We start from the raw sequence: 47,692 nt of genomic DNA on the forward strand, positions 1-47,692 counted from the left end.
TCGGTGTGGAGAATCCAGATCAACCCGGCACGTCCGGTTAGTGCATCCCGGCGTACGGAGTGGTCAACTCAGACCACTCCGGACGCGGGAGCGAACTCCCAGTCATGGATTTAACTCATGTCCCTGCAGGAAAAAGCGGCCGGTACACCGGTGGGAAGGCGTTCGCGGGCAGGGGGTCATGCTTGGGCGGGTCAGCGGTGATTGGGTCGTTGGTCCGCAAATTAGCCACCGCGTACTGAAACATCATGTCGTGGTCCTCGTGTACCAGGTTGTGGCAGTGGATCATGTACCGCCCTCCCTCCTGCGCGGTGGCGTCGAACTGCATCAGCGTGGTGATGGACTCGTTCTCGCCGGCGTAGAAGACGTCCTTGGGGCCGCCTTCCCAGGCGAAGGGTTTGCCGCCGTTGGTGTTGCGGGCGATGATTTTGGCGTCAATCAGATGGATGTGTACCGGGTGGAACCATCCTCCGGATTGGTTAATGATGGTCCATTGCTCGACGGCGAAGGGCTGCGGGTTGCCGAACAACTTGGTGAATCCGGACCTTTCCACGTCGTCCCACAGGACCCCGTTGATGCTCCACTGGCCGTTCTGGCGCTCGAACCTGAGCTGCCTCTTCACCGTGGCCATCTGCGGGGTCAGGCTCATCGTGTCGATGCCGCCCCGGGACGCGGTGGGTGACCCCCCGCCGTCGAGCCTCGACGGGATGGACGAGATGGACCCTGCCCGGGAGCCCGAATCGGCCACCACCTGGAACCGCATGATCTTGCCCGTGTTGGCAAAGTCGATGTTGTTCTTGTTGCTGAGGTTGCGCAGGTCAACCGTCTGCCCGGGCCTGTACTTGCGGAAGTCGATCAGGATTTCGGTGCGCTCCGCAGTACCCATTCGCCATGACGCAACGGCCTGGACCACCGGCGTCATGCCGGCATCGGTGGCAACGATGTGGACGGGTTCACCGTTGGAGAGGGTCGGCCGGTAGGAGCGTGAGATCGATGCGTCGAGCACGCGGAAACGGTAAATGCGCGGCTTGACCTTCATGGTCGGCCACGGCACCCCGTTGACCAGGATTACGTCACCCCACAGCCCCGTTTGGCCGTTGTCGTTGTACCCGAGCGAGCCGTCCGACTGGAACAGTGCGTCGGAAAGCATCAGCGGCACGTCGAACTCACCTTGCGGCAGCTGCGCCCGCTCAAAACGGTCCGTCAGCGGGTAGAACGCGGCCAGTCCTGAATACACATTCTGGGCAGTGATGTGGTGCTTGTGGTCGTGGTACCAAAGCGTGCGGGCCGCCTGCCTGTTGGGATAGTGGTAATTCTTGAAGAAACCGGGAACGGTGATGTCATTCGCATAGCCGTCGTACTGGGGCAGGGAAGCCGAGCCGTGCAGGTGCGTGGAGGTGCTGAATGTCCCCGGTTGGAGCAGCCCCTGCTGCGGGAACGCATTGCGGATCCGCACCTCGATCCGGGTGCCCTGCTTGGCCCGGATGGTGGGACCCGGGAAGATTCCGTTGTACCCGGCCACAGTGCTGGTGAGGCCCGGCAGCATGTGAGCCTGTCCGAGCTTCTGGGTGAGAGCGTAGCGCTCGAAAGGTCGCTTGGGGTCGCCGCCGTCGAAGCCCCGCTGAAAAGGCACGAGCTCGGGCGGCCGCCGGAAGGTTGCCCTATACGGGACTGGCGTGTTCTGCGGTGCGAGCTGGCTCCGGTTGATATCCTGTGTGGTCGCCGCCGGCTCAGCCCCGCCAGCCGACGCTGCCCCGGTCATGGCCGCAGCGCCCACCACCCCCAGCCTCAGTACTTCCCTGCGAGACGTCATCGTCTCCTCCAGACATTGGGATTATATGTCTTGACATACAGCGGGCCCGCGACCGAAAGCCACGAGTCTGCCTTCCCCCTGGAGGTGCAGAGACCTGAGTTGCAACGACTCAAGTGTTCGCCGGACACGTTGGGAAAAGCATGGAAGCGTTGGCGTTCGTGACTGCGCGTCAACCCAAATGAGGCGTTGACGAACCGGCACGGCAGCATCCATGTGGGCACGGGACGGAGAGTGTCGCTGCCTCCGCGCCTGATGCCCGCACCCGCCAGGGATGGTGGCTGGTTGCGTGACGCCACCCGGAGTTAAGATCAGGCATGGTCCCTGTGACGAATCTGCTGGCCTTTGCCGTTGTCGCCGCGCTGCTGATTGCCGTCCCCGGCCCGAGTGTCCTGTTTGTCATTGGACGGTCGCTTGCTTTGGGTAGGCGCGGCGGCCTGCTCAGCGTCCTGGGCAACGCCGCCGGTGAACTTCTGCAGGTCGCAACCGTGGCGCTGGGCCTCGGCGTGGTGCTGGCGCAGTCGCTGGTCCTTTTCACGGTCATCAAATTGGCCGGAGCTGCATACCTCGTTTACCTCGGCATCCAAGCGGTCAGGAAACGCCGGGGACGGTCGGCCGGGCCGGATCCATTACGTTCCGCCTCCACCCGGCGAATCCTTCGGGAAGGCTTCCTCGTGGGAGCCACCAACCCCAAATCGGTCGTGTTCTTCGTCGCGGTACTCCCTCAGTTCGTGGACCATGCCGCGGGCGCCATCCCGCTCCAGCTCGCCATGCTCGGCGCCACGTTCCTGGCGATCGCCCTCGTCTCGGACAGCATCTGGGCCGTCGCCGCCGGCACGGCCAGGCAATGGTTCGCGCGCTCGCCGCGCCGAATCGCCGCGGTCAGCACTACCGGCGGAGTGATCATGATCGGCCTCGGGGGCACCCTGGCCCTGACCGGCACCAAGGGATAGCTCCGACCCCAGAACCCGCCGAGTGGTCCGGGCTTCACCTTGGTACCGCGCGGACCTCACCTCGAGGGTTTGAGCACCATCGCCGAGCCGCCCCCGCGCCTAACGGGCTCAGCCGCGGCGACCATTCTCCCGTCGGGTTTGAATTCGATGGCGGTCGCCGCGCCGATCTCTGCTGCCGAGGTGAACGCGTCACCAGACTTTGTGAGCTGATGACCGTAGGGTTTCAGCTGCTTTCCGTAGGCGGTGATGAACTGCGGCTCGGCCGTAACCTGGGCCGTGTTCCGCTGCGAGGCGCGCGGTGCCGCGATGGCCCCGGCGATGCTCATGTGCAGATCAACCCTGTTCAGGATGGTCTGAAGGACCGTAGTGATGATCGTCGATCCGCCGGGCGAGCCGAGCGCGAGGAATGGCTCGCCGTCCTCGAGGATGATGGTCGGGGACATCGAAGAGCGAGGACGCTTTCCCGCCTCAATCCGGTTCGGGTCCTTCGGGTCATACACGGTCGAGAAGTCGGTCAGCTCGTTGTTGAGCAGGAATCCGCGTCCGGGCACCACGATCCCGGACCCGCCGGTCTGCTCGATCGTGAGGGTGTACTCGACCACGTTGCCCCACTTGTCGGCGACCGTCATGTTGGTTGTCGAGATGTTCTCGGTGTCCTTATCGTCAGCGAGGGCCGCGGCGGCAGCCGGGCACACGCCGTCGTACGTGGACACGTCACCTGCCGCGACGGGCTTCGCGGCCGCTTTCTTCGGGTTGATCCGGCACGCGCGCTCCTTGCCGAAAAGCGGGTCAGTGAGGGCGGCAGTAGGAACGTCGGTAAACGCCGGGTCCCCCACATACTTGCCGCGGTCCGCGAAGGCGAGTGCACTCGCCTCGAGATAGTGGTGGAGGGCGTCGGGCGTGGACATCCCCGCAAGGTTGAAGGGCTCCAGGATGTTCAGCGCCTCGCCGACCGTCGTGCCTCCGCTGCTCGACGGCGCCATGCCGTAGACGTCCAGGTCGCGGTATTCCACGTGCGTGGGCGCCTGGTCTAGGGCGCGGTAGGCTGCGAGATCCGCCGTCGTCATGTGGCCGGCCGGGATGGGCAGCTTCGTGGCCGCCGTCTTCGGCGGAGCCTGCACTGTGGCCGCGATTTCCGCGGCGAGCGGGCCGCGGTAGAAGCCCCGCATCCCCTTGTCCGCGAGGAACCGGTACGTCCGGGCGAGGTCGGGGTTCTTGAAGACACTGCCGACGGCGGGCGCGTCGCCGCCGGGGAGGAAGAGGCTGCGCGTCGAGGTGAACGCGTTGAAGCGGAGCTTGTTGTCGAGAGTCTGCTGGCGGAACGTGTCGTCGACGACGAAGCCGCGGGTCGCGACCTTGATGGCGGGCTTGAGGGCATCGTCCAGGTCCAAAGTGCCCCAGCGGTCGAGTGCGCGCTCCCACGTGGCCGGTGTGCCGGGGACGCCGACAGAGACGCCACTCGTGACGAGTTCGGGCGTGAAATTGTAGGGCTTGCCGGTCTTGGGGTCGATGAACGCGTTGTGCGGCATCGCTGCCGGTGCGGTCTCGCGGCCGTCAATCGTGCCCACACGGCCGGTCTTGGCGTTGTAGAACACGAAGTAGCCGCCCCCGCCGATCCCGGCGCTGTAGGGCTCGGTCACGCCAAGCGTCGCGGCGGCTGCGACGGCGGCGTCCGCCGCGTTGCCGCCCTCGCGGAGGACCTCGATCGCCGCGGCAGATGCCTCCGGGTCCACGGTGCTCACCGCGCCGCCGTACCCGGTGGCGGTCGCGGTCTTGTCGGTCTGCCGCGGATCGGCGAACGCGGGGCTGGTGACGGCGCCGCTTGTCACTGTCATTGCCAAGGCCGCCGTGAGGGCAGCCAGTCGACGGCTCACATAGGGCATGGTGTCTCCCAAGTCAGGGTGATGCGAGTTGACGGTACTGCAACGCTACTCCGCCGGGGAGTGACACTCAACACCGCGGTGGGCCGCGGAACTGGCAACTTCCGAGGTTCTACGACGGCGGGGATTCCGCTGTCGACGCGCTGGTCGAGTCTGCGGACTGGTCGGCCTGGGGATGCTGCTGACGGCTCGCCAGCAGGAACGGCACCGCGATCAACTCGACAACGCCGCCGATCGCCAACGAGGCGGCGTAGCCGTACACATCTGCCGCCCGGCCGAGCAGCGGCTGCACCACCACGCCGCCGCTTGATCCCATGAGCGAGTCGAAGCTAAGTACCGTTGCCCGCTGCTTCGAGGCGATCATGTCGTTCAGGTAGGCCTGCCGCACCGGCGTGCCCGCCGAGGCGACCACAGCCCAAAGTGCCAACAGCGCCAGGGCGACCCAGAACACCTGGGTGAACCCGAGCACGACCAGAATCAATGCGCCAAGGATGCTGCTCAGAATCAGAACGGTCGTGCGTTTGCGCACGAGGCGGCGGATGTGGGGCGCCATCCAACCGCCTAGTACCTGCCCTCCAGCCACGATTGCCGCCGCCAGACCCGCCACGGAGTACGCGTGCGGGTCGCCGAAGAGCTCAAGCAGGAACGGCTGGAGGGCGTAGAACACGTAGATACCGACGCCGGCGCTGAACGGCGCGGCCAGCATCACGTAACGCACTGGGGGATTCTTTAGACCGCTTTCAATCGAGGCGGAGAGCACGGCACGGGTGGCCTGGAGAGGATGGGTCGAGCGTTCGGGCGTGAACCCGATATCGTGCATGAGCCAAAAGGCCACGGCGAACATGGCCGCCAGCACCCCCACGCGCAGCAGAAACGGCACGCCCAGGTTGGTGGCCTGCGCGATCACACCGCCTGCCACCGAACCGGCGAGCATCGCGACCCCCGACACCATCTGCCCGCGCCCAAGCACCGTCTCCAGCCCGCCTTCGTACCCTGAGAAGCGCAACGCGTCGACGAGCCAGGCCTCGACCGCACCCGAAAAGAACGTGAAGCCCAGGCCTAGCAGGACCGACACCACAGCCCACCACCAGAATGGGGCGGAGACCTGCCAGAGCAGGTAGTACAGGTAGGTCGAGATGGCCAGTGTCACCGTGCCGAGCAGGAATGAAACGCGTCGCCCCCACCCATCGGCAACCACGCCGGTGGGCACCTCGAACAGCACCATGCCAGCTGTGAAAAAGGCGTTGGCGGCAAAGGCTTCGAGGTTGCTAAGTCCTGCATCCAGCAGGAAAAGCGTGTTGATTCCCCAGATGAAGGAGGCCGCAAGGGTGTTGCCCAGCGTCAGCGTGAGGTAGACGCGCTGAGTCTTGCGGGCGCCGGCGTTCATCGCGTCGCCGTCCCCGCCAGGACGAGGGGGGAGCACGAATCCATTCTCGTCTCGATTGTCGGAGCCCGCCAGAGCGGATGCAAGCGCAGGGGCGATGGTGGTGCTCGTCCAGTCCAAGGCCTCGGTCCTAGCCGAGTCGGTCCTCGACGCCGCCGCAGCTGTCCGGATAGTGGCTGTCGAAGCGATCTCGCGCGATGCGTCCCAGCCTTTCGACGGTGTGCCAGCTGACGACCGCGAGCAGCAGGGTCAGCAGGATCGCCGACACAGCCACCAACGGCGGGAGGTTGGCTGTCGATCCGCCATTGAGCCAGAGAATGACGACATAGTTCCACAGGTACGCGGCGTAGGAAACTGTGCCCAGCCCTTGCAATGCGCGCGTCCACGTCGGCATCGCACGGGTACGGGAGGCGGCCAGCACCACGAGGACGGCCGCGCCGGCCATGGCCAGCGGGCCCCCGACGAAGAAGAAGGCTGGCGTTTCGTTGGCCTTGGAGAAGAACATCAGCAGCGCCAGGACAAGGACCGCGACGGGCAGGGCCGCCAGCCTGAGCCTGCGGCCGGAGAACCAGCGAAAGACATGCACCCTGTACAGGCGCAGCGCCGAACCAACGATAAGCCCGAGACCCCACGTCGTCGGCAGCGCGTAGACCAAGGAGTGAAGCTGCGGAGCCAGGACCAGCATCGCCAGCACACTCGCCGTCATGACGGAAACGACGACGGCGGCAGACCAGCCAATCAGCCGGCCCTGGCGGTTACGCCGCAGGGCGAACACCAGCAGAGCCGGCCAGACCAGATAGAACTGTTCTTCCACGGCCAGCGTCCAAAGCGGTCCGATGGCCATGCTGACATCGAAGGGCAGCGGTAAGTCCTTGAGATAGCCGAAACCGGTGAGGAGGGTATAGCCGATGATTCCTTTGGACCGGTCCCCAAGCACGTCTGCCGTGAGTTCCACGATGGCGTAGACGCTCAGGAAGGCTATGAGCGCCGGCAACAGGCGGAAGGCCCGGTGTGCGTAAAAGCGGCCGTAACGGATTTTGCGATGCCGTTCGACATCCCTGACCAGCACGCCCGTGATCAGGTAGCCGCTCAGCACGAAGAAGACAATGACACCGACGATGCCGGCACCTTCAAACACACCGGGCCACGAGTGTCCAAACAGAACGGCACCAACTGCGGCACCGCGAAGAACGTCCAGGCCCTCCAGCCTCGGGCGCTCTGCACCTCGCTGGGTGGCCGCCGCGGCCGTTCCTCCACGTAGCAACGTCATATAACCTCCGGAGCCTCTAGCCTGCCGGTTCCACCTTCAGCCGGACCGAGGCACCATCCGACCCTGTCTCCTGACGTGACTGTGATTGAAGACGCCAGTCCCGCGCCTCTTCCAAGTATCCCCGATGTCGCTGGACGAACCCTGACCCCCGTCAAGTCATCGACTATGGCTGCGCACGCAGCGGTCTTCGGTGGAGTCCAAGGCGGCCGTCGTCGCCACGTAAGAACCCTGCGCCTAGCGCTGGAAGGCTTCCTTAACGTCCGGCGGCGTCTTTTCCTGAATGACCCAGCGGTTGCCATCAGGGTCACTGAAGAACGCGAAGGCGATACCGCCCATGTCCTGAACGTCGCTGATTACCGCTCCCCGCCGGAGTAGCTCAGCCCGTGTCGATTCCATATCGGCGACCACGAGCTGCAGGCCTTCCAGGCTGCCTGCGGCCATGCTGGTCATTCCCGTGCCGATGACTATGGACGTGGCGGAGCCGGGTGGCGTGAGCTGGACAACCCTGATGCCGGGTATGTATTCAACATCGTGGTCCAGGGCGAAACCGAGCTGGTCTGTGTAGAACGACTTAGCTTTGTCCACGTCAGTAACCGGTACTTGTACGACCTCGAGGCTCATCTCCATGAGCCTCACAGTACCCGAGACTGCCACGCAGGGGCGATGATCACGCGGCGGGAACTGTCGGCAGGGCGGCCTCCAAGGTTTACCGGTTATCTCTAGGTTCCTCCCACCAGACTCTCAGTATCTGGTCGGGAAGCGCACCCCATGAACTGATCGACCAGGCGCCGGGCCCTCCGTCCTCTGCAGGGGCCCGGCGGTTCCATCACCTATTGGAGAGTCGGCATGGAGCACAAACGGGAGACCTACTCCTTTTCACTCGGACCAGGGAGCGAATGCCCGTCGGGAACGTTCGTCCTGGACGTGTCCACCGGGCGCTGCGACTGGACTGACGGCCTGTATGCCATCCACGGCTACACGCGCGGGGAGATTGTCCCCACCGTCGAGCTGGCCCTGGCGCACACACATGCGGAGGACCGCGAGCCTGTCCGCCGGCTGATCTCGGACATCTCTTCCTACGGCGGTCAGGGCGCGACCTTCCACCGGATCCTCGACAGCACGGGGAACGAGCACCGTGTTCTCACCGTGGCACAAGCATATGAAGGCCGTGAGCCGATCACGCCGATTCACGGAGTCACGATCGACCTGACCAGGTCGGTGGATGCGGAAGCAGGACGTGCAGCCAGCGCAGCTGTCGCCGGCGCCTACGCCAGCAGGGCTGTCATAGAACAGGCGAAAGGAATCATCATGGGCCTGCTGGACGTCCAGTCGGACAAGGCCTTCTCCATCCTTGCGACCCGAAGCCAGCACACCAACACCAAGCTCGCCGCCGTCGCATCCGAACTCACCCAAGCCGCCGGCCACGGAGCTCTGCTGCGGACACTGCGTCGGTGGGGCATCCCGTCGTAGATGGAAAGCCCCACCGCCCGTCGATGACCACGTCTCACTGAAAGGACCGGCATCTTCTCGGCCACTGCGATCCAGCTGCCCGCCATGCCACCCAGCCTGGCGCGGGTCCTTGGATGCCGGGTCCGGTGCAACTGGGGGGAGTGCGCCGGACCCGGCTGTTCTGGGGTTCTCCGGTCGCGGTACCTTCAACTCCAGGACACTCACAGTCTTACGGGTGCATCTTGGGATAAGCGCGGAGCCGAGCACGGAGGGTGGTCTCGGTACTGCCCCGAATGGAGGGGATGACTCCAAGGTTCATCTAGGGGGGTCCGACCGTGTGGCGTATGCGTTGGCCTGCTCCCTCACTTGGCGCACGTAGGCATCCGACTGGTTGTAAGAGAGGACGGCGTCTGTCCAGCCTTGGCCGGTGGTGAGGTCACGGCCGCCGGCGCAGAGGTACGAAGCGGCAGTCAGGGCGGCGTCGTCGATGTTCAGGGGGTCGGCTTCGCCGTCTCCGTTCCCGTCGCGCCCTGCCAGCTGCCAGGTGGAGGGAATGAACTGCATCGGTCCGACGGCATGGTCCCAGAGAGCGTCGCCGTCCAGGACGCCGGCGTCTGTGTCGGCGATGGCGGCGAAACCATCGCCGTTGAGGCTGGGACCAATAATGGGCCGGCTCGCCTGCCCGGTGGTCGTCAAACGTCCGCCTCCGTGACTTCCGTGCGCGGACTCGACGAATCCGATGGCTGCCACCGTATTCCAGCCGATCCCGCACGTCGGGGCAGTGGTGTTGGCACCGCTGGCGGCAGCCGCATAGGCCTGAAGGGCCCGGGCCGGTATTCCGGTTTCCGCCGCAGTCCGGGCGAGCCACTGGGCGTCAATCGTGCTCTTGGTGATGTTGACGGCAGGAGTGCTGTTCGTGGACAGCACCTCGAGTTTCGCCTCTGATTGTGGCGGTGCGGGCTGTGCCTGGGCGGTCTCCCCGCCGAACACGCGGAGCGCCCAGAAGGAGAATCCGGAAGCGAGGCAGAATGCGAAAACGCTGAAAACTGCAAGTCGCTTCAGACGGAGCACGGGCTACCCATACCGGAGTGCTGAAGACCGCGCCGGCAGCCCGATCCGCGGCATTGCCTAGCCTTCACATTCGGTGCAGTAAGCGTGGCCGTCCTTCTCGCGTGCGATTTGGGAGCGGTGCCGGACCAGGAAACAGGAGTAGCAGGTGAATTCGTCCTGCGCCTGGGGTACGACTTGGACGACCAGTTCCTCGGCGACGAACTCTCCGCCCGGGGTGACGGCGTCGTCCAAGGCGTCAGCCTCGTCCAGCTCGCGGACGACGCTGCGGGCGTCCGGGGCGTTCGCGGACTGAAGCGCCTCCAGGGAGTTGTCCTGAGATTCTTTGACGTCGGATCGTACTTCGTCGTAATCGGTTGCCACTTGGTTCATTCTCTTCTCTGACGTTCTTGTCTGACGGGAATGCAACTTACACCATTTCACCGGCATTCCCCTGTCACGACGGCAGATGGGTGTGTGGCTGAGGCTCAGGAAGTCCCACCAATTCCCTGCCCGAGAAGTCCGTCGTGCGCGCCAGTCAGGCGCGGCGCGGCAGCCACGCGGTCACGAATCCGCCGCGGGAGCGATCATGGCTGCCGTCGCTCGCGAGCCCGTCTGGGGTCGTGAGCGAGATAGCGCGGCCGTAGCGCGCGCACAGCTCCGGGATCGGATGTTCCCTGCACTCCCAGCCGGCTGCTTCGAGCAACCGGACCGGATCAGGCGGATTCGCCCGTGCCAGCAGTTCGCTCATCGGCAGGCCGGTCTGGGCGCTGAACTCGCGCAGCTTCGCTTCCACTTCTTCGGTGGCCGGCAGGGGGACGGCCCGCTCGATCACCGCCCGTGAGCCCGACGGCGATAACGCCGCCACTTCTTGCAGCGTCGCTAGCTGGGCGTCGGCGCTCAGGTACGGCAGCAGGCCCTCGATGATCCAGGTGGTCGGCTGCTGTCGGTCATAGCCGGCGGTGAGGAGAGCATTTTCCCAAGGCTGGGCCAGGTCGGTGGGCACCGTGATCAGGTGGCAGGCCGGTTTGGCGGACAGCCCTTCCATCACGGCGGCTTTGAACTCGAGGACGTTGGCGTGGTCGAGTTCCAGAACCCGCGAGCCGGGTGGCCACTTGAGCCGGTAGACGCGGGTGTCCAGTCCCGCGCCGAGGATCACGGTCTGGAGGTCTTGAGGCTCCGACTGGAGAAAGTCGTCGATGAAGCGGGTCCGCAGCCCGATGTAGGTGGAAGCAAGCAGGAGCGGCTGCTGCAGTGCAGGGGCAGCCGTCGGGTCTGCAGGCCACACCGTGGGCAGGTCCAGGTTCGACCGGGCACCGGCCACGAGAGCAGCAGCAAAAGGATCGGCAGCAAGTGCATCCGGCCGGGTCGTCTCGACAGCGCGGCCGGCGGCAACGGCAAGAGCCGTCATGGGCAGCCCTTCACCTTCAAGACCTGTCAATTGTTCAGCCTCCCCCGTCAGGAAGCCATCGTCGCATGCGCGCCGGCGTGGATCGTGCCATCAACCCCCTCAGGACCAACGTGGCGTTCTCTGTCGCGGCCCCAGGGACTCAGAACGCGGGGGCTCCGGGTTCGCCGAGCGGATACTCGCGCTGGATCTCGGCGACCTTCGGATCGTCCTCGTCGGCGCCGTAATCTGAGCTCCGGGTGATGTCCTTCCCGTCAGGGAGCTTCATCGCGCGGAAGGCCAGAGACAGGACCGCGGCAACAATAAGGTTTATGGCAAACGCCACGACAGCGATGTAGACCTGCAAGTCGGTGCCGGGGATCGCCGCGATTGAGCCGCCAAAATTCGCTTTCGTGACGGGGTTGACCACGTTGTAGGCCGCTACAGTGCCGTAGATGATGCCGGCTGCCCAGCCGCCGAAAAGCGCCCACCGGTGGAACCAGCGGGTATAAAGGCCTGCCACGATCGCCGGGAAGGTCTGCAGGATCCAGATACCGCCGAGGAGCTGCATATTGATGGCCGCCGACTGGTCCATGGCAATGACGAAAATCAGTGCGCCGAATTTCACCACAAGCGATGCGATCTTGGAGACCTTCGCTTCCTGCCGGGGTTTGGCGTCGGGCCTGATCAGGTCGCGGTAAATGTTACGCGTGAACAGGTTCGCCGCGGCTATTGACATGATCGCCGCCGGGACCAGAGCACCGATGGCGATGGCGGCCAGGGCAATGCCGGCAAACCAGTCCGGGAAGTGATCCAAAAACAGCTGCGGCACTACCAGTTGCGGGTTGACGGCGCCGTTCAAGTCGATGGGCTTAGTGCCGGCGTAGATAGCCGCATAGCCCAGCAGCGCCAGGAACCCCAGCATCAACGAGTACAGCGGCAGTACCGCCGCATTCTTACGGATCGTATTCCTGCTCTTCGTCGCCAGGACGCCCGTGATCGAGTGCGGGTACATGAACAGCGCCAACGCCGAGCCCAGAGCCAGCGTCCAGTATGCGGAGTAACTGCCCGCGCCCGGAATGAAAACTCCAGCGGGTTTACCCGTGGCCGGGTTGACCGCACCGAGTTTCGCCTCAGCGGCGTCGAAGATGGTTCCCCACCCGCCGAACTTGATCGGCAGGTAGATTACCGCAACGATCACCGCCAGATAGATCAGCAGATCCTTCACAACGGCGATCAGGGCCGGAGCCCGCAGGCCCGACGTGTACGTATAGGCGGCCAGGACCACGAACGCGATGATCAGCGGCAGGTCCGTCAGCAGCACGTTCTCCGCACTACCGAGACCCAGCACGGTGAGCACGGCCTTTATGCCGACTAGCTGCAGCGCGATGTAAGGCATGGTCGCGACGATGCCGGTGACCGCCACGGCGACGGTTAGCGCCTTGCTGCCATAGCGGCCGCCAACGAAGTCGGCCGGCGTGACGAACCCATGCCGGTGCGAGACGGACCACAACCGGCTCATCAGGAGGAACACGATCGGGTACAGAACGATCGTGTACGGCACCGCGAAGAAACCGCTTACGGCTCCGGTGGCCCACATTGCAGCCGGAACGGCCACAAAAGTGTAGGCCGTATACAGGTCGCCGCCGAGCAGGAACCAGGTCACCCACGTTCCAAAACCGCGGCCCCCGAGGCCCCACTCGTCCAGGCTGTGCAGCCCTGTCGCTTCTTCCCGCCGCCACCGCGCAGCAACGAACCCCAAGGCCGCCACCACGACGAAGAGAATGATGACAATGGTGAGTGCAACGCCGTTAATGGGCCGGTCCCCAACCGCCAACGGCACGCTGGCCCCGATCATGGCTCCTCCTCGGCGGTGGTCATGCCGCGCGCCGATTCGCGACGGCGGCGATCCTCCTTGCTAACCAGCCAGTAGGAGATCCCCACTAGGCACGCGGTGACCGGAATCCACGACATCTGGTACCAGTAGAAGAACGGCATACCGCCCAAGCGCGGCTCATCGACGGAATACGCAGGAACAAACAACGGAACCACAACGGCGATAGCCAACAGAATTCCGGAGATGATGTATGGACCGTATCTTGCCGGCGCTCGCGTTGGCACATCAGGACTGGACATCGACGCCTCCTCATCGAGACGGGCCCCCGGAGCGGGAAGGCTTCCCCGGGACATGCCGGCGGCCTGTGGACCGCGTGTCGCAACGGTCTTTACAAACAGGATAGACACCGGATTTATTCTCCGACAGGGCAAATGCGCCCCGTGTTTAGTGGCGGTTCTGGAGGAGTCTGTTTAGAAATCAAAGCTTTGACCACGTGGCGATGGCAGCGGCTTGCGGCTTCCGCCCGGATGAGTAGATTTGCTTAACGCAGGGTGTCCACGCGTTCGACTGCACTGGAGGCGACGATGTCTGGCGATGGCACCGTCCTGGTTGTGGGCGGCACCGGCATGCTGGGAAGCCAGGTGGTGGCGGGCTCCTAGCGCGAGGAAAACACGTGCGTGCACTGGTGCGCCCGGGTTCCGACGCCACGCGGCTGGAAGCCGCCGGGGCCACCATCGCCCGTGGCGACATGATGGACCTTGACTCGTTGGTCCGCGCGATGGACGGCGCCGACAGCGTGATCACCACGGCGGCAGGCTGTACGCGGCACAGCAAAGGCGACACTCCTCAAATCGACACCGTAGGCAACAGCAACCTCGCCGAAGCCGCCAGCCGCACCCACGTTCGCAGATTCGTGCTGACAAGCATCCTCACCTGCGACCAGACCCCGGAAGTTCCCCACTTCTGGCACAAGAAGCTGGCCGAGGACCGGCTCGAGGAACTCGGCGTCCCGTTCGTGGCGCTGCGTCCGGGGGCATTCCTGGACCAGGTGACCCGTTTCGGTGGCGACCCCTTCAGCAAAGGGCGCCTCACGTGGCTCGGGTCCTCGCACATTCCGTTGACGTTCGTCCTCACAGCCGACCTGGCTGTCTACCTGGCTGCCGCGACAGACACAGAGGGCATCGACGGGCAGCGCATCGACATCGGCTGGGATCGACCTGTCAGCATGCAGGAAGTCGCTGAGATTTCCGGCAGGATCCTCGGCAACCGGATCCGGGTCCGAACCATCCCCAGCGGACTGATCCAAGCCGTGGGCACTGTGCTCGGACCCATTAACCCCATGGTCAAGGACATGGGCGCGATGGCCGGCTGGTTTCAGTCCGGCCAATACGTCGCCGACACCACCCGGCAACGCGAAGTCTTCGGCGCGGCGCCAACCGCCGAGAACGCCATAGCCCGCCTCGTCACGAGCCTCGGACACACGGTCAAACATTAGGCGCACTGAACGCATCACCTTCCAGGACCAGCCAGGCAGAACCAAAGTCCAGGGCGCCTGCTTGTAGATACCCGACAAAATCCTGTCGTCGGCAGGAAACTAGCGTCTGCTGTGAGGCATATCCGCAGCCAGCAAGCGCAAAGGACCCATCAATGACGATTCAGGCAAACGTCGCCACGGGCGACAAAGCAAACGACGCAATCATCCCCGGCACAAAATACGAAATCCTGGAAACCGCCCGCCGGCAGGTCCTCGAAGACGGCATCGGCCTGACCGAAAGCCAGTTGGTGGAGGTTCTTGAGCTCCCGGATGAAGCACTTCCAGCAGCCCTGCAGCTCTCCCACGAGGTCCGGCTGCGGCACTGCGGCGAGGACGTCGAGGTGGAAGGCATCATCTCCATCAAGACCGGCGGGTGCCCCGAGGACTGCCACTTCTGCAGCCAGTCAGGACTGTTCGACTCCCCTGTGCGCGGCGTGTGGCTGGACATCCCGGAGCTCGTCAAGGCCGCGAAGGAAACCGCGGCCACCGGCGCCACGGAGTTCTGCATCGTCGCCGCGGTCCGCGGTCCGGACATGAAGCTGATGAACCAGATCAAGTTCGCGATCGACCGCATCAACGAAGCCGTCGACATCAATATCGCCTGCTCCCTGGGCATGCTCACCCAGCGCCAGGTCGACCAGCTCGCCGAATGGGGCGTGCACCGGTACAACCACAACCTTGAAACGGCCCGCAGCTACTTCCCCGAAGTGGTCACCACGCACAGCTACGAGGAACGCCTGGACACCTGCAACATGGTCAAGGCCGCGGGCATGGAGCTGTGCTGCGGCGCCCTGATCGGCATGGGCGAATCCCTCGAACAGCGGGCCGAGCTCGCCGCCCAGCTCGCAGCCCTCGAACCCCACGAGGTCCCGCTGAACTTCCTCAACCCCCGCCCCGGCACACCGCTGGAAAACCAGGGCATCATGGACGGCAAAGACGCCCTCCGCGCGATCGCCGCGTTCCGGCTCGCCATGCCCCGCACGGTGCTGCGCTACGCCGGCGGCCGCGAACTGACCCTCGGCGACCTCGGCACCCGCGAGGGCCTGCTCGGCGGCATCAACGCCGTCATCGTCGGCAACTACCTCACCACCCTGGGCCGGCCCGCGACGGCCGACCTCAACCTGCTGGTCGAGCTGAACATGCCCATCAAGGAACTCCAGAAGACGCTATGAACGGTGTTTCTTTCCCCAACCGCTCAACCACCGGGGTTTCGACGGGCTCAACCACCGCTGAGTTCTGCGGGCACTGCGGTGAGCCGTCCGACGGCGGCGCCCGCCCGACGTCGGACGTTCACCGCCGCTGCGGCGAACGCCTCGCGATGGAACCGCCGCGGTACTGCGCCGCCTGCCGGCGCCGGATGAAAGTCCAGGTCACACCGCTGGGCTGGTCGGCTGAATGCTCCCGCCACGGGGTGCTTGTTCCATGACAGGTGTGGCGCCGACGGGCCTGATCGAACGGGACCGCGCGCGGTTGTGGCACCCGTACGCACCGGCGTCCCCGGACCTTCCGCTGTGGGAGGTCGGGGCGGCCGACGGGGTGCGGCTGCGGCTCCGGGACGAGGACGGCACCTGCCATGAGGTAGTTGATGCGATGTCCTCGTGGTGGTCAGCGATCCATGGCTACCGGCACCCGGTGCTGGACGCCGCTGCAAGGCGGCAGTTGGAGAGTTTCAGCCATGTGATGTTCGGCGGCCTCACGCATGCCCCGGCCGTGGAACTGGCCGAGTGGCTGGTGGGGATGGCCCCCACCGCGCCCGGGCGGCCGGGTTTGGAGCGGGTGTTCCTCGCGGACTCGGGTTCGGTGGCCGTGGAGGTTGCGCTGAAGCTGGCGGTGCAGTTCCAGACCGCTTCCGGCAGGCCATCGAGGCAGCGGTTCCTGAGCATCCGCGGCGGATACCACGGCGACACCTTCGCGGCGATGGGGGTCTGCGATCCCGTCGACGGCATGCACTCCGCCTTCCCGGGCCTGCTGGCCGGCAACGTGTTTGCGCCCCGTCCCCCGGCGGCGGCGTCAGCCACCCCCGAATCCGTGCAGGCGTGGGCATTGGAGCTCCAGGACATTGCGGCCAATCATTCCGGGGAGCTGGCAGCGATCATCGTCGAGCCGGTCCTCCAGGGTGCCGGCGGCATGCACGCCTACCCGGCCGAATGCCTGACCGCGCTGCGGCAGGTGGCTGACCGGCACGGTCTGCTGCTCATCTTCGATGAGATCGCCACCGGTTTTGGGCGGACCGGCGAACTGTTCGCAGCCGATCACGCCGGCGTCGTGCCGGACATCATGTGTGTGGGCAAGGCCCTGACCGGCGGATACGTGACCCTCGCCGCCATGCTCTGCACCGGGGAGATTGCGTCGGCGGTTTCGGGCGGTCAGGCCGGGGCGCTGCTGCACGGACCCACCTTCATGGGCAACCCGCTGGCGTGTGCGGTGGCCAATGCCAGCCTGGGCATCATCGCCGACGGCTGCTGGCGGGCCGACGTCGCCCGGATCGGCCTGGGCCTGGAATCGGGGCTGACGCCCGCCCTGGAATTGGAGGCCGTCCGGGATGTCCGCACCATCGGCGCCGTCGGAGTCATCGAGCTGAAGGGCCCCGTCGACGTCACCGCCGTTACCACCGCTGCCATCCGGCACGGGGTCTGGGTCCGGCCATTCCGGAACCTCGTCTACACCATGCCCCCGTACATCAGTACGGCAGCGGATGTTGACCAGATCACTGCGGGCATGATCGCTGCGGTCGCCGAAGTCCACGAGCGAGTCCCGGCACGGTCCGGAGGCGCGGTATGAGCAACTCCATGACCCAGTGGCTCGAGCGGCAGGCCGCCGTCCGGGACCGCCGTGGATTGGTCCGCCGCCCGCTCCCCCGCACCGCGGACGAACAGTTCATCGACCTGGCCAGCAACGACTATCTGGGCCTCGCGGCGGACCCGCGCGTTGCCGAGGCAGCCGCGGCGGCGACGTCGCTGTGGGGCGCGGGTGCCACGTCCTCACGCCTGGTGGCCGGAACCACCAGGCTGCACCTGGACCTCGAGCAGGAACTGGCCAGACTGGCCGGCATGGAAACGGCACTGGTGTTCTCCTCCGGCTACCTGGCCAACATCGGCGTGATCGCCGCGCTCGGCGGCCCCGGGACCCTGATCGTCGCGGATGAACACTGCCACGCATCGATGATCGACGGATTCCGGCTCAGCCGCTCCCGCACCGAATCGTTCCCCCACAACAGCGTGGAGCACGCCGGCCGGCTGCTCGCTGACCGGCCGGAGCCGCGCGCGCTGATCGCCGTCGAATCCCTCTACAGCGTCCTGGGCGACGAGGCACCGCTCGCTGGCCTGCTGGCCCTGGCCGAGGAATACGACGCCGTGCTGCTCATCGACGAGGCCCACAGCCTCGGAGTAACCGGCACCGGAGACTTTCAGGGCCGCGGCTCGGTGGCCGGGACAGCCCTTGCCGGGCATCCCAACGTGATCGTGACCGCGACGCTGTCAAAGGCCCTGGGCAGCCAGGGCGGAGCCGTCCTGGGGTCCCCCCTGCTGCGCGACCACCTCATCAACCGGGCCCGCAGCTTCATCTTCGACACCGGTCTGGCACCTGCGTCCGCAGCGGCAGCCCTCGCCGGGGTGCGGATCATCCGCGACGAACCCTGGCGGGCCGGATCCGTCCAAAGCAACGGTGCGGCGCTGGCCGCCGGGCTCGCCCCGGCCCTTGCAGCCCGCGGCGCCGCCGTCGACCGGGCAGCGGGGGCCGTTCAGTCCATTGCCATGCCTTCCGCCGAATCGGCCCTGGCGGCCGCCGGGGCCGCGCGCACCGCCGGCGTCCGGATCGGCTGCTTCCGCCCGCCGTCCGTTCCAGACGGGATTTCGCGGCTGCGGCTCACCGCCCGCGCCACCCTGACCACCGAGGAAATCGAAGACAGCTGCGCAGTGCTGCGCGGCATTTTGGAGGAACTTCCATGAACCTGCCCGGCATCATCCTGATCACCGGAACGGACACCGGCGTCGGCAAAACCATGACGACGGCGGCCTTCGCCGCCGTCCTCCACGGAACGGGACGCAGCGTCGCGGTGTACAAGCCCTGCCAGTCAGGCGCCGCCGACGGCGATTCCGACGCGGCGGAGATTGTCCGTCTCGCCGGCCCCGTGACGGCAGCAACCGGAGTCGTTCTGCAGGAGCCACTGGCGCCCGTCGCCGCTGCCGCCGTCGACGGAACGCCGCTGCCCGGCGTGGCGGCGCACGCCGGCCGCGTCCGCGAGCTCGCCGCCTCCCACGACCACGTCCTGGTGGAGGGTGCAGGAGGCCTGCTGGTGGAGCTCGATTCCGCCGGCTGCACCCTGGCGGACCTCGGATCGCTCCTGGCGGCGGCATTCGTGCTCGTCGCCCGGCCGGCCCTCGGCACGCTGAACCACACCGCCCTGACCCTCGAGGCGCTGGCTGCGCGGGATCTCCAGGTTCTTGGTGTGGTGCTGGGAAGCTGGCCCGGCAACCCTGAATTGGTGCACCGCAGCAACCGGCAGGTGCTCGGAACACTGCCGGCGCCCTTCCTTGGCGCCCTGCCCGAGCAAGCATCGGAACTGTCCCCGGCTGCCTTCCGCGCCGAAGCAGCTGCATGGCTGAACGGCTTGCCCGCATGAACCCGGCGTTGACGGCGCGCTGCCCGTACCTTGTGGTGCGGGACCCGGACGTGGTCCGTGATGTCCTGCACCGGCCTGCCGACTTCAGCCCCGCGAACGCGCTCGTCGCCGTGACCACCCTGGCGGGGCCAGCGCTGCGCGTGCTGCAGCGCGTGGGCTTCGCGTTGCCTCCCGTTCTGGCCAGCAACGACACGGCCACGCACGCCGGGATCCGCAAGGTCGTGGCAGGCTTCTTCACACCCGCCACGGTCGCCGCCATGGAGCCGCGGATCCGGGAACTGGCGCGTGAAGCGGCACGGAACGCCGCGGAGCAGCTCGATTCATCCGGCCAAGCGGACCTCGTGCAGTGCGTGGCGGCGTTTCCACCGGCAGTCGTGATGCTCGAACTCCTTGGGCTGCCCGTCCGGGATCTTGCGGCCCTGAAGCGGTGGGGCCTTGACTCCATGGAACTGTTCTGGGGGTGGCCGGACGAGGAACGGCAACTCGAACTGGCCCACAGCGCCGCCGATTTCTACGTCTGGCTGCGCAAGCTCGTGGCGGATTCCAGGACGGCCCCCGGACGCAACCTGTTCAAATCCCTTGCCGAACACGGCCTGTCCACGCCAGAAATATGCTCTCTCGGCTACTTCCTGCTGATCGCCGGGCAGGAAACAACCACCCAGCTAATCAGCACCACCCTCTTCCGCCTCCTGGAGAGGTCCGCGCCCGTGGGCTGGAACGACGCGGCCTCCGAAGCAGGCTCCAGGAAGGTGGTCCGGCACGTACTTGCCAACGAATCATCCGTCCCCACCTGGCGCCGCATCGCAGCGTACGACACAAACCTCGCCGGCGGCCTGATCCCCGCCGGCACCGAAATCCTCCTCGAACTGAGCGGCAACCGCATCACGTCACCGGCCGGACCCGAGAGCCTGCCTGCGCGGGCGGCACCTGCGCAGCCGGCCCGGGACGGTCAACCCACCGGCCATGGCCTGGTGTTCGGCTCCGGCATCCACCGCTGCCTCGGAGCCAAACTCGCAGAACTCGAGGCGGCCGTCACCGTCCAGGAAACCGCCGCGGCGCTTCCTCGAGTCAAGCTGCTGGACCACGGGACCGAATGGATCAGGCTTCTATCTTTCCAGGCCCCAGGAACGGTCATGGTGATGCCTGGGCCCAGCTGACACTCCGGATTGTTCCAGTGGCCCATCCGGCACCCCTGCGGCTCCGAATCAGTTTCAGAGATCATGAGCAGAGGATGACCATGAGTGTTCAGCAGGAAACCAACTCGGGAGGGGCCACGCTGGGGCGGGTGGTGCTTCCCACGGAGCTGGGTGCCTGCACGGTGCGTGTCCAGAAAGGCACCGTAGGCCGGTCTCCCGACTCCGGCACACCGGATGTCTACCTTCACGGCGCCGCGGGAACCTGGACTACCTTCCAGACGCTGCTTTCCGGGGTGCCGGCCCACGACCGAGTGCTGATTGACCTGCCCGGCTGGGGTGAATCCACCACGGATGCCCGGCTGGAACATTTCAGCATCGACGCGATGGCACGGGCCGTCACTGGTGTACTGCTCTCGCTCGGCTACCGGCGGTGGAACCTGGTGGGCCACTCCATGGGCGGCTTCCTGGCATTGCACATTGCCGCCGCGTGGCCGGAGCGGACCGCCAGCGTAGCCGCCATTTCGGCCACCACATTCGGCGTGTCCGAGGCGACCAGGCAGCCACTGCGCCGGCTGTTCAGGTTCCCGGCGTTCGTGGGGATGCTGCTCGTAATGCGCTCCATGGCGGCCCTCGGTCCCGCGGGGTCAGCGCTGATCCGAGCAATCGGGACCACCCCTGTGATGGGACCGCTGATGTCCCCGTTCTTCGCAGAACCCGCAGTCATTTCCCCGAGTGAGGTCCGCAGGCTCGGCAATGACGCCCGGCCGGCCAGCTTCTCCGCTGCTGCCCGGGCGGCGTCGCACTACGATTTTGACCGGTGGCGCGGCATCCTCTGCCCGGTGCTGGCAATCCGCGGGGACAACGATGTGTTCACGCCACCGTCGGACCTGATCCGGTTGGCTGGCATAGTCCCGCACGTCCAGATGGTGACGATCCCGCGCTGCGGCCACTTCGCCAACATCGAGCGGCCGGAGCAATTGCAAGGGCTCCTCGATGACCTGCGGTGCCCGTGAAGTATCCACGGCGGTTGGCCAGTACGGTCTGGGTTGGGAAGTACGGTCTGGGGTGGCGGGACACGGAAGCGGCACGCTCCTCCCTACTTTCAATCTATAGCGCGCAGGGGGGCTTGCCGCAAGCTCCGGGTTGTGCGCCAAAATTGAGAACCTAAGCCAGGAGGCCGGAAAGGAGGTGATGACGAGCTGCACTTCGCGGCCATCGCGGAAAGCCTCGAGCAGCCGATCACCGACCTGTCCGACCGGTTCGACGCTACGCGCAGGGCACCCGGCCGCTTAGGCCAGGAGGCGCTGGAGAAGGATGTGGAGATCCGCAGGCTGACCGCCCGCCTGCGCGCCCTGCGTCGCTTCGGTTTGGACGTGTGCCTCGGACAGATGGTCCGCGCAGACAACTCCGAGCCGGTGTACGTCGGACGGCTTGGCCTCACGGACAGCGAGGGGCGCCGCCTGCTCATTGACTGGCGTTCCCCTGCGGCTGAGCCGTTCTTCGGGGCGACCTACGCCAACCCGATGGGCCTGGCAAGCCGCCGCAGGTATCGGTGGACCCGCGGTCGGATTAGCGACTACTGGGACGAGGTGTTCACGTCGGACGCGTACGAAGGGCACGCCGCCCTCGAGGACCTTTCTGCCTTTATCGCCAGTCTGGGCAGCAGCCGGTCTGCCCGGATGCAGGACGTGCTCGGCACCATCCAGGCCGACCAAAACGCAATCATCCGCGCGGGATCCCGCGGCGCTCTTGTCGTCGACCGCGGTCCAGGGACGGGGAAGACCGTTGTCGCACTGCACCGCTCCGCCTACCTCCTCTACTCCGACCCCCGCCTTGGTCACCGTGGTGCCCACAGCAAAAGCAGTGTGCTGTTCATCGGCCCACATCAGCCATACCTGAACTACATCCCCGACGTCCTCCCCAGCCTCGGTGAGGAGGGCGTGCAAACATGCACCCTGCGGAACCTCCTCCCCGAAGGAGCCACAGCAGCGATTGAGAGCGACCCGAACGTGGCCCTCCTGAAGTCGTCAGCGGCCATGGTGAAAGCGATCGAGCCCGCAATCAGGTTCTACGAACAGCCGCCCACCAATGGGATGGAGGTCGAGACGCCCTGGGCCGATATCTGGCTGAGCGCCGACGCCTGGGCCGAGGCGTTCGAGTCACCGAGCCTTGGCACTCCGCACAACGAGGCGCGGGACGAGGTCTGGGAGGAGCTGCTCACAATTCTCGTAGACAAGTTCGACGGCGATGACGTCCCGGAGGAGTTGCTCCACAGGGCGTTGGCGCGGAACGCGGAGTTGGTGGACGCGTTCGGCCGAGCGTGGCCGCTGCTCGATTACACCGACCTTGTCGGCGACCTTTGGACGGTGCCCGCCTACCTGCGCATGTGCGCCCCCTGGCTCAACCCTGACGGCGTCAAAAAGCTGCAGCGCCAGGATCCCCGGGCCTGGACCGTGTCCGACCTGCCGCTCCTGGACGCGGCCCGGCAACGCCTCGGCGACCCCGAGACGTCACGCCGCAAGCGTAGGCAGGACGCCGCGCTGGCCGCCGAGCGAGAGCTCATGGACCGGGTAGTCGACGATCTGATCGCGGCCGACGACTCCGAACTGCTGGTGATGTCGATGCTGCGCGGGCAAGACCTGCAGGAAAAGTTGGGTGACGAGGGTGCCGCGCCGACCGCCGACCCGGACTACCTTGCCGGCCCGTTCGCCCACGTCGTCGTGGACGAGGCGCAAGAGCTGACCGACGCCGAGTGGCAGATGCTGCTGCTCCGTTGCCCGTCCCGGAGCTTCACTATCGTCGGGGACCGCGCCCAGGCCAAGCACGGGTTCGCGGAGTCCTGGCTGGAACGGCTCGAGCGGGTCGGATTGAGCAACGTGAACTTGGCGACCCTAAGCATCAATTACCGAACGCCGGAGGAGGTCATGGCGGAAGCCGAACCGGTCATCAGGGCCGTGCTCCCGGACGCCAACGTCCCGACCTCCATCCGGAGCAGCGGCATGCCCGTCGTCCACGGATCCACGTCGGAGGTGAGCTCGATCCTCGACACCTGGCTGGCCACGCATGCCGAGGGAGTCGCCTGCGTCATCGGCAGGATTGAGACGGTGCACGGCTCGTTCCGGGAGGGGACCCGCGTCAGGTCGCTGACCCCGGAGCAGTCGAAGGGGCTCGAGTTCGACCTGGCTGTCCTCGTCGACCCGGAGGCTTTCGGCACGGGCATCGAGGGAGCGGTCCACCGCTATGTCGCCATGACCCGAGCGACCCAGCAACTGGCCATCCTCGCAGCCCCTGGCGTCGACCAAAGACCATGATCGCCACTCGACGATAGCTGGTTCAAGTGGACGCGTCCTTTTTGCGCGCTCGCTCGGTGCTGACCAGGGCGGTGCTTTTGCTCCCGTGCGGGAGCACAATGGATCACAACGAATTCGTGTGCTGTTGAGGATGGTGCCCCCATGAGGACAGGTACAACGCTGGGCATTCTCGCACTGGCGGTGATTCTGTCCGGAACGGCGGGGTGCGGCGCCGGCAGCAGCACTCCCCCAGCGACGGGGAACCCGACGGCTTCGACTACGTCCGTTGGACCGTCGCCGACGTCGACGACTTCAGCCGGCACGGCCACCGGCTCCGCTCCGGCGGCATCACCTGCGGCGATCACGATCAAGGATTTCGCCTATCAGACGCCCCCGTCCGTGTCCCCCGGTGCCACGGTGACGGTGACGAACACGGATACCGCCGAACACACCGTGACTGCCGACGAAGGATCGGCGTTCGATGTCGAGGTGACGAGCTCCGGAACCGCCACGTTCACCGCGCCGTCCAAACCCGGCACCTATCCCTTCCACTGCACCTACCACGTGAACATGCATGGGACGCTGACCGTCAAATGAGCGAAGGGACCCGCTCCGTGGACGTGCCACGATGGTGGTCATGCTTCATCCGCCTGAACCTCAATTGAGCTTCAACCGGGGCGAAAGCGCGCATGAGAAGACCCTCACAGGCTTCTCATGGCTGCCTCAGGTCCGCAGTCCAGCATGGAAGGTGTCCGAGACGACGAAATGATCCGGGCCCTTCTTAGGGACCCCGGCATCAGGACAAGCGGAAGAGGAGATGCTGATGACTCCCGCCCCTACCGGCGCTTCAAGCACCCTCGACCCTGCAGTCCATCAGCGGGAGATGTAACCTTGAAAACCCTAGAGAAAACTCACCACATTTTCGACGGCGCCGGCCGCTCAGGGCGGGAACCTGGGCCCTACGCTCAGCACGGAAGCCCTCAACTGCCGGGATACCGGTCCAGCAGCTGGAAGCTGCAGCAGCACCAATTCGAGCCGATACCGTCATCCTTCCTTTTCGATCAGGTGGCGGCGCTACTCCGTTACGACCCCGCCGTCCGATCCGGTGCACAGGATGCCTCACGCGCCATGACAACCGCAGCGCATCGGGTCGACTCAGTCCTCGGCAATCACCGCCGTCTGTTCAACAAGACCGCCGTGAAGGAGCTCCGTGCAGAGCTAGCATGGCTCACCGAGGCCATGACCCCACTCAGCCACTCCACGCCTGCGCAGGAACAGGCCCGGCCGAACGTCCAAGAGCCGTGGCCCAATGAAACCGCCCAGGCCTACGGACGCCGGGGCACCGCACCGGAAACCGCCTACGTTGCGGCGTACAACACGGCACTTATTGCCCTCGAATCCGACCGGTACTACCGGTTGATCGCCGATCTCCAACTGTTTTGTTCCGCTCCGCCGGTGAGAAAGGCACGGCGTAGGAGCCCCGGCAGCAACGGACGATCCGGTGTCGTCCCGACGTGGGGAGTGGACGCTGGGCCGAGGGCTACTATGTAGCGGGTGCACCCCCGATCCAATGAATGGCATCCCTCGTCCGCTGTATCAGAGCAGGCGCCGGGCGTCTTTTTCGTCCAAGGACCGGCCTCCAACTGGATCGTGGTCCGCGACGAGTCTGGTTACATGCTCATTGACAGCGGTTATCCCTCTGACCGTGCCCTTGTCCTCGAGTCCATCCGCCATTTGTGCTTGCGTCCAGCCGACGCACGGGCCCTGCTCATCACGCACGGCCATGTCGATCACACCGGCTCCGCCGCCTACTTCTCCAGCACCTTCGGAACGCCGGTCCTGTGCGCCCCGGAAGAGCTGGCCCACGTCCAGGGCAAAGAAAAGCACCAAGTCACCTTCGGACAGGTCATCGTCCGGGCATGGCGCCCCCTCGTCCTCCGCTGGATGATTCACGTGATCAAGGCAGGGTCCCTTACGGCGAAGCCCGCGACGCAAGCTCAAGCATGGAGCACCGAGAAACTCCGGGGACTTCCCGGCCATCCGGAAGCCATCCTGATTCCGGGCCACACGCCAGGCAGCGTCTCGATCCTTCTTCCCCAAGCCGGCGCAATCGCCGTCGGGGACTCGTTTGTCAGTGGCCATCCGCTAAGCCGGAAGACGGGGCCGCAGATGCTCCACCGGATGTATCACACCGACCCCGCTGCGGCGCTGGCGGCAACGCACCGCCTGGACGGGATTAACGCCGCAGTGATACTTCCCGGCCATGGCCCCGCATTGCGCATGCCCTTGGCTGAGGCCTTGGCGGCGTTGCGAAGCCGAAGCTGAGCTCCCACTCCCGGCTCAGGGACAGGGCAAAAAACCGGTCCCGGCACCCTTCGCGAGAGGCTGGTCAAGCGAACGCGTGGAAGGCGTCCAGAAGGGGCAAGCCGGTCAGCCGGTCGAACCCCGGACCACCAACGAGCTGTCAAGCGTCACATGCGGTTCCTCGAGCTCCAGTCCTGCCATGAGCCCGCGGAGCTGCTGGCCCGCTTTGCGCCCAAGCGGCATGGCCGGCAGATGCACACTGGTCAGGCCGGGGTTGCTGGTTGCCGAATAAGGCAGGTCGTCGAAGCCTGCCACGGCCAGTTCCTGCGGAATGAGGACTCCGGCCACACGCGCTTCCTGCAGAACACCGTAGGCGTGCGTGTCGGTACCGCACACGACGGCGGTGACTCCGAAACGCTGCCACTGCGGCCAGGCCAGGGCGAACGCCTCGGCGGCCGCGCCGACATCGATCGTGGTGCTGATGATGCAGTCGGGCGGCACCGATATTCCGCGCGTCTTGGCCTCCTCGAGGAATGCGTTGCGCCGCACATCGAAGGTGGCCGTGCCTGTCACGCTGTCGATGTATGCCGCACGCGTGTGCCCTAAATCGGCCAGGTGCGCCGCCAGCTCACGTGCGCCGTGCGCGACGTCCAGGTTTACGGAGGCGGCGTAGGCCTCCAGTCCGGGTGCATCAAGCAGCACCAGGGGCCCGGCTGCAGACAGTTCTTCGAGGAAGCCGGCGTTGGGGGCATCCACCAGGAGGCCGGCGGGCCGGAGCGCCATGAGCTTCCGGACGTCCTCGGCCTGGGGAAACTCGCCGGCGTCGGTGACGGACAGCAGCAGCTGGTAGTCGGCGCCAAGGGTCTCCCGGACTCCGGCGATCACCTTGGCGAAAAAGGGGTTGGAGATGTCCGGCGCCACCAGGATGACGATCGAACTCACGCCTTTGGCCAGCGAGCTCCCAATGCCGTCCACCACATAGCCCAGCTCGGAGATGGCCTCCCGCACGCGCGAAATGTTGTCCTCGGACACGCGCCCCCGGGTTTTCCCGTTGGCCACCAGGGACACCGTGGCGGTGGAAACGCCGGCGCGCTGGGCCACCATCGCCGCCGTGACGCGGGGTGCCCTGCCGCTGGGCCGGTCGATGGTGTCCATGTATCGATCGTAGCCAAGGTTTCACGGTTCAGGCATCACATGGCATCAAGCGCTTGACGAAATTCACGTTAAGCGCTTGACGTATTGCAGTGAACGATGTCAGAATTCCTGTGAATGCTTAGCGCCCTGCTTGGGCGAGGCACCCAATCCCCACGCGGCAAAGCACCAAAAAGGTTCAGCCCGCCGTCGGACTCGGTTGCCCGGCACCGGCAGGCCCCAATGACGTGGAGACAACAATGGAAACCCAGCCCATAACACCGGCGCGCAAGAAGATCATTCTTGACTGCGACCCTGGACATGACGACGCCGTGGCATTGCTGCTGGCTCACGGCAACCCGGATATCGAACTGCTCGCCGTCACCACCGTGGTGGGCAATCAGACCCTGGAAAAGGTCACCCGCAACGCACTCTCGATAGGCACGATTGCGGGCATCACCGGCGTTCCGTTCGCCGCAGGCTGCGACCGCCCCTTGGTCCGCACCATCGAAACCGCCCCCAGCATCCACGGCGAGACCGGCATGGACGGCCCCGACCAGCCCCAGTCCACCATCGACCTGGACCCGCGCCACGCCGTCGACCTGATCATCGAAACCGTGATGGCGCATGAGCCGGGCACGGTCACCCTGGTCCCCACCGCCGGACTGACCAACATCGCCATGGCGGTCCGGAAGGAACCGCGCATCGTGGAGCGCGTCAAGGAAGTTGTCCTCATGGGCGGCGGTTACCACGTGGGCAATTGGAGTGCCGTGGCTGAATTCAACATCATCATAGACCCCGAAGCCGCACACATCGTGTTCAACGAAAAGTGGCCGGTGGTGATGGTTGGCCTCGACCTCACGCACCAGGCGTTGGCCACCCCGGAGATTGTCGACCGGATCGCAGCCATCGGCACCAAGCCGGCCAGGTTCGTCATGGAACTGATGGAGTTCTTCACCAAGGCCTACAAGGACGCGCAGGGCTTCGACTACCCGCCCGTCCACGATCCGTGCGCAGTGGCCTACGTCATTGACCCCACCGTGATGTCCACCCGCAAGGTCCCGGTGGACATTGAGTTGCAGGGCAAGCTGACGCTCGGCATGACCGTCGCCGACTTCCGCGTGCCGGCCCCGGACGACTGCCACACGTCCGTTGCCGTGGACCTTGACCATAAGAAGTTCTGGGATCTCGTCACAGACGCGATCGTCCGGATCGGAGAGCCCGACGGCGGCGCTCCGGCCACCCTGGCAGGCGACGTCACCGCTTCAGGTGCCGTTACCGCAGGTGTCATTGCAGGAGGGGCCAAGTAAATGACCACCCTCATCTCCGACACCAAGTCCACCCGCGGCAACGTCACCGCGCTGGTGGTCGCATTGCTGGCCGCCTGCGTGGCCTTCCAGCTCAACGCCTCCATGCTCAGCCCGGCACTGGTCACGATGGGCAACGAGCTTCACACGGATCAGGCCGTCATCGGGCTGTCCCAAACCTGGTTCTTCACGGCCGCGGCCTTGTTCTCGCTCTTCCTGCCGCGCCTCAGTGACATCGTGGGGCGAAAGAAGATCCTTCTGGGCATGATGCTGCTGATGGCCGCGGGCTCGGTCATCGCCGCCCTCGCTCCCGACGTCACGTGGCTCTTCGTGGGCCGCATCATCCAGGGCGTCAGTGGCCCGACCGTCCCCCTTTGCCTCATCATGCTCCGCTCTGCGGTCAGCAACCCGCGTAAATACGGTGCCCTCATGGGCCTCATCACTGCGGTCAACGGCGGCGTTGCCGGCGTTGACTCGTTTGTTGGCGGCTACTTTGCCGAGCACTTCGGTTTCCGCAGCATTTTCTGGCTCATGGTTGTCCTGGCTGTTGCCGCGACGGTTCTGATTGCCGTCCTGGCCGGCGAGAGCAAGCCGGCTGCAGGCACCGCCATGGACTGGCTGGGCGTATTCTTCATCGTGATCGCGGTGGGAGCACTCCTGACTGCACTGAACGAAGGCTCCAAGCTCGCTGCGGCCTTCTCTGCGGGTACCTTGATACTCGCCATCGGCCTGGTCGTGGTGGCCGCCGTCGCGTTCTTCGCGTTCTGGATGGTGGAGAAACGTGCCAAGTCGCCCATGGTGGAAACTGCGCACCTTCGCCAGCGCTCAACCTGGGCACCGCTGCTCACCACCACGCTCACCATGACCGGAATTTTCGCCGTCATCAACGGCATCGTCCCGGCATACGTTCAGGCAGCCGACCCGGGCTTCGGCGTCGGCCCCACCGAAATGGCCCTGCTCATCCTCACGCCGTACGCCCTCCTGGGCTGGATCTTCGGTCCGATCAGCGGCCGTCTGGCTCCCGTCCTGGGCTACACGAAGGTCCTGCGCATCGGGCTGCTGGGCAGCCTCGCTGCCCTGGCGATCATCGCGTTCCTCGGCCTGAACAACCTGCCGATGATGATGCTGGGCACGGCTTTGCTGGGGATCATGTACGCCGGTACGGCCAACATCATGCTGAACGGGCTTGGCGTGGTTCTCTCGCCGCACGGCAATCCCGGCTTCCTGCCTGGCATGAACGCCGGCGCCTTCAACCTCGGCGCGGGGCTGAGCTTCCTGGTCCTCCCGGCAGTCCTGGTCGCGACATCGTCCGTGGGGGACGCGAGGGCGTCATACCTGACCGTTGTGGTCGTGGGCCTTGCCATCACCACGGCAGCCTTCGCCGCGTCCCTTCTGATCCCCAAGCCCGCCGACGCCGAGGTCACCGAATGAGCACACAAGCCAGCGGGCGCGCGGCGTCCAGGATCGTCGTCGTTGGTTCCCTCAACGCCGACCTCACCATCTACTGCGACCGTCTCCCCCAGCCGGGCGAGACGGTCCACGGGAACAGCTTCGCCGTTAATCCGGGCGGCAAAAGCGCCAACCAGGCGGTGGCTGCCAGCAAACTGGGCGGCCAGGTCAGCCTGGTGGGCGCCATTGGCGACGACCCGAACGGCGCCATGCTCCTTGAGTCGACGGCACGAGCCGGGGTGGACGTCTCGCGCGTCCGCCGCGCGGCCGATGCCGCCACCGGCGTCGCCGTCATCTCGGTCGATGCCGTCGGCGAGAACAGCATCATCATCTCGGCCGGCGCCAACGGCACCCTGACCTCGGCAGACGTCCAGGGCGCCGCGGACGTTTTCAACGACGCCGCAGTGGTCTGCCTCTGCCTGGAGGTCGGCCTCGACACTGTTGCGGCCGCCGCCCAGGCAGGTCACGACGCCGGCGCAACGGTTCTGCTGAACCTCTCTCCCTATGCCGAGGTACCGGGAGCTCTTGTCGGGTTGACCGATGTGTTGCTGGTGAATGCGCATGAGGCTTCCTTGTTCCTGGGGAAGGAGGCTATGCCCGGTTCCAACCTGGACGCGGCTGAATGGGAGCCGGTTCGCAAGCAGTTTGCTGACCGTGGCTCGCAGCGGGTACTGGTGACGCTGGGTGCCCACGGTTCCGTCGTGCTGGATTCCCTAGCCGCCTGCACACAACAAATCACGCTCATCCCGCCTACCAAGGTCGTAGCCGTTGACACCACCGGAGCCGGCGACGCTTTCACGGGCGCAGTAGCAGCGCGGCTGGCAGGCGGGGAATCATTGGCCGAGGCGGCCGCGTTTGCCTCCGTTGCTGCGGCCTTGGCCGCCACCAAGAAGGGCACCCAGGCCGCCTATCCGGACACCGCTGAGGTAGAGCTCCGGCGCGGCAGCCACGCCCGCAGGAGCTGATGCTCCGCCTCTGTACAAATGGCCTGGGCCGTGACTGGACCAGAGATCCCTACACCTCCGTTCGTCGGAGCAGCCGCTCCCTCTGCTCCGGGTCCAGGGCCGCAGCACACGCAGCAGCGGCCAGGCCGAACGCGCCGTCAATGACAGCCTTATCCGCACCCGCCGAAGCGCCGAAGGCGGCGAACTCTGCGGTGTGGTGTGCGGCGCCCCGCACGTCGTAGCCGATCATGGGGTGAATGCTCGGCACGAGCTGCGACACGTTTCCCATGTCCGTGGAGGCCACTGGCTGGGCGTTGAATGCAACTTCCCTGCCCTTGACCGTCATCGCCGCCCGGTAGGCCTCTGACAGGAACGCGTCCTGACGGAGTTCTGGGTAGTCGTTGCCCGTGGGTGTGACCTGAAGGGTGCTGCCGCTCGCATGGGCACCGGCTTCAAGGCAGCGCCTCACCTTGTCCTGGATCAGCCGCAGGTTGTCGATGCTGGCGGCCCGCATTTCAATGTTGGCCCGGGCCCGCTCTGGGATGACATTGACGGCGCTCCCGCCTTCCGTCACGATCAGCGAAACGATCGAACCATAAGGGAGTTGCTGCCGGGCCAGGGCAATGGCGGTCTGCGCGACTACGAGCGCATCGAGGGCATTGACGCCTTCCGAAGGAGCCGCGGCGGCATGGGCGGGACGACCCTCGAAAAGCACGTCCCACATGCACATGGCCAAGGACGAACCACCCACCACGTCCGTTGCCGCAGCGTGCGCCATCATGGCCAGCGATACGTCGCCAAAGAAGCCCTCGTCTATCAAGTCCACTTTGCCGCCGGTGGTCTCTTCCGCGGGCGTTCCGAGCACTTTGACGGTGAGGCCCAGTTCGTCGGCCACGGCCGTCAGCGCCAGCGCTGCCCCCACCGCGCTGGCCGCGTTCACGTTGTGCCCGCAGGCATGACCGATGGCGGGCAACGCGTCGTACTCAACGCAGAGTGCCACCACAAGCTCGCCGGATCCGAAACGCGCGCTGAATGCCGTGGGCTGCGCAGGCTGCGGGGCATCGAAGCTGAACCCGGCCATCCGCAGTACACGCCTCACGCGCTTGGCAGCACGGAATTCGTGGGCACCAAGCTCCGGATCCGCATGGATGGCGTGGCTCAGATCCAGGATCTCCGGCTTCCGGCGCTTCACGGCGGCCTCGAGGGCGGTTTCGATGTCGCCCCGGGATACGGGAACGACGGCGGCCCCTCGCCTGTCGCTGTTAAGTCCAGTGGTCATGACGCCACCCCGGCAGGCTGGCGCTTGGGGTAGCGTGCACTCGCGGCGGCGGCGATCAAAGCCGCCGCTGCCAGGGCACCCCAGATGGACAATAGTCCGGTTTCTGTGATGTGCCCGGACTCGGCCGAGGCTGAGGAGATCAGCTTGACCACCGCAGCCCCCACCGCGATGCCGACGGACAATGCCAACTCATTGAGCCCGGCCGCCGTCGAGGTCTCCCCCACAGGGACGCCTTCGACGGACAGCGCACGGGTTCCCGCCTGGTACATCCCCAGGCTCAGGTTGAACATGGCGAAGCCGACGCAGTAGCCCGGGAGCGATCCGTGGGCCACCACCATCACCAGGAAGCCACCGGCCAGCAGGACACCGGCGAAGACGAGGGTGGCGCGTTCGCCGAACTTCCTGAGCGCCTTGGCCGTCAGCAGTGAGGAAGCCAGGGAAAGAACCGAGGCCAATGCAAGGACAATCGCTATCGTCAGCGGGCTCAGGCCGAATCCGTAACCGGTCTTGTCCGGGTTGGAATGCAGGAAAATGCCGTTGGTACCGAAGTAGCTGATGGACGCGAAGCCGAAGAAAAATGTGGCGAGCGAGACGGTGCGGATCCGCGGATTCACCAGCATCCGCAGGTCCATAAACCTGCGGCCCTCGGTGGCGCTGAAGTCCCGCTTGGCCCAGTACGCCAGCAGGGCAATCCCTGCCACGCCGGCCGCCAGAGTCCTGGCGTCGAGCCAACCCCATTTAGGCGCCATCGAGAGCGCAACGACAAAACCAATCAGCCCGAGCGAGCAAGCCGCGAGCGGCGCCAGGGCGATGCCCTCACGCGTCGGGATCCCGGCGTCGGGCAGTACGAACGAGCACGCGAAGGCGACCACGGCGAACGGTACCGCCACCCAGAAGCCGAGCGTCGGGTCGGTGACACCGATGATGCCGCCGAACAGCCCGCCGGCTCCCACCATGATCATCAGCATGCCGATCATGACGCTCACGCCGGTACGCGTGTGGGCCGGGGCGCTGACCCGCAGGATTCCCATCATGAGTGGAATGAAGCCCACCACACAGGTGAGCATGACCACGCCCGCCGTCACAGTCCACAGCGACGGCCAGAGCGCCATTTGAAGCACGCCGACCGTCACAACACCGGTGGACCAGCGCAGCACCAGCCGGTATCCGTAGCTGTCGCCGAGCCTTGAAATGATCGGCGTGAGGACGGCAAAGCTGACATTGGAGATGAGGAAGATGCCGTTGATGGTGGGGTCGTCAATTTCGAAGACGGGTCCCAGTGCGGGCAGGATGGGATTCAGGTATCCCTGTGTGACCCCGCTGGGCGACTCAATGAGTGCCATTGCCAGGATCACTCCCGCAATGGTCCTGCGCGTTGTGACTGCCACCGCAGGAGGTGCTGTCTTGCTTGCCATATGATTCCTTGTGGTCCAGGGCGTATTCGCCAGTGGTGATGCGAGTCACAACGCTATGCCTCCCGTTTACACTGACTTTGAGATTGTTCGAAACCCACTTGAGGCCCAGCGAGGGTGAGGCGCTCATCGAGCGCCTGTGAGCCCAGCCGGCGTTCGGCACTGTCTCGCTGGTCACTGGCTCGCACGACCTCTTTGTGGACTGTTTTGCGTCCAGCCACGACGAACTGATGGACTTAGTCACCGGTTCGTTTCCGGGGTTGCCTGGCGTCACGCATCGCGAGGTTGTTTTCGTCACAAAGCTGTACCGGCAAGCATCAGAATGGCGCAGCGGGACGCTGGAACCTGCACGCGCCCGGCTCGTGTCGGCGGAACCACTGCCTGAGCAGCCCGCGTACTCTCCGGACCGGCTGGATGCGGCACTGTTGGAAGAGCTCGCCAATGACGGGCGGGCCAGTTGGGCGGAGCTGGGTGCCGCATGCGGCGTCTCGCCCCAAACAGCACGACGACGCGTGGAACGGTTCCTGGCCACAGGTTACATAGCGCTGCGCTGCGATACGTCGACGGCGGCCCAACAGGGACTGCGGGAAGTCACCTTGGTTCTGAACGTCCCCGCGCACCACGTTGACGACGTCGGCCGCTACTTCGCGGCACTCAGCAACTGCCGCCTCAGCGCTCAAGTTCTCGGCGCGCAGAATCTGCTGGTTACCCTGTGGGTCCGTGACTACCTGGAGGTCCAGGCCTACGAGCGCGAACTGGCCGATCGGGCTCCAGGAAGTGCAGTCATCTCCCGACAGGCCGTCGTGCGGACATTCAAGCGAATGGGCCACGTCCTGGATGAATCAGGCTGCAGCCGCAGCGTGGTGCCGCTGCCGCTGTGGACGGAAGGTCTTTAAGGCGGACCAACTCGAGTTGATTCCCCCGTCACTTGCTGCCGCCGCCCGGCGGACCGCTGAGCACGGTGGGGACGTACTCGAGCAGCTGGAGCCGGCCGTCGAAGGTCCGGCTGTCCACCATCTCGAGCGAAATGTCCGGATAGCCGTCGTAGATCCGCTCCCGCCCGGTGCGCCCCGTGATCACCGGGAAGACGACCACCCGGAACCTGTCCACGAGGCCAGCGGCCAGCATCGACCGGGAGAGGCTGAGGCTGCCGAGGGTGCTCAAGGGCCCGGCACCGGCCCGTTTCATCTCCGTCACGGCCTCCACCGCGTCACCGGTGACCAGCTTCGAGTTCGGCCACGTCAGGGGACCCTGCAAGGTGGAAGAGAAGACGACCTTCGGCACGGCGGCAAGGCCAGTCAAGGCGGTGCCCTCATCCTTGGAGAACCCGGAGCCCCCGGCCGCCGCCTCCTGTGACATGCCGGACATCAGCCGATATGTGTTCGCCCCGAGAAGGAAGGTGTAGTCCTTCTCCCCCTCCTGCTCGAGCCAAGCCAGGTATTCCGGCCCCTCCAGGCCCCACCAGCCGGGCCACCCCTCGGCCGAGGCATACCCATCCAGGGAAATGATCAGGTCGACCATCAGTTCCGCTGATGGCGCCTCCGCAGTTGTCTCGCCCATGGCCGGCTCCTCGATCTGATCGACGTCAATGTCCGCTGGGCCCCGGCCAGGACGGCCGGTTCCCGTCCGGGTCTAACCAAGCCAGGCCGAGTCCCTCACGGACACCACGCTGTCCAGGTGCGTCCTCGACGCGCCCGTGCCGGGTAATGCTATCCCTGCAGCGATCAGACGTTCAAGAGACCGCGTTGACCCAGGGAAGGTCCGTGGAGCGCCACGGACAGGCTGCCCACGCGATCCCCGCCCAAGAGCACCATCCTCGGGCGGAACTGACGAGTCAGGACTGCGGCTTCCGCAGGAACCGGGCCCGGACGGCGAAGGACCCCGCAGCACGAGTCAGCGATGCGGGGTCCTTCTAGGTCAATGCCTCTGCGAATGGGGGAACGCGGAGACACTGCAACCAAATTATCGTCAGCAGGCTTAGTTTCCAAATCGCGGGTGCCGCTCCCCCGGTTTGCCGTCGCAACGGACACCCCTACGGCGGTGTATTCGCCCAAGTTGTGCAACGCTGGTTGCATGGATCTGGAAGTGTCGCCCGCGCTTATGATTCCCGCGTCGGAACTGCGCTGGCGGTTCTCGCGTTCGTCCGGGCCAGGCGGTCAACATGTCAACACCTCGGACAGCCGCGTCGAGCTCTCGTGGGACGTCGGCAACTCTGTGGCGCTGTCTGACGACAAACGGCAGCTGCTGGTCACACGTCTCGGGCGACGACTCATCGCCGGCGTGATCACCGTGACCGCATCCGAGCAGCGCTCTCAGCTGCGCAATCGCGAGATCGCCCTGGCCAAGCTCTCAGACCTCGTGGCAGAGGGTCTTGCTCCAGGAGCGGCCCTCCGCCGGGCAACAAAACCCACCCGGGGCTCGAACCGTCGGCGCCTCGCTGCAAAGGAACAGCGTGCGGCGACGAAACGGCAACGACAGCGGCCGTCCGCCGAATAGCACCGTCCAGTTCACAATTTCGGCCACGGGGGCAGCGGGAGCGTGTTACCAGGAGCCCTAAGCCTTACGGGAACGCAAGCACCTTGACCGGCCACCGGCCTGAGTCCAATATTGAGTCACCGCACCTGAGGAGCCGAGCCGGCGGGCCCGCGGAGGTGATATGCGGACCGCCAATACGCACACACCTGCTTGTTGGCCAAGCTCTCCCCTGAGCTCTTCGATAGGAATCCCCAATGGCAATCGTTCAGGCAATTGAGTACGTCGGAGGCATCGCTGCTGCCGTCGATGAAACCGCAAAGAAGGTTGCTTCGGCCGCGCAAGAGGTTGAAAAGACATTGAAGGCGGTCTACGAGGCGGTCGACACCGATGACACGGTCGCGATACGCATGGCGAACTTGACGAACTACTCGTTCCTACTGACGAAAGAAGCGCACAAGCAAGGCAAATGGGCGGACGACCCAGGTCTCGGGCACAATGTCCTACCCCCTGCCCAGATTGACGCGTGGCAGCTGGCCGGATGTTTGACAAAGGATTCCGGCCTACTGACTGGCACAAAGGGAAAGCTCCACTACACAACTGAAGTCGGGGGCGACAAGCATTTCGGAGTTTTCCACTGGGACAACCCTGGGCCAGTCTCGCTCCAACGGAATGACGCGTGGGCTGTATCGGGCAAGCTGGATTTCGAGAACGGGAAGCTCGTCATCACCTGGCCTCCGACTTTGGACTCGGACGTCATTAAGGTGATGGCTTTTATCTCACCGGAGAACAAGGCGCGTGCCCTATACGTGATTGTTAGCACCGACCTATCGCCGGAGGCAGAAGAACATCTCACATCGAAGCTCCAATTGGTAAATTGAGCGCCGTGACTGGCCAGCCTGGTCTATGTCTGGGGACAGGGCTGGATTCCCTGCTTAACGTTGCTTAACGGTTTGGGCTTCAGCGCCGCCCGGACAGCGGGCAGCACCTCGGTCGCCAGCAGCCCGATGGAGCGCAGGGTCGCCGCCTGCGACAAGCCGCCCAGACCGACCTGCGCGAGGAAGCGAGTATGGCCCAGAATCTCGTGCTCCCAAAGGATCTTGTCGATGATTTCGGCCGGGCTGCCAGCGAATAGCGCGCCGCGCGGGCCCGCCCAGGCCTCGAAGCCTGCACGATCGAGCCGCCCCCTGCGCGGCATGTTCTGGCCGATGTATGACGAATAGTGCGGGAAGAACGTGTCCTTCGCTCCCTGCGAGGTCTCCTCGACGTAGAAGTGCGAGGTCACTCCGATCTGACCAGGCATCTGGCCTGCCTCTGCGGCGGAGCGCCGATACAGTTCGGCCAGGGGTGCGAACCGCTCCGGTCCGCCGAGGATCGCCAGGTACAACGGCAGCCCCAGCTTTCCGGCACGCACCGCCGAGGCAGGCGTCCCGCCGACCGCAGCCCAGATCGGCAGAGCTGCCTGGGCCGGTCGCGGCCAGATTCCTGCATCTTTCAGCGGCGGACGGGTGGTTCCGTTCCAGGTGACGGGGTTTTCGTCGCGGATCCGCAGCAGCAGCTCGAGCCGGTCCTCGAAGTACTCGTCGTAGCGCTCCAGCGGCTGGCCGAAGAGCGGGAAGGATTCCAGATAGGCGCCGCGTCCGGCGGTGATTTCGGCGCGTCCGGCGCTGATGAGATCGAGCGTCGCGAAGTCTTCGAAGACGCGGACGGGATCGGCGCTTGAGAGTACGGTGACTGTGCTGGTCAGGCGGATTCGCGTGGTCTGCGCGGCCGCTGCGGCCAGCAGGACCGGGGGCGAGGACACCGCGAAATCCTCCCGGTGGTGCTCGCCGACGCCGAAGACATCCAGCCCGGCCTCGTCGGCGACCCGCGCCCATTCAAGGATGTCGCGGGTGCGCGCACCGGCATCCATCGGCTTTCCCTCGGCGTTGCGGGTGAGCTCGCCGAAGGTGAAGATGCCGATCTCGAACGGGGTGGCGGCGCTCATGCTCGGGCCACCGCCTGGGGACCGACCTCGGCGGCGAGGAAGTCACGCACGTCGTCAAGCTCGGTTGCGTTGATGCCATGAGCCAGTCCCGGATAGACCCGCTCGATCAGCGAGGTGTGCTGTGGAAGGTACTCGCTGCTGCGCGTGATCGCCACGGGGGCGATGACCCTGTCTTCGGAGCCTCGGCCCCAGAACAGGCTCGGGCGAATGCCGCGCAGCGTCTCGTCGCCCGGCTGTGGTGCGCCCAGCACGAATCCGCCCAGCACGACGGGGGCCACCACCCGTTCGGGCCGCGCGCGCAGCAGCTGGCTTGCCATGAGCCCTCCCTGCGAGAACCCGATGGGCACGAGGCGGGTGCCGGGGTCCACGTTTGTCTCGACCCAGGCCCAGATGGCGTCGGTTGCTTTCTCCACCGGCCCGGACTCGGGGTTTCCGGGCGTGGTGATCGAGAACCATGCCGCCCCGCCGTTGCCGAGCTCAATCGGTGCCCGCAGGGATGCCCAGGGCAGGTTCAGCCCAAGCACCGGCGCCAGCGAGCCCAAATCGTGCTCGTTGGAGCCGAATCCATGCAGAAAGAGTGCGACCGCTTCGGGAACCGGATTGGTGGTCCAGCCGTGCGAGCGCACGTCGCGCAGTGTGGTGTTCATTCTGAGGATCAGCTCCTGGGGCTAAGGGGATCCGGAATCGGCGTGCGGCTCGGGCGCCGCCCGGATCCGCGGGAGGTATGGAACGAACGGCCATCACCGGCCACAGGCACGGTACCGGGCAGTTGACCGCCTTCAACGATACACCCGATTACTTGCAGCTTCAACTAAATGAATCGGATCGGACGGCTGTCCAGGTTGTCCGCAACCACGGGGTAAGCAGTCTGCCGGCATTGAGCCCCATGCCATGCGATTAGAGATAATCGCTGGCTCGCTCGCGGGCAATTTCCAGGAGCGTGGTGTGGAATGCGACCTCTGACGGGGCGTAGACCTTGTCTTGGCGTTGGGCCAGCAATACCCGTCGCAGGGGGGCGGCAGGACCGAGACTGAGCACCTTGACGTCAGGGTGCTGGAGGGCCACGGCAGTTTTGGGCACCATGGCCACGCCCATTCCAACGCTGACCATGGCCTGTGCCTCTTGGTAATCGTTGGCCAGGAAGCCAATGGTCGGCTCGAACCCGGCATCGTGGGCGGAACGTTGAAGGACCTCCACCACCGGGTGGGCCTCCGCGCGAACTATCCACGACTCCTTTCGCAGGTCCTCCATCTTCACCTCATCCCGGTCGGCGAGTGGGTGCCCGCGGGATACCAGGATTACAGTGCTTTCCTGGAAGACTTCTGTTACCCGGATGGAATCGTCTTGGAACCGATTCCAGGAATAGTCCCAGAGCAGGCACAGTCCGGTGACTCCTGCCTCGAGGTCCGACACAAGTTCGTCAAAGCGCGCGCTGCGCACCGAGAGTCCGATTGCCGGGTATCTCTTCTTAAAGGCGCGGATAACAACGGGCAGGAAAGACCCTGCCAACGTCGGAAACGTACCGACGGTCAAAGAGCCGCGTCTGAGACCGGCGATCTGGTCCAGGTCGGACTGTGCCGCCCGCATCTGCCCAACGATCTTGCGGGCGTGCCCAGCCAGCACCTGGCCAGCCTCGGTAGGCACAACCCCACGGGAGCGGCGGTTGAGCAGCGGCTGCCCCACCTCCTGTTCGAGTTTCCGCAGCTGCTGGGAAACTGCCGACGGGGTGTACATCATCAACTCAGCCGCAGCAGTAATCGATCCCTGCTCGACGACCTCCACCAGCAGGGCCAAACGACGGATGTCGAACAAATTGTGTCCTTCATCGTTAAGCAATGGTTCACCCTTCTGTTCGTTTAGTTCATTCTATGCAATCACGAGGAAATCTGCGTGACAGCGGGGACACATCTCGTCCAAGAAGGGCCGGAAAATGGAACTTTGGGCGTTGAATGCCAATGACTTAAGTATCTCTACATCCCCCCTCAAAAATTGAACATTGTCTTCATTTGTGATCCGGCTCATTCTTTTATCAGGCCCCTGACCAAAGCGCGGCACGGAGAGATGTAGGAAACACGATGAAGATAGAAGCTGAATGGATGCGCGGAGGCACCAGCAAGTGCTGGGTCTTCGAAACGGAGCACCTGGACGAAACCCGCACCAGCTTGGACGATCTGCTTCCCCGGCTGTTCGGAAGTCCCGACCCAAGACAGATTGACGGTGTCGGCGGAGCAACTTCGACAACCAGCAAAGCGATGATCCTTCGTCGACCGTCCGACAAGGATGTTGACGTCGAGTTCACCTTCGCTCAGGTCGGCATCGAAGAGGCGGCAGTGGACTGGGGGAGCAACTGCGGGAACTGCTCCGCGGTTGTCGGCCTTTACGCGATCGAAAAGGGATGGGTGATTCCCCACGGAGACGTCACCCGGATCGTCACCCGCAACACCAACACCGGCCAGATCATCGTCCAGCGGGTCGCCACTCCCGCAGGGGCCCTGCCCATCGTTCCGGAAGCTCAGATGCCCGGGGTTGCGTTTCCCGGCTACCGGGTCGGTCTCGGCTTCCAGGATCCAGCGGGCAAGACCACAGGAGAATTGCTGCCCACCGGTGCAGTGACAGACACGATAACCGCTGGTGGAACACGCTGGACTGTTTCAATGGTCGACGCCGGAGCGCCGGTTGTGATGGTCCGTGCTGAAGAGCTCGGCCTGGACCCCGCCCGGTACGACAGCTGGGTCGCCGGGGTGGAATTGCAGCTGGAAACTTTGGAGCATATCCGTCGACAGGCCGCCGTCCGGATGGGGCTGGTACAAACAACGGCAGAAGCTGCCCGAGCCATCCCCAAGCTCGCGATTGTCGCCTCCCCTACCCAGCCGGACGCGGACAGCGACGTCAACGTCATGATGCTCTCGATGGGCAAGCCCCACCCGGCGCTGGCCATCACCGGCAGCATCGCCTTGACCCTCGCCGCCGGCACCCCGGGCACCGTACTAAACAGCATCACGGGCGACACTCCGCGGCCCACGCTGAGACTACGCACTCCTGCAGGGGTGATCGAGACCTGGAGCGAGGAGCGCGACGGGACCCTGCTGGTCGGCGTCGACCGAACGGCCCGCACCATTGCCACCACCATCATCCACCTCCCGGAGGCTCTCGGCAGCGCTGCCGAAGCCTCACTAGCATCAGCCACTCAATGAGGAGCCACCGATCATGACTAAGACTATTTACCAGCCTGCTCCCGAGGCAGAGAGCAGAATCCGGGAAGACCGTCCCAAGCGCCCCAACCGTCGCCGCCGTATCCTGCTGATATCGGTAGCCGCGATCGCGATCCTCGGTCTGGTTGCCCTCGTGTTCGGGGGAGCCATTTTCAACCCCGCGGCCACCCCGGAATCGGAGTCGCCCATGACCGCTACCCAGATCATCCCGCTCGTCATACTTGTCGTGATGTTCGTCGTCGCCACGAAATGGCCACTGAACATCGGGGTGATGGGGCTGGTGGCGTCGTTCGGCGTCGGCTACTTCATGCTCGGAATGAGCGACAAGGAGATCCTTCAGGAATTCCCGGCCAGCATCGTTCTGACGATCATCGGCGTCACCTACTTCTTCAGCATGGCCCAGCGGAACGGGACCATCGACATCATCGTGCAGACCTGTGTGCGCCTCGTCAGGGGCAAGACACTGCTGCTCCCATGGGTGTTCTTTCTTATGGCTGCTGCGCTGACCTCTTTAGGCACCTTCTCCCCCGCCGCCGTCGCACTTCTCGCACCTGCAGCCATCGGCTTCGCCTACGAATCGCGCATCCACCCCGTACTCATGGGCGCGTTCATTATCAACGGAGCCCACGCGGGCGGGTTCTCCCCACTGTCCGTTGCCGGCGTGCTGGTACACGACATCGCGCTGAAAAACGGCTTCCCCATCTCCCAGGGCGGACTCTTTGCCGCCAGCTTCGCCCTCAATCTCATCCTTTCGGCCCTGACGGTCGTACTGTTTGCCCTCCTGGRCAAACTGCGCGACGGTGAAGGCACCCAGCATGTCGACGCTGACGCGCCCCGCACCACGCGTCCGCACGGCCAGCAAATCCTCACGCTGGTGCTGATCGCTGCGATGCTCGTCTGCACCCTGGGCTTCCACATGCCGATCGGCTTTGTCGCCCTCTCCGCCGGCCTYCTCCTGGCACTGATCAACATCAAAGAACACCGGACCTTCATCAGCGGCATCTCCTGGTCTACCGTCCTGCTGGTGGCCGGCATGATCACCTACGTCTCACTGCTCCAACACGTCGGCGTCATCGACACCCTCGCCCAACAAGCCCTCGCCCTGGGTGCGCCCCTGCTGATCGCTCTGGTCCTTTGCTACGTGATTGGCGTCGGCTCAGCCTTCGCCTCCTCCACGGCATTGCTGACCGCATTCATCCCCCTGGCCGGTCCCCTCTTGGCGTCCAGTTCGCTGAGCGCTTCGGGAACCGTCGCCGCGCTCGCAATCGCCGCGACAGTGGTGGATGTCTCTCCCTTCTCCACCGACGGTGCCCTCGTTGTCGCCAACGCCCGGGAGAACGACCGCCAACGCGTCTACAAGCAGCTGATGATGTACGCGGGTGGAGTGGTCCTGGTTGCCCCCGCGCTGGCATGGGCCCTGTTGGTTCCGACTGGAATCATGTGACCCGTGCACCAACTCAATTGATACCGCAGCGACCTCTCTTCCTAGGACACTTTCGCGTGCCATAGTCTGGGCACGCCAGCCTGCGGCCGAAGGCGGGAAGCACACGACGCTTAGAAGGGATCGACCATGCTGATCTGCGCAACCTGCGGTGTCGAACGCGACGAACCTGCCCCCGGGGTCTGCCCGATCTGCAGCGATGAGCGGCAGTATGTGCCCAAGGACGGACAAAAGTGGCTCACGCTGGACGGGCTGGCGCAGGAGGGCCAGCAGACATTGTTGAAGCAGAATGAGCCGGGACTTGTCGGGATCGAGACGGAGCCAAAAGTTGGGATCGGCCAGACCGCTCAGCTTGTGGTGACACAGGAGGGTTCGCTGCTGTGGGATCCGGTCGGATATGTCGATGACAACGCTGTGCAGGCAGCGCTCGAGCGCGGCCCGGTTCTGGCGATCGCCGCTAGCCATCCGCACATGTTCGGTGTGCAGGTCGAATGGTCGCATCGGCTCGGTGGCGTCCCTGTACTTGTGGCGGACGCAGACCGGCGATGGCTGGGGCGCAACGATCCGGTCATCGAATACTGGTCCGGCAGTCAAACCATCGCCGAAGGGTTGACACTGCACCAAACCGGAGGGCACTTCCCGGGCAGCGCGGTGGTGCACTGGGCTGCAGGAGCGGGCGGCAGAGGAGTTCTGCTGACCGGTGACAGCGTGTTTCCGAACCCAGACCGTCGCTCCATCGCATTCATGCGCAGCTACCCGAATCGCTTGCCGCTTTCCGGCGCAGTGGCGTTGCGAATCGCCGCGCAGCTGGAAGAGCTCAACTTCGACCGGATCTACGGCAACTTCAACAATGTAATCGCGTCGGTAGCCAAGGCCGTTCTGCACGATTCCGCCCAACGGCACGCTGCGTGGGCGCGAGGAGACTTCGACCATTTGACCTGAACCGTCCATTTCCCCTTGAGCGTTAGTTTGGGATCGAAGGCGGCGGAGGACTCAAATCTCTCGTGCGGCACAGCGATTGGATCCCGTCACACATCGCCAGCGAATTGGGCCGGCGGGTTTTTGGTTGTCGGCGCATTGGGTTCGATGTTCATGATTTCCTTACTTGCTGGTGTTTCCGCCAGCGGTGAGCACGGCTACCGTGATGAGGCTGCGATCAGTTCCGAGGACTGTCAGTCGTATGTTTCGACGCCGGTCAGGCGTTGTTCTTCGACATCAAGCCTGGTCTGAAGTCGCCGGGCGACGCTGTCATCGACCGTGCCAGCGAGGCGGAGCCCCAGAAGTGCTTCGCGTTTCCTGTCGAGTAGGGCTCGGCGGAGCGTGATTTCTTCCTGATGTGATTGCATCGTGGTCTCGGGAACGGAACCACCTTTCAGAGCCTGTATGACCGACAGATGGGATCGATATTCGTCCGCGACGCGGCCGTGGACTTCTGCGCTGGTCCTGAGTTCGTGGGCGACTTCGTCAACGGCGGGGACGGCGGCGGCAGCAATGGCCAGTTCGGCCAGGCGGAGTTCCTCCTCTTCAGGTTCATCGGGAAGCTTGGCCCAGCGGACTACGGCGGGCAGCAGAGGGCCTTGGACGAGCATGGTCAGCACTATGACGCCGGCGCTGATGAAGATGATGTCCTCGCGTCCAGAGAGCGGGGTGCCGTCATTAAGTGCCGATGGCACGGACAGCGCGATAGCGAGGGAAACCGCCCCGCGGAAGCCAGCAATGGAGCTCACGACCCGGGCCCGGTAGGTCGTCCGGCGCTGGCGTTGGGAGGGGCGCCTGTCCAGAATTCGGATGACGGCGACGCTCACGGTCTGGAACACGAACCGGATGATGATGAGAACCAGCCAAACGGCAACCGCGGTTAGCAGGAGCCGTCCCACGTCCTGGGGGTTGATTTCGTGCACGGCAGCCTGCAAGATGACCGAGTTGTCCAGCAGGATCATGAAGTAGCTGACGAGGATGATCGCCAGGATCGCTGCCGGGTGAGGAGCGGTTGCGCGTTCAGGTTTCATGCTTTCAATGCAACCGTGATTCCTTACGGGCCGGGAGTCACGGCCTTTCGGGTAACGCCAGCGCCTCCCTCGTCCCGCCGACCGCGCGTAGCGTGGACGCCATGACACACAGCGACGACGTGCGGAAATTCCTGACCTCCCGGCGTGCAAGGATCACGCCCGAGGAGGCCGGCCTGCCGGTCTATGGCGGCAACCGGCGCGTTACCGGGCTGCGCCGCGAGGAAGTCGCCATGCTCGCCGGGATGAGCATCGATTACTACATACGCCTTGAGCGGGGAAACCTCTCCGGCGCCTCGGACAGCGTCCTTGAAGCACTCGGGCGTGCCCTGAAGCTCGACGACGCCGAAACGGCCCACCTTTTGACCTTGCCCGCGCCGCCACCGCCTCCCCCCGGGTGCGGCGCAAGCGCAGCCCGCAGACGGTACGGCCGAGCGTGCAACGCGTCATCGATGCGATCACGACGGCGCCGGCCTGGGTCCGCAACGACCGCGGGGATGTACTCGCCGCCAACGAACTGGGCCGTGCCCYTTATCTGGACATGATGGCAGAGGGGCCCACTCCGCCGAACAGCGCTCGCTTCACCTTCCTGAATCCGAAAGCGCGGGAGTTCTTCGCCGATTGGGAACGCGCAGCGGACGACGTCGTCGCAGTCCTGCGCTCCACGGCCGGGAAAAACCCGTACGACAAGGACCTCACGGACCTGATCGGTGAACTCTCAACCCGCAGCGAGGAGTTCCGCACCCGGTAGGCCCGTCACGACGTGAAGTACCACCGAGCTGGCCGCAAACGGCTCCACCACCCGATTGTTGGCGACTTGGACTTGAGCTTCGAAGCGCTTGAACTGCCCGCAGACCCGGGACTGCGCATCAACGTCTACACAGCAGATCCCGGGACACCATCCGAGGACGCGTTGAAAGTCCTCGCCAGTTGGGCCGTTACCCAGCGGAACACCGCAGAGGCCGCAGTCATGGACAAGAAATAGACGAGACCGTGCCTCCGCTGTCCTGGTCGTCGGAGCCACCGGCAGCATCGGCCGCTACGCTGTGGCCGAAGCACGGTAGCAGGGATAGGCGGTCCGGCACTCGTAGGTGACCAGGCCGCAGTCCGCATTCTTCCCGAAGGGGTGGACTTGGTGATCGGCGACCTGACCCGTCCGCGAGCGTGAACACTTGAGCGCCCGACAGCTTCGACGGGTCCGGGCTGCCGACGGATGCCTGTTCACAAGCATGCAAGTACTAGGAGCCACGGCACCGGCCTTGCACAACAGGTGAAGGCCGGTGTTCCGCAGAATCCGCCGAGAGGTCAAGGAGCCAGCGCCTCCTCCCTGGTCAAGGCTGTAAGTGTCCAACGCAGGTGTGCAGTGGTCTCCTCCGAATCGAGTTCCCTCAGCAGGAAAGCCTCGGACGGACTGCGTCCGCACGGCTGCTCGGCGGTTTCCGGCGGCTGGCCCTGAACTTACGTAAAGCTGGACCGTGATTATTGTCGTAGAGTCACACATCGCCGGAATTAAGGCGGCGTAGTCTTTCATAGGCAGCGTTATTTTCCGGAAGGAAGCCCACTAGTACCATGGGGCCTCCCCGGCGCGTTCCCGTCCGGCGCCATAGGCTGCAGGATGGCAATAAAACCCGCCGAACCGGTGAGCCCCCGGCCATTCCGGTACGAGGCCCTCACCAAGAAAGTCAGGCACAGTGACGTCCGTGGCCCTCAACGCCGACAAAAACCACAACAAGACAGCGCTGGTTGTAGGTGCAAGCGGCATCGCCGGTTCAGCAATCGTCGAAAAACTGGGTGAAAACGATGGCTGGACCGTCCTTACGTTGTCCCGGAACCCCGTTTCCGGTGGGCAGCCTAGACACGTATCCGCCGATCTCCTATCCACAGACAGCCTCGCCCAGGCACTCAGCGATGAGAAACCAACGCACATCTTCTTCACCGCCTGGTCCAGGCAGAGTACCGAGCAAGAGAATATCCGCGTCAATGCGGCCATGCTCCGAGACCTTCTCGCTGCCCTGGAGCACGCCCCGGTCGAACACGTGGCTCTGATGACTGGTCTGAAGCACTACCTGGGCCCGTTTGAGACCTACGGAGCGGGCCCGATTCCGGAGACCCCCTTTCGTGAAGAAGCACCACGGCTCCCGGCCCCGAACTTCTACTACGCGCAAGAAGACGAGCTGTGGGCGGCAGCAGAAAGGCAGGGATTCCGTTGGTCCGTGCACCGATCACACACCGTAATCGGCCACGCCGTCGGCAACGCAATGAATATGGGACTGACTTTGGCGGCACAAGCTTCCATCTGCAAAGAGCTGGGCCGCCCCTTCGTGTTTCCAGGCTCCGAGACTCAATGGAACAGCCTCACGGACATGACCGACGCTGACCTCCTTGCCGAGCACATGATATGGGCAGCCACCACCGATGAAGCACACAATCAGGCCTACAACGTGGTCAACGGCGACGTCTTCCGATGGCGCTGGATGTGGCCGCAAATAGCTGCCTATTTTGGCGTCGAAGCAGAAGGTTTTGAGGGCTCCCCGCGTCCGCTGGAGGAACAGATGCAAGGCATGGAATCCGTGTGGTCCCAGATTGCCGCCAATCATGGCCTGGCGGAGGCAGACTTATCAAAGATTGCATCGTGGTGGCACACGGACGCCGATCTTGGACGCCACCTCGAGGTGCTCGCGGACATGGGCAAAAGCCGCGTGGCTGGTTTCACCGGATACCGGAGGACGGATGACTCCTTCCGCCAGCTGTTTGACCGCTACCGCAGCGAAAAAATCATCCCCTGACCGCCCCCATGAGACCACCGGGTCGCTGACCCTTCTCACACGTGTGGTTGGCCACCGATAGCCAGCAATTCCGGACTGGTGCTTCCGCTGTCAGCGGGTCAGCGCGTTTTTCTGGCGGGAGTTGATCGTTGACATCTGTCCGCAGTTCGAGCGGGTGATGCGGTAGGACCTGGACGTGGTGAAGAGGGGTATGAAGAACAGCGTGAATTTGGTGGCGCGTTCTTCGAGGTGGTGGTGGACGGAGAGCCCGCAGGACTGGCAGGTGGCAACCCGGCCCGGCAAGGAGCGCAGGACGGTTTTGAGACCAAAGAGCAGAAGCATTGTTTGTACCTTTCAAAAACGTCATAGTGACCGCTCATGCGGTGGT

At 64.9% G+C, this 47,692-nt stretch carries 43 protein-coding genes and 2 pseudogenes (1 of these 45 running past the window's edge); 26 read left to right on the top strand and 19 right to left on the bottom strand.

The features are described 5' to 3' along the window. On the top strand, positions 1-41 hold the 3' end of the coding sequence (locus AC1D14_RS12955; RefSeq protein WP_290369709.1) for an efflux RND transporter permease subunit. 3,172 nt of this gene lie to the left of the window's left edge; the window shows 41 of its 3,213 coding nt (coding positions 3,173-3,213); the start codon falls outside the window, past its left edge; its stop codon occupies positions 39-41. Between the two features lie 74 nt (positions 42-115). On the opposite strand, the gene AC1D14_RS12960 is transcribed toward AC1D14_RS12955, so the two are convergent. Continuing rightward, complete coding sequence (locus AC1D14_RS12960) at positions 116-1,810, bottom strand: multicopper oxidase family protein (RefSeq protein ID WP_476881793.1); 1,695 nt, start codon at positions 1,808-1,810, stop codon at positions 116-118. A 314-nt stretch (positions 1,811-2,124) separates the two neighbouring features. Here AC1D14_RS12960 and AC1D14_RS12965 point away from each other — a divergent pair, with 314 nt between their 5' ends. Then, positions 2,125-2,760, top strand: coding sequence for a LysE family translocator (locus AC1D14_RS12965; protein ID WP_476968605.1), 636 nt, complete (start codon positions 2,125-2,127; stop codon positions 2,758-2,760). A gap of 56 nt (positions 2,761-2,816) precedes the next feature. Here AC1D14_RS12965 and ggt read toward each other — a convergent pair whose 3' ends face one another. From ggt to AC1D14_RS12985, 4 genes are all read right to left on the bottom strand, one after another. Beyond that, on the bottom strand, positions 2,817-4,643 hold the full coding sequence (gene ggt / locus AC1D14_RS12970) for a gamma-glutamyltransferase (protein ID WP_476881791.1): 1,827 nt from the start codon (positions 4,641-4,643) through the stop codon (positions 2,817-2,819). Positions 4,644-4,752: 109 nt separating this feature from the next. Further along, positions 4,753-6,027: an MFS transporter gene (locus AC1D14_RS12975; protein ID WP_230117321.1), complete on the bottom strand. Its 1,275-nt coding sequence runs from the start codon at positions 6,025-6,027 to the stop codon at positions 4,753-4,755. A 127-nt stretch (positions 6,028-6,154) separates the two neighbouring features. Beyond that, on the bottom strand, positions 6,155-7,294 hold the full coding sequence (locus AC1D14_RS12980) for an acyltransferase family protein (protein ID WP_476968606.1): 1,140 nt from the start codon (positions 7,292-7,294) through the stop codon (positions 6,155-6,157). Positions 7,295-7,528: 234 nt separating this feature from the next. After that, a complete protein-coding gene (locus AC1D14_RS12985) occupies positions 7,529-7,921 on the bottom strand; it encodes a VOC family protein (RefSeq protein WP_230117279.1) in 393 nt (130 codons plus the stop codon). Between the two features lie 219 nt (positions 7,922-8,140). On the opposite strand from AC1D14_RS12985, the gene AC1D14_RS12990 reads away from it, so the two are divergent. Further along, on the top strand, positions 8,141-8,764 hold the full coding sequence (locus tag AC1D14_RS12990) for a PAS and ANTAR domain-containing protein (RefSeq protein ID WP_230117280.1): 624 nt from the start codon (positions 8,141-8,143) through the stop codon (positions 8,762-8,764). Between the two features lie 294 nt (positions 8,765-9,058). On the opposite strand, the gene AC1D14_RS12995 is transcribed toward AC1D14_RS12990, so the two are convergent. The 5 genes from AC1D14_RS12995 to AC1D14_RS13015 all read right to left on the bottom strand — a co-directional run bounded on the left by AC1D14_RS12995 (position 9,059) and on the right by AC1D14_RS13015 (position 13,313). Continuing rightward, complete coding sequence (locus tag AC1D14_RS12995; protein WP_230117281.1) at positions 9,059-9,814, bottom strand: lytic transglycosylase domain-containing protein; 756 nt, start codon at positions 9,812-9,814, stop codon at positions 9,059-9,061. Between the two features lie 57 nt (positions 9,815-9,871). Continuing rightward, positions 9,872-10,174, bottom strand: a complete 303-nt coding sequence (locus tag AC1D14_RS13000; RefSeq protein ID WP_230117282.1) for a DUF4193 domain-containing protein — start codon at positions 10,172-10,174, stop codon at positions 9,872-9,874. Positions 10,175-10,328: 154 nt separating this feature from the next. Then, entirely contained in the window at positions 10,329-11,231 is a 903-nt protein-coding gene (locus tag AC1D14_RS13005) for an SAM-dependent methyltransferase (RefSeq protein ID WP_476968607.1), read from the bottom strand. Between the two features lie 109 nt (positions 11,232-11,340). Next, positions 11,341-13,035, bottom strand: a complete 1,695-nt coding sequence (gene mctP, locus AC1D14_RS13010) for a monocarboxylate uptake permease MctP (protein ID WP_230117284.1) — start codon at positions 13,033-13,035, stop codon at positions 11,341-11,343. Further along, complete coding sequence (locus tag AC1D14_RS13015; RefSeq protein ID WP_476881789.1) at positions 13,032-13,313, bottom strand: DUF3311 domain-containing protein; 282 nt, start codon at positions 13,311-13,313, stop codon at positions 13,032-13,034. Before AC1D14_RS13015 ends, mctP begins: the two co-directional genes overlap by 4 nt. A gap of 374 nt (positions 13,314-13,687) precedes the next feature. Here AC1D14_RS13015 and AC1D14_RS13020 point away from each other — a divergent pair, with 374 nt between their 5' ends. From AC1D14_RS13020 to AC1D14_RS13075, 12 genes and pseudogenes are all read left to right on the top strand, one after another. Then, positions 13,688-14,509 carry an NmrA family NAD(P)-binding protein gene (locus AC1D14_RS13020; protein WP_476881788.1) on the top strand — a complete coding sequence of 274 codons (822 nt, stop codon included), beginning with the start codon at positions 13,688-13,690 and terminating at the stop codon, positions 14,507-14,509. A 152-nt stretch (positions 14,510-14,661) separates the two neighbouring features. Further along, entirely contained in the window at positions 14,662-15,720 is a 1,059-nt protein-coding gene (bioB, locus tag AC1D14_RS13025; protein ID WP_476968608.1) for a biotin synthase BioB, read from the top strand. Then, the gene (gene bsaP / locus AC1D14_RS13030; protein WP_230117288.1) at positions 15,717-15,974 is read left to right on the top strand and encodes a biotin synthase auxiliary protein BsaP; all 258 of its coding nucleotides are present in this window, start codon (positions 15,717-15,719) and stop codon (positions 15,972-15,974) included. Before bioB ends, bsaP begins: the two co-directional genes overlap by 4 nt. Beyond that, positions 15,971-17,329: an adenosylmethionine--8-amino-7-oxononanoate transaminase gene (locus AC1D14_RS13035; protein WP_476968609.1), complete on the top strand. Its 1,359-nt coding sequence runs from the start codon at positions 15,971-15,973 to the stop codon at positions 17,327-17,329. The genes bsaP and AC1D14_RS13035 overlap by 4 nt, the downstream gene beginning before the upstream one ends. Positions 17,330-17,337: 8 nt before the next feature. After that, positions 17,338-18,495 carry an 8-amino-7-oxononanoate synthase gene (locus AC1D14_RS13040; protein ID WP_476968623.1) on the top strand — a complete coding sequence of 386 codons (1,158 nt, stop codon included), beginning with the start codon at positions 17,338-17,340 and terminating at the stop codon, positions 18,493-18,495. After that, entirely contained in the window at positions 18,492-19,169 is a 678-nt protein-coding gene (gene bioD / locus AC1D14_RS13045; RefSeq protein ID WP_230117291.1) for a dethiobiotin synthase, read from the top strand. The genes AC1D14_RS13040 and bioD overlap by 4 nt, the downstream gene beginning before the upstream one ends. Further along, positions 19,145-20,326 (top strand): cytochrome P450 family protein, encoded by a 1,182-nt coding sequence (locus tag AC1D14_RS13050; RefSeq protein ID WP_476968610.1) that lies wholly within the window; start codon positions 19,145-19,147, stop codon positions 20,324-20,326. Before bioD ends, AC1D14_RS13050 begins: the two co-directional genes overlap by 25 nt. Before the next feature lie 80 nt (positions 20,327-20,406). Next, complete coding sequence (locus tag AC1D14_RS13055) at positions 20,407-21,318, top strand: alpha/beta fold hydrolase (RefSeq protein WP_476881785.1); 912 nt, start codon at positions 20,407-20,409, stop codon at positions 21,316-21,318. Between the two features lie 180 nt (positions 21,319-21,498). Further along, positions 21,499-23,616 (top strand): annotated as a pseudogene (gene helR, locus AC1D14_RS13060) (RNA polymerase recycling motor ATPase HelR); the annotation flags it as partial. Between the two features lie 141 nt (positions 23,617-23,757). Continuing rightward, entirely contained in the window at positions 23,758-24,192 is a 435-nt protein-coding gene (locus tag AC1D14_RS13065; RefSeq protein WP_230117294.1) for a cupredoxin domain-containing protein, read from the top strand. 168 nt (positions 24,193-24,360) lie between these two features. After that, entirely contained in the window at positions 24,361-25,146 is a 786-nt protein-coding gene (locus AC1D14_RS13070; protein WP_476968624.1) for a CHAD domain-containing protein, read from the top strand. 3 nt (positions 25,147-25,149) lie between these two features. Next, positions 25,150-25,920, top strand: coding sequence for an MBL fold metallo-hydrolase (locus AC1D14_RS13075; protein ID WP_476968611.1), 771 nt, complete (start codon positions 25,150-25,152; stop codon positions 25,918-25,920). A gap of 105 nt (positions 25,921-26,025) precedes the next feature. On the opposite strand, the gene AC1D14_RS13080 is transcribed toward AC1D14_RS13075, so the two are convergent. Next, positions 26,026-27,003: a LacI family DNA-binding transcriptional regulator gene (locus AC1D14_RS13080; protein WP_476968625.1), complete on the bottom strand. Its 978-nt coding sequence runs from the start codon at positions 27,001-27,003 to the stop codon at positions 26,026-26,028. 287 nt (positions 27,004-27,290) lie between these two features. On the opposite strand from AC1D14_RS13080, the gene uriH reads away from it, so the two are divergent. From uriH to AC1D14_RS13095, 3 genes are read left to right on the top strand one after another with little or no spacing between them, the layout of a single operon-like run. Next, on the top strand, positions 27,291-28,340 hold the full coding sequence (gene uriH / locus AC1D14_RS13085) for a uridine-preferring nucleoside hydrolase UriH (RefSeq protein ID WP_230117297.1): 1,050 nt from the start codon (positions 27,291-27,293) through the stop codon (positions 28,338-28,340). Beyond that, a complete protein-coding gene (uriT, locus tag AC1D14_RS13090) occupies positions 28,341-29,768 on the top strand; it encodes a uridine transporter UriT (RefSeq protein WP_476968612.1) in 1,428 nt (475 codons plus the stop codon). Continuing rightward, complete coding sequence (locus tag AC1D14_RS13095; protein WP_476968613.1) at positions 29,765-30,751, top strand: ribokinase; 987 nt, start codon at positions 29,765-29,767, stop codon at positions 30,749-30,751. Before uriT ends, AC1D14_RS13095 begins: the two co-directional genes overlap by 4 nt. A gap of 49 nt (positions 30,752-30,800) precedes the next feature. Here the strand turns inward: AC1D14_RS13095 and AC1D14_RS13100 are convergent, their stop codons facing one another. Continuing rightward, on the bottom strand, positions 30,801-32,009 hold the full coding sequence (locus AC1D14_RS13100) for a M20 family metallopeptidase (RefSeq protein ID WP_476968614.1): 1,209 nt from the start codon (positions 32,007-32,009) through the stop codon (positions 30,801-30,803). Beyond that, the gene (locus tag AC1D14_RS13105; protein WP_476968615.1) at positions 32,006-33,424 is read right to left on the bottom strand and encodes an MFS transporter; all 1,419 of its coding nucleotides are present in this window, start codon (positions 33,422-33,424) and stop codon (positions 32,006-32,008) included. The genes AC1D14_RS13100 and AC1D14_RS13105 overlap by 4 nt, the downstream gene beginning before the upstream one ends. A 227-nt stretch (positions 33,425-33,651) precedes the next feature. On the opposite strand from AC1D14_RS13105, the gene AC1D14_RS13110 reads away from it, so the two are divergent. Further along, positions 33,652-34,317, top strand: a complete 666-nt coding sequence (locus AC1D14_RS13110; protein ID WP_476968616.1) for an Lrp/AsnC family transcriptional regulator — start codon at positions 33,652-33,654, stop codon at positions 34,315-34,317. Positions 34,318-34,345: 28 nt separating this feature from the next. On the opposite strand, the gene AC1D14_RS13115 is transcribed toward AC1D14_RS13110, so the two are convergent. Continuing rightward, on the bottom strand, positions 34,346-34,981 hold the full coding sequence (locus AC1D14_RS13115) for a dihydrofolate reductase family protein (protein WP_230117303.1): 636 nt from the start codon (positions 34,979-34,981) through the stop codon (positions 34,346-34,348). 513 nt (positions 34,982-35,494) lie between these two features. On the opposite strand from AC1D14_RS13115, the gene arfB reads away from it, so the two are divergent. Next, positions 35,495-35,917 (top strand): alternative ribosome rescue aminoacyl-tRNA hydrolase ArfB, encoded by a 423-nt coding sequence (arfB, locus tag AC1D14_RS13120; protein ID WP_476877047.1) that lies wholly within the window; start codon positions 35,495-35,497, stop codon positions 35,915-35,917. A 233-nt stretch (positions 35,918-36,150) separates the two neighbouring features. After that, complete coding sequence (locus tag AC1D14_RS13125) at positions 36,151-36,774, top strand: hypothetical protein (protein WP_476968617.1); 624 nt, start codon at positions 36,151-36,153, stop codon at positions 36,772-36,774. A 23-nt stretch (positions 36,775-36,797) separates the two neighbouring features. Here AC1D14_RS13125 and AC1D14_RS13130 read toward each other — a convergent pair whose 3' ends face one another. The 3 genes from AC1D14_RS13130 to AC1D14_RS13140 form a co-directional block, all read right to left on the bottom strand. Then, positions 36,798-37,880, bottom strand: coding sequence for an LLM class flavin-dependent oxidoreductase (locus AC1D14_RS13130; RefSeq protein WP_230117305.1), 1,083 nt, complete (start codon positions 37,878-37,880; stop codon positions 36,798-36,800). Continuing rightward, positions 37,877-38,527 carry an alpha/beta hydrolase gene (locus tag AC1D14_RS13135; RefSeq protein WP_230117306.1) on the bottom strand — a complete coding sequence of 217 codons (651 nt, stop codon included), beginning with the start codon at positions 38,525-38,527 and terminating at the stop codon, positions 37,877-37,879. Before AC1D14_RS13135 ends, AC1D14_RS13130 begins: the two co-directional genes overlap by 4 nt. Before the next feature lie 250 nt (positions 38,528-38,777). Beyond that, positions 38,778-39,716, bottom strand: coding sequence for a LysR family transcriptional regulator (locus AC1D14_RS13140; RefSeq protein WP_230117307.1), 939 nt, complete (start codon positions 39,714-39,716; stop codon positions 38,778-38,780). Positions 39,717-39,955: 239 nt separating this feature from the next. On the opposite strand from AC1D14_RS13140, the gene AC1D14_RS13145 reads away from it, so the two are divergent. The 3 genes from AC1D14_RS13145 to AC1D14_RS13155 all read left to right on the top strand — a co-directional run bounded on the left by AC1D14_RS13145 (position 39,956) and on the right by AC1D14_RS13155 (position 43,475). After that, positions 39,956-41,074 carry a PrpF domain-containing protein gene (locus tag AC1D14_RS13145; RefSeq protein ID WP_230117308.1) on the top strand — a complete coding sequence of 373 codons (1,119 nt, stop codon included), beginning with the start codon at positions 39,956-39,958 and terminating at the stop codon, positions 41,072-41,074. A gap of 13 nt (positions 41,075-41,087) precedes the next feature. Further along, on the top strand, positions 41,088-42,536 hold the full coding sequence (locus AC1D14_RS13150; protein WP_476968618.1) for an SLC13 family permease: 1,449 nt from the start codon (positions 41,088-41,090) through the stop codon (positions 42,534-42,536). A 126-nt stretch (positions 42,537-42,662) separates the two neighbouring features. Then, positions 42,663-43,475, top strand: coding sequence for an MBL fold metallo-hydrolase (locus AC1D14_RS13155; RefSeq protein WP_476968619.1), 813 nt, complete (start codon positions 42,663-42,665; stop codon positions 43,473-43,475). Between the two features lie 230 nt (positions 43,476-43,705). Here AC1D14_RS13155 and AC1D14_RS13160 read toward each other — a convergent pair whose 3' ends face one another. Then, a complete protein-coding gene (locus AC1D14_RS13160) occupies positions 43,706-44,542 on the bottom strand; it encodes a cation:proton antiporter domain-containing protein (RefSeq protein WP_230117311.1) in 837 nt (278 codons plus the stop codon). 101 nt (positions 44,543-44,643) lie between these two features. Here AC1D14_RS13160 and AC1D14_RS13165 point away from each other — a divergent pair. Both AC1D14_RS13165 and AC1D14_RS13170 read left to right on the top strand, forming a co-directional pair. Then, positions 44,644-45,524: pseudogene (locus AC1D14_RS13165) on the top strand (helix-turn-helix transcriptional regulator). Positions 45,525-46,230: 706 nt separating this feature from the next. Beyond that, complete coding sequence (locus AC1D14_RS13170; RefSeq protein WP_230117312.1) at positions 46,231-47,325, top strand: SDR family oxidoreductase; 1,095 nt, start codon at positions 46,231-46,233, stop codon at positions 47,323-47,325. Between the two features lie 90 nt (positions 47,326-47,415). Here AC1D14_RS13170 and AC1D14_RS13175 read toward each other — a convergent pair whose 3' ends face one another. Next, positions 47,416-47,646 (bottom strand): zinc-ribbon domain-containing protein, encoded by a 231-nt coding sequence (locus AC1D14_RS13175; RefSeq protein ID WP_476968620.1) that lies wholly within the window; start codon positions 47,644-47,646, stop codon positions 47,416-47,418. Between the last annotated feature and the right edge of the window lie 46 nt (positions 47,647-47,692).

This window comes from Arthrobacter sp. P1_B11 (genome assembly GCF_056406715.1).

Coding starts and splice junctions, on each gene's coding strand:
- AC1D14_RS12960 (WP_476881793.1), bottom strand. CDS start 1,810: ATGACGTCTCGCAGGGAAGTACTGAGGCTGGGGGTGGTGGGCGCTGCG.
- AC1D14_RS12965 (WP_476968605.1), top strand. CDS start 2,125: ATGGTCCCTGTGACGAATCTGCTGGCCTTTGCCGTTGTCGCCGCGCTG.
- ggt (WP_476881791.1), bottom strand. CDS start 4,643: ATGCCCTATGTGAGCCGTCGACTGGCTGCCCTCACGGCGGCCTTGGCA.
- AC1D14_RS12975 (WP_230117321.1), bottom strand. CDS start 6,027: ATGAACGCCGGCGCCCGCAAGACTCAGCGCGTCTACCTCACGCTGACG.
- AC1D14_RS12980 (WP_476968606.1), bottom strand. CDS start 7,294: ATGACGTTGCTACGTGGAGGAACGGCCGCGGCGGCCACCCAGCGAGGT.
- AC1D14_RS12985 (WP_230117279.1), bottom strand. CDS start 7,921: ATGGAGATGAGCCTCGAGGTCGTACAAGTACCGGTTACTGACGTGGAC.
- AC1D14_RS12990 (WP_230117280.1), top strand. CDS start 8,141: ATGGAGCACAAACGGGAGACCTACTCCTTTTCACTCGGACCAGGGAGC.
- mctP (WP_230117284.1), bottom strand. CDS start 13,035: ATGATCGGGGCCAGCGTGCCGTTGGCGGTTGGGGACCGGCCCATTAAC.
- AC1D14_RS13015 (WP_476881789.1), bottom strand. CDS start 13,313: ATGTCCAGTCCTGATGTGCCAACGCGAGCGCCGGCAAGATACGGTCCA.
- bioB (WP_476968608.1), top strand. CDS start 14,662: ATGACGATTCAGGCAAACGTCGCCACGGGCGACAAAGCAAACGACGCA.
- bsaP (WP_230117288.1), top strand. CDS start 15,717: ATGAACGGTGTTTCTTTCCCCAACCGCTCAACCACCGGGGTTTCGACG.
- AC1D14_RS13035 (WP_476968609.1), top strand. CDS start 15,971: ATGACAGGTGTGGCGCCGACGGGCCTGATCGAACGGGACCGCGCGCGG.
- AC1D14_RS13040 (WP_476968623.1), top strand. CDS start 17,338: ATGACCCAGTGGCTCGAGCGGCAGGCCGCCGTCCGGGACCGCCGTGGA.
- bioD (WP_230117291.1), top strand. CDS start 18,492: ATGAACCTGCCCGGCATCATCCTGATCACCGGAACGGACACCGGCGTC.
- AC1D14_RS13050 (WP_476968610.1), top strand. CDS start 19,145: ATGGCTGAACGGCTTGCCCGCATGAACCCGGCGTTGACGGCGCGCTGC.
- AC1D14_RS13055 (WP_476881785.1), top strand. CDS start 20,407: ATGAGTGTTCAGCAGGAAACCAACTCGGGAGGGGCCACGCTGGGGCGG.
- AC1D14_RS13065 (WP_230117294.1), top strand. CDS start 23,758: ATGAGGACAGGTACAACGCTGGGCATTCTCGCACTGGCGGTGATTCTG.
- AC1D14_RS13070 (WP_476968624.1), top strand. CDS start 24,361: ATGATCCGGGCCCTTCTTAGGGACCCCGGCATCAGGACAAGCGGAAGA.
- AC1D14_RS13080 (WP_476968625.1), bottom strand. CDS start 27,003: ATGGTGGCCCAGCGCGCCGGCGTTTCCACCGCCACGGTGTCCCTGGTG.
- uriH (WP_230117297.1), top strand. CDS start 27,291: ATGGAAACCCAGCCCATAACACCGGCGCGCAAGAAGATCATTCTTGAC.
- uriT (WP_476968612.1), top strand. CDS start 28,341: ATGACCACCCTCATCTCCGACACCAAGTCCACCCGCGGCAACGTCACC.
- AC1D14_RS13095 (WP_476968613.1), top strand. CDS start 29,765: ATGAGCACACAAGCCAGCGGGCGCGCGGCGTCCAGGATCGTCGTCGTT.
- AC1D14_RS13100 (WP_476968614.1), bottom strand. CDS start 32,009: ATGACCACTGGACTTAACAGCGACAGGCGAGGGGCCGCCGTCGTTCCC.
- AC1D14_RS13105 (WP_476968615.1), bottom strand. CDS start 33,424: ATGGCAAGCAAGACAGCACCTCCTGCGGTGGCAGTCACAACGCGCAGG.
- AC1D14_RS13110 (WP_476968616.1), top strand. CDS start 33,652: ATGGACTTAGTCACCGGTTCGTTTCCGGGGTTGCCTGGCGTCACGCAT.
- AC1D14_RS13115 (WP_230117303.1), bottom strand. CDS start 34,981: ATGGGCGAGACAACTGCGGAGGCGCCATCAGCGGAACTGATGGTCGAC.
- arfB (WP_476877047.1), top strand. CDS start 35,495: ATGGATCTGGAAGTGTCGCCCGCGCTTATGATTCCCGCGTCGGAACTG.
- AC1D14_RS13125 (WP_476968617.1), top strand. CDS start 36,151: ATGGCAATCGTTCAGGCAATTGAGTACGTCGGAGGCATCGCTGCTGCC.
- AC1D14_RS13130 (WP_230117305.1), bottom strand. CDS start 37,880: ATGAGCGCCGCCACCCCGTTCGAGATCGGCATCTTCACCTTCGGCGAG.
- AC1D14_RS13135 (WP_230117306.1), bottom strand. CDS start 38,527: ATGAACACCACACTGCGCGACGTGCGCTCGCACGGCTGGACCACCAAT.
- AC1D14_RS13145 (WP_230117308.1), top strand. CDS start 39,956: ATGAAGATAGAAGCTGAATGGATGCGCGGAGGCACCAGCAAGTGCTGG.
- AC1D14_RS13155 (WP_476968619.1), top strand. CDS start 42,663: ATGCTGATCTGCGCAACCTGCGGTGTCGAACGCGACGAACCTGCCCCC.
- AC1D14_RS13160 (WP_230117311.1), bottom strand. CDS start 44,542: ATGAAACCTGAACGCGCAACCGCTCCTCACCCGGCAGCGATCCTGGCG.
- AC1D14_RS13175 (WP_476968620.1), bottom strand. CDS start 47,646: ATGCTTCTGCTCTTTGGTCTCAAAACCGTCCTGCGCTCCTTGCCGGGC.